General features: G+C 42.9%; 50 protein-coding genes and 1 pseudogene (2 of these 51 cut by a window edge). 28 read left to right on the top strand and 23 right to left on the bottom strand.

The window, feature by feature from the left end; genetic code table 11:
- Both JJQ94_RS01660 and JJQ94_RS01655 read right to left on the bottom strand, forming a co-directional pair.
- Positions 1 to 1,282, bottom strand: partial view of an aminoacyl-histidine dipeptidase gene (locus tag JJQ94_RS01660; RefSeq protein ID WP_099028496.1) — the 5' portion only. Its footprint begins 191 nt before the window's first position; only the first 1,282 of its 1,473 coding nucleotides appear in the window; its start codon is at positions 1,280 to 1,282; the stop codon falls past the left edge of the window.
- A gap of 97 nt (positions 1,283 to 1,379) precedes the next feature.
- Entirely contained in the window at positions 1,380 to 2,450 is a 1,071-nt protein-coding gene (locus JJQ94_RS01655) for a ketoacyl-ACP synthase III (protein WP_099028497.1), read from the bottom strand.
- 237 nt (positions 2,451 to 2,687) lie between these two features.
- On the opposite strand from JJQ94_RS01655, the gene JJQ94_RS01650 reads away from it, so the two are divergent.
- The 6 genes from JJQ94_RS01650 (at position 2,688) to JJQ94_RS01625 (ending at position 7,666) form a co-directional block, all read left to right on the top strand.
- Positions 2,688 to 3,872 carry an ATP-binding protein gene (locus JJQ94_RS01650; RefSeq protein WP_236596470.1) on the top strand — a complete coding sequence of 395 codons (1,185 nt, stop codon included), beginning with the start codon at positions 2,688 to 2,690 and terminating at the stop codon, positions 3,870 to 3,872.
- Positions 3,853 to 4,368 (top strand): response regulator transcription factor, encoded by a 516-nt coding sequence (locus tag JJQ94_RS01645; RefSeq protein WP_099028499.1) that lies wholly within the window; start codon positions 3,853 to 3,855, stop codon positions 4,366 to 4,368. The genes JJQ94_RS01650 and JJQ94_RS01645 overlap by 20 nt, the downstream gene beginning before the upstream one ends.
- Before the next feature lie 51 nt (positions 4,369 to 4,419).
- The gene (locus tag JJQ94_RS01640; protein WP_099028500.1) at positions 4,420 to 4,830 is read left to right on the top strand and encodes a DUF1761 domain-containing protein; all 411 of its coding nucleotides are present in this window, start codon (positions 4,420 to 4,422) and stop codon (positions 4,828 to 4,830) included.
- Between the two features lie 6 nt (positions 4,831 to 4,836).
- Entirely contained in the window at positions 4,837 to 5,088 is a 252-nt protein-coding gene (locus JJQ94_RS01635; protein WP_099028501.1) for a hypothetical protein, read from the top strand.
- Positions 5,089 to 5,259: 171 nt separating this feature from the next.
- On the top strand, positions 5,260 to 5,520 hold the full coding sequence (locus JJQ94_RS01630; RefSeq protein ID WP_010379248.1) for a CBU_0592 family membrane protein: 261 nt from the start codon (positions 5,260 to 5,262) through the stop codon (positions 5,518 to 5,520).
- A 136-nt stretch (positions 5,521 to 5,656) separates the two neighbouring features.
- A complete protein-coding gene (locus JJQ94_RS01625) occupies positions 5,657 to 7,666 on the top strand; it encodes a TonB-dependent receptor plug domain-containing protein (RefSeq protein ID WP_099028502.1) in 2,010 nt (669 codons plus the stop codon).
- A 62-nt stretch (positions 7,667 to 7,728) separates the two neighbouring features.
- Here JJQ94_RS01625 and JJQ94_RS01620 read toward each other — a convergent pair whose 3' ends face one another.
- Positions 7,729 to 10,110 carry a TonB-dependent receptor gene (locus JJQ94_RS01620; protein WP_099028503.1) on the bottom strand — a complete coding sequence of 794 codons (2,382 nt, stop codon included), beginning with the start codon at positions 10,108 to 10,110 and terminating at the stop codon, positions 7,729 to 7,731.
- A 193-nt stretch (positions 10,111 to 10,303) separates the two neighbouring features.
- On the opposite strand from JJQ94_RS01620, the gene JJQ94_RS01615 reads away from it, so the two are divergent.
- Entirely contained in the window at positions 10,304 to 11,110 is an 807-nt protein-coding gene (locus tag JJQ94_RS01615; RefSeq protein ID WP_236596469.1) for a kinase, read from the top strand.
- A 35-nt stretch (positions 11,111 to 11,145) separates the two neighbouring features.
- Here JJQ94_RS01615 and JJQ94_RS01610 read toward each other — a convergent pair whose 3' ends face one another.
- The 10 genes and pseudogenes from JJQ94_RS01610 to JJQ94_RS01570 form a co-directional block, all read right to left on the bottom strand.
- Positions 11,146 to 11,994 (bottom strand): Tim44 domain-containing protein, encoded by an 849-nt coding sequence (locus tag JJQ94_RS01610; RefSeq protein ID WP_099028505.1) that lies wholly within the window; start codon positions 11,992 to 11,994, stop codon positions 11,146 to 11,148.
- 144 nt (positions 11,995 to 12,138) lie between these two features.
- The gene (locus JJQ94_RS01605; protein WP_099028506.1) at positions 12,139 to 12,858 is read right to left on the bottom strand and encodes a DUF3379 family protein; all 720 of its coding nucleotides are present in this window, start codon (positions 12,856 to 12,858) and stop codon (positions 12,139 to 12,141) included.
- Entirely contained in the window at positions 12,858 to 13,373 is a 516-nt protein-coding gene (locus JJQ94_RS01600) for a sigma-70 family RNA polymerase sigma factor (RefSeq protein WP_010605216.1), read from the bottom strand. Before JJQ94_RS01600 ends, JJQ94_RS01605 begins: the two co-directional genes overlap by 1 nt.
- A gap of 156 nt (positions 13,374 to 13,529) precedes the next feature.
- Positions 13,530 to 15,161 (bottom strand): BatD family protein, encoded by a 1,632-nt coding sequence (locus JJQ94_RS01595; protein ID WP_099028507.1) that lies wholly within the window; start codon positions 15,159 to 15,161, stop codon positions 13,530 to 13,532.
- Positions 15,155 to 15,382: a hypothetical protein gene (locus JJQ94_RS24405; RefSeq protein WP_249031261.1), complete on the bottom strand. Its 228-nt coding sequence runs from the start codon at positions 15,380 to 15,382 to the stop codon at positions 15,155 to 15,157. The genes JJQ94_RS01595 and JJQ94_RS24405 overlap by 7 nt, the downstream gene beginning before the upstream one ends.
- Before the next feature lie 423 nt (positions 15,383 to 15,805).
- A pseudogene (locus JJQ94_RS24400) lies at positions 15,806 to 16,963 on the bottom strand (VWA domain-containing protein); the annotation flags it as partial.
- Between the two features lie 142 nt (positions 16,964 to 17,105).
- A complete protein-coding gene (locus JJQ94_RS01585) occupies positions 17,106 to 18,089 on the bottom strand; it encodes a vWA domain-containing protein (RefSeq protein ID WP_099028508.1) in 984 nt (327 codons plus the stop codon).
- A complete protein-coding gene (locus tag JJQ94_RS01580) occupies positions 18,082 to 18,513 on the bottom strand; it encodes a DUF4381 domain-containing protein (protein ID WP_099028509.1) in 432 nt (143 codons plus the stop codon). The genes JJQ94_RS01585 and JJQ94_RS01580 overlap by 8 nt, the downstream gene beginning before the upstream one ends.
- A complete protein-coding gene (locus JJQ94_RS01575; protein ID WP_099028510.1) occupies positions 18,514 to 19,467 on the bottom strand; it encodes a DUF58 domain-containing protein in 954 nt (317 codons plus the stop codon).
- A gap of 4 nt (positions 19,468 to 19,471) precedes the next feature.
- The gene (locus JJQ94_RS01570; RefSeq protein ID WP_099028511.1) at positions 19,472 to 20,428 is read right to left on the bottom strand and encodes an AAA family ATPase; all 957 of its coding nucleotides are present in this window, start codon (positions 20,426 to 20,428) and stop codon (positions 19,472 to 19,474) included.
- A gap of 267 nt (positions 20,429 to 20,695) precedes the next feature.
- Here JJQ94_RS01570 and fadI point away from each other — a divergent pair, with 267 nt between their 5' ends.
- The 6 genes from fadI to JJQ94_RS01540 all read left to right on the top strand — a co-directional run bounded on the left by fadI (position 20,696) and on the right by JJQ94_RS01540 (position 28,161).
- Complete coding sequence (gene fadI / locus JJQ94_RS01565; protein WP_088532421.1) at positions 20,696 to 22,006, top strand: acetyl-CoA C-acyltransferase FadI; 1,311 nt, start codon at positions 20,696 to 20,698, stop codon at positions 22,004 to 22,006.
- Complete coding sequence (gene fadJ, locus JJQ94_RS01560; protein ID WP_099028512.1) at positions 22,006 to 24,108, top strand: fatty acid oxidation complex subunit alpha FadJ; 2,103 nt, start codon at positions 22,006 to 22,008, stop codon at positions 24,106 to 24,108. The genes fadI and fadJ overlap by 1 nt, the downstream gene beginning before the upstream one ends.
- A 477-nt stretch (positions 24,109 to 24,585) precedes the next feature.
- Positions 24,586 to 26,118, top strand: coding sequence for a sensor domain-containing diguanylate cyclase (locus JJQ94_RS01555; RefSeq protein WP_099028514.1), 1,533 nt, complete (start codon positions 24,586 to 24,588; stop codon positions 26,116 to 26,118).
- Between the two features lie 76 nt (positions 26,119 to 26,194).
- Positions 26,195 to 26,761 (top strand): elongation factor P hydroxylase, encoded by a 567-nt coding sequence (locus tag JJQ94_RS01550; RefSeq protein ID WP_045990526.1) that lies wholly within the window; start codon positions 26,195 to 26,197, stop codon positions 26,759 to 26,761.
- Positions 26,751 to 27,872, top strand: coding sequence for an ATP-NAD kinase family protein (locus tag JJQ94_RS01545; RefSeq protein ID WP_099028515.1), 1,122 nt, complete (start codon positions 26,751 to 26,753; stop codon positions 27,870 to 27,872). Before JJQ94_RS01550 ends, JJQ94_RS01545 begins: the two co-directional genes overlap by 11 nt.
- Positions 27,873 to 27,885: 13 nt before the next feature.
- Positions 27,886 to 28,161 (top strand): YfcL family protein, encoded by a 276-nt coding sequence (locus tag JJQ94_RS01540; RefSeq protein ID WP_010377735.1) that lies wholly within the window; start codon positions 27,886 to 27,888, stop codon positions 28,159 to 28,161.
- 69 nt (positions 28,162 to 28,230) lie between these two features.
- On the opposite strand, the gene JJQ94_RS01535 is transcribed toward JJQ94_RS01540, so the two are convergent.
- Together JJQ94_RS01535 and JJQ94_RS01530 are read right to left on the bottom strand one after the other, a co-directional pair.
- Positions 28,231 to 29,463, bottom strand: coding sequence for an NRAMP family divalent metal transporter (locus JJQ94_RS01535; RefSeq protein ID WP_099028516.1), 1,233 nt, complete (start codon positions 29,461 to 29,463; stop codon positions 28,231 to 28,233).
- Between the two features lie 124 nt (positions 29,464 to 29,587).
- Positions 29,588 to 30,442 (bottom strand): HDOD domain-containing protein, encoded by an 855-nt coding sequence (locus JJQ94_RS01530; protein ID WP_099028517.1) that lies wholly within the window; start codon positions 30,440 to 30,442, stop codon positions 29,588 to 29,590.
- 186 nt (positions 30,443 to 30,628) lie between these two features.
- Here JJQ94_RS01530 and JJQ94_RS01525 point away from each other — a divergent pair, with 186 nt between their 5' ends.
- Positions 30,629 to 32,185 carry an AbgT family transporter gene (locus JJQ94_RS01525; RefSeq protein WP_099028518.1) on the top strand — a complete coding sequence of 519 codons (1,557 nt, stop codon included), beginning with the start codon at positions 30,629 to 30,631 and terminating at the stop codon, positions 32,183 to 32,185.
- A 128-nt stretch (positions 32,186 to 32,313) separates the two neighbouring features.
- Here JJQ94_RS01525 and JJQ94_RS01520 read toward each other — a convergent pair whose 3' ends face one another.
- The 4 genes from JJQ94_RS01520 to JJQ94_RS01505 form a co-directional block, all read right to left on the bottom strand.
- Entirely contained in the window at positions 32,314 to 33,024 is a 711-nt protein-coding gene (locus JJQ94_RS01520) for a DUF4336 domain-containing protein (RefSeq protein ID WP_099028519.1), read from the bottom strand.
- Between the two features lie 149 nt (positions 33,025 to 33,173).
- On the bottom strand, positions 33,174 to 33,311 hold the full coding sequence (locus tag JJQ94_RS24060; protein WP_236596468.1) for a LysE family transporter: 138 nt from the start codon (positions 33,309 to 33,311) through the stop codon (positions 33,174 to 33,176).
- Positions 33,312 to 33,594: 283 nt separating this feature from the next.
- Complete coding sequence (locus tag JJQ94_RS01510) at positions 33,595 to 34,203, bottom strand: outer membrane beta-barrel protein (RefSeq protein ID WP_099028520.1); 609 nt, start codon at positions 34,201 to 34,203, stop codon at positions 33,595 to 33,597.
- 225 nt (positions 34,204 to 34,428) lie between these two features.
- The gene (locus JJQ94_RS01505) at positions 34,429 to 34,602 is read right to left on the bottom strand and encodes a hypothetical protein (RefSeq protein WP_172439875.1); all 174 of its coding nucleotides are present in this window, start codon (positions 34,600 to 34,602) and stop codon (positions 34,429 to 34,431) included.
- A gap of 267 nt (positions 34,603 to 34,869) precedes the next feature.
- On the opposite strand from JJQ94_RS01505, the gene JJQ94_RS01500 reads away from it, so the two are divergent.
- The 13 genes from JJQ94_RS01500 (at position 34,870) to JJQ94_RS01440 (ending at position 52,556) form a co-directional block, all read left to right on the top strand.
- Positions 34,870 to 35,343 (top strand): DUF411 domain-containing protein, encoded by a 474-nt coding sequence (locus JJQ94_RS01500; protein WP_099028521.1) that lies wholly within the window; start codon positions 34,870 to 34,872, stop codon positions 35,341 to 35,343.
- Entirely contained in the window at positions 35,343 to 36,665 is a 1,323-nt protein-coding gene (locus JJQ94_RS01495; protein ID WP_099028522.1) for a TolC family protein, read from the top strand. The genes JJQ94_RS01500 and JJQ94_RS01495 overlap by 1 nt, the downstream gene beginning before the upstream one ends.
- Positions 36,658 to 38,385 (top strand): efflux RND transporter periplasmic adaptor subunit, encoded by a 1,728-nt coding sequence (locus JJQ94_RS01490; RefSeq protein WP_099028523.1) that lies wholly within the window; start codon positions 36,658 to 36,660, stop codon positions 38,383 to 38,385. Before JJQ94_RS01495 ends, JJQ94_RS01490 begins: the two co-directional genes overlap by 8 nt.
- 12 nt (positions 38,386 to 38,397) lie before the next feature.
- Positions 38,398 to 41,514: an efflux RND transporter permease subunit gene (locus JJQ94_RS01485; protein ID WP_099028524.1), complete on the top strand. Its 3,117-nt coding sequence runs from the start codon at positions 38,398 to 38,400 to the stop codon at positions 41,512 to 41,514.
- Between the two features lie 533 nt (positions 41,515 to 42,047).
- Positions 42,048 to 43,244, top strand: a complete 1,197-nt coding sequence (locus JJQ94_RS01480) for a DUF1611 domain-containing protein (RefSeq protein WP_236596467.1) — start codon at positions 42,048 to 42,050, stop codon at positions 43,242 to 43,244.
- A complete protein-coding gene (locus JJQ94_RS01475) occupies positions 43,241 to 44,299 on the top strand; it encodes an alanine/ornithine racemase family PLP-dependent enzyme (protein ID WP_099028526.1) in 1,059 nt (352 codons plus the stop codon). Before JJQ94_RS01480 ends, JJQ94_RS01475 begins: the two co-directional genes overlap by 4 nt.
- Positions 44,300 to 44,392: 93 nt before the next feature.
- The gene (gene hflK / locus JJQ94_RS01470; RefSeq protein ID WP_099028527.1) at positions 44,393 to 45,445 is read left to right on the top strand and encodes an FtsH protease activity modulator HflK; all 1,053 of its coding nucleotides are present in this window, start codon (positions 44,393 to 44,395) and stop codon (positions 45,443 to 45,445) included.
- The gene (hflC, locus tag JJQ94_RS01465; RefSeq protein WP_099028528.1) at positions 45,445 to 46,452 is read left to right on the top strand and encodes a protease modulator HflC; all 1,008 of its coding nucleotides are present in this window, start codon (positions 45,445 to 45,447) and stop codon (positions 46,450 to 46,452) included. The genes hflK and hflC overlap by 1 nt, the downstream gene beginning before the upstream one ends.
- Positions 46,442 to 47,833: a Na+/H+ antiporter NhaA gene (nhaA, locus tag JJQ94_RS01460; RefSeq protein ID WP_099028529.1), complete on the top strand. Its 1,392-nt coding sequence runs from the start codon at positions 46,442 to 46,444 to the stop codon at positions 47,831 to 47,833. Before hflC ends, nhaA begins: the two co-directional genes overlap by 11 nt.
- A gap of 206 nt (positions 47,834 to 48,039) precedes the next feature.
- Positions 48,040 to 50,229, top strand: coding sequence for a catalase/peroxidase HPI (gene katG / locus JJQ94_RS01455; protein ID WP_099028530.1), 2,190 nt, complete (start codon positions 48,040 to 48,042; stop codon positions 50,227 to 50,229).
- Positions 50,230 to 50,492: 263 nt separating this feature from the next.
- On the top strand, positions 50,493 to 51,155 hold the full coding sequence (locus JJQ94_RS01450) for a hypothetical protein (protein WP_099028531.1): 663 nt from the start codon (positions 50,493 to 50,495) through the stop codon (positions 51,153 to 51,155).
- Positions 51,156 to 51,225: 70 nt separating this feature from the next.
- On the top strand, positions 51,226 to 51,819 hold the full coding sequence (locus tag JJQ94_RS01445) for a sulfotransferase family 2 domain-containing protein (RefSeq protein WP_099028532.1): 594 nt from the start codon (positions 51,226 to 51,228) through the stop codon (positions 51,817 to 51,819).
- Between the two features lie 128 nt (positions 51,820 to 51,947).
- Positions 51,948 to 52,556, top strand: coding sequence for a GNAT family N-acetyltransferase (locus JJQ94_RS01440; protein WP_099028533.1), 609 nt, complete (start codon positions 51,948 to 51,950; stop codon positions 52,554 to 52,556).
- Between the two features lie 81 nt (positions 52,557 to 52,637).
- Here JJQ94_RS01440 and JJQ94_RS01435 read toward each other — a convergent pair whose 3' ends face one another.
- Positions 52,638 to 53,540 (bottom strand): phytanoyl-CoA dioxygenase family protein, encoded by a 903-nt coding sequence (locus tag JJQ94_RS01435; protein ID WP_099028534.1) that lies wholly within the window; start codon positions 53,538 to 53,540, stop codon positions 52,638 to 52,640.
- Positions 53,541 to 53,806: 266 nt separating this feature from the next.
- Here JJQ94_RS01435 and JJQ94_RS01430 point away from each other — a divergent pair, with 266 nt between their 5' ends.
- Positions 53,807 to 55,984 carry an OsmC domain/YcaO domain-containing protein gene (locus JJQ94_RS01430; protein WP_099028535.1) on the top strand — a complete coding sequence of 726 codons (2,178 nt, stop codon included), beginning with the start codon at positions 53,807 to 53,809 and terminating at the stop codon, positions 55,982 to 55,984.
- Positions 55,985 to 56,140: 156 nt separating this feature from the next.
- Here the strand turns inward: JJQ94_RS01430 and JJQ94_RS01425 are convergent, their stop codons facing one another.
- The 3 genes in view from JJQ94_RS01425 to JJQ94_RS01415 are tightly spaced (at most 20 nt apart) and all read right to left on the bottom strand, a layout consistent with a single transcriptional unit that may run on beyond the window.
- Positions 56,141 to 57,055 carry a hypothetical protein gene (locus tag JJQ94_RS01425; RefSeq protein WP_141557584.1) on the bottom strand — a complete coding sequence of 305 codons (915 nt, stop codon included), beginning with the start codon at positions 57,053 to 57,055 and terminating at the stop codon, positions 56,141 to 56,143.
- Between the two features lie 20 nt (positions 57,056 to 57,075).
- Positions 57,076 to 57,321 (bottom strand): hypothetical protein, encoded by a 246-nt coding sequence (locus JJQ94_RS01420; RefSeq protein WP_099028537.1) that lies wholly within the window; start codon positions 57,319 to 57,321, stop codon positions 57,076 to 57,078.
- Positions 57,314 to 57,671, bottom strand: partial view of a hypothetical protein gene (locus tag JJQ94_RS01415; RefSeq protein WP_099028538.1) — the final stretch only. 1,130 nt of this gene lie beyond the right edge of the window; 358 of the gene's 1,488 nt are visible here — the last part of the coding sequence; the start codon falls outside the window, past its right edge; the stop codon is at positions 57,314 to 57,316. The genes JJQ94_RS01420 and JJQ94_RS01415 overlap by 8 nt, the downstream gene beginning before the upstream one ends.

Here is a 57,671-nt window from a genome sequence, read left to right as displayed (position 1 = left end):
GTGGCTTTTCACCGTAGATTGACTCATACATATCACGGAAAATAGCTAATACTTCTGAGCTTGGATCAGGTTTCCAGCCTGGATAAGCACCACTGAATTCAATGTCAGCTTGTGTCAGCTCAGCCAGTGACCGCAACATACCCTCGACATCACTGCGACCAGAATCAATTAATGAACGGATCAAACATAGGACTTCTAAACTGTTATCTGTAGTAGAAATTACACCCATATTAAGTGAGGTTTCAACAACACCTGGAATATCGTCGCTCATGCGTACAACACCATTAGGGCAAGCATTGAGAAGCGCTAATACTTTGCTTTCAGAAGCTTGGCTCATTGGCAATGTAGTACTTTTTGAAGTGCTGAGCGCAAATGTGATCCCGGTTTCTATGGCACATAACTCTTGCTTAATGATGGTTTCATAAGCTTCAATCAGCGCGTGGAACTCGCTTATTTGTGTTTCATCAAAACTAATGACAGCGTATGCTTCGCGCGGAATTGCATTGCGTAGGGAGCCGCCTCTGATCTCGATAAGTCTTAGATCAAAGTCTGCGATATGGTGCTTTAAGAATCTTGCGAGCAATTTATTGGCGTTGGCACGACCTGTGTGAATGTCGACGCCAGAGTGTCCGCCGCGTAAGCCTTTTAGAGACAGCTCAAAGATTTGATGGTGTTTAGGTAACGCTTCTCGCGCGAGTTGTAGAGTTAAGGATGCATCTACACCACCCGCGCAACCCATGTAGATCTCACCTTCCTGCTCTGAATCGGTGTTAAGTAGGATTTCACCTTCTAACCAGCCAGATTGCAAACCAAACGCGCCGCTCATACCTGCTTCTTCATCAACGGTTAGTAACACCTCAAGTGGACCGTGCTTGATATCGTCAACGTCTAATACGGCTAAACACGAGGCCATGCCGATACCATTGTCTGCACCTAGCGTCGTGCCAGTTGCAGTTACCCAGCCATTATCAACATATGGCTTGATTGGATCGGTAACGAAGTCGTGTGCTGTATCGTCATTCTTTTGTGGCACCATATCAATGTGCGCTTGCAATACAACGGGCTTACGATTTTCCATGCCGCTCGTCGCAGGCTTTTTGATGAATACATTACCAGTTTCATCACGACGTACGTCTAAATTTTTGCTTTTAGCCCAGTCAATAATAAAGCTTGCTAGCGCTTCTTCGTGTTTAGAAGGATGGGGAATGGCACAAATTTGGTCAAAAAACTTCCAAATTGCTTGTGGTTCTAATTGACTGATCTCGGTATGCGCTTTGAGCACAATAGACTCCTTGGATGAGAGATAATAATGTTGCAATATTACCACCCACCCAAGGGCAAGATCGAGCAATTAACCCTAACTCGGGAGAATAGGTTAGTTATTGAGCTTGACTTGCGGCTACTGCAGGTGCAATCAATTCAAGGCCTGTTTTATCGCAATCAGGTAAACGTGCATCCGACACCGCAATTGGGGTCGTTCTTTCTCCCCATTTCACATAGCTGGCAGCCCAAGTTAATCCTGCGCCAAATGCCGCAGACATAATATTAGCGTGTGGTTTAATAAGACCATTTTCGACAGCTTCACACAGTGCAATTGCAATTGTTGCAGCTGAGGTATTACCATATTTGTCGATATTAACCATGACTTTATCATCTGCAATTTCCAAACGATTTTGGATAGCTTGAATGATACGAAGATTAGCTTGATGCGGGATAAGTACATCTATGTCTTCTAGTGATAGCTGTGCTTGGTTGAGTACATCATCACATGCTTCACTCATGCCTTTTACAGCACGCTTAAAGATTTCACGTCCCTCAAAAGAGAGGTCAGAAGGCCCGGTGCCTGCACAGCGGTCCATATCAGTACCATAGTTTGGAATGTGTAATATACTTCTATCTGTGCTATCACATCCAGTTTTGGTGCCTAATAGCCCAGTTGGTTCCTCACTTGCTTCAAGCACGACAGCACCAGCACCGTCGCCAAATAATACTGCGCTGTCACGTCTTGCCCAGTTCACGTACCAAGTCATACGCTCAGCTGCAACAACTACGGCTCTTTTAATCATACCGGCTTGGATCTGTGCAGTAGCATTTTGTAATGCATACAAAAAGCCCGAACAGGCCGCATTGGTATCACATGCTGCAGCACCAACAGCGCCAATATTTTTTTGTACTAAAGAAGCTGTATTTGCCACCATAGTTGACGGTGTACAGGTAGCAAGTAGCACAAGATCGATATCTTTACCTTCAAGTCCTGCACATGCCAAAGCGTGTTGACTGGCCACCGTTGCAAGTTCAGCAGTGCTAACATGGCTAACGCGTCTGGATTTGATACCTGTTCTTGTGCTTATCCATTCATCATTGGTGTCAACGATAGTACTAATTTCATCATTACTGATGCTAGCTGGTGGAATACACTTTCCCCAGCCCGTAATTTTTGCATAAACCATAGTGTCTCTTAATCTAATCCGACCAGTTGGCCAATTTTTTATTTATACCAAATCCTTCACAGTATTGCCATAAAAGCGAAGCAGAGGTTTGTATTAGAGCGATATAACTGACCTCGATCACACCTATTTTTTTTAGATTAGGTATAATTCTTTTATCTTAGCTTAGCTTCTTACATTTTCATGAAAATTGCTTTTTCCCCGAACTCTGCATTGGGCCAACTGTTGCTGTTGCGGTCAGTGGCAATCGTTATCCAAATTGTGATGCTAGCGATAGCGGTTGTCGTTTTTGGTAAACAGTTTGATTTTGTTTCGGTAGTTGCAGTGGTAGCTGCGGAGTCGGTATTTCAGCTACTAAGTATTTACGCCTACCGTAACACAAAAGAAGCAGCGCCCATTGGCATGACAATGCAATTGTTGGCGGATATTTTGTTTCTTACTATTTTGTTGGATCTGACGGGCGGAGCTACCAATGCTTTCGTGTCCTTGTTGGTACTGCCAACGGTTATTGCAGCAGTAACGATTCCAACTATCAATATGTTGATGGTGTCGGCTGGGGCGATTGGCGCTTATCTTTATCTTTATATAAAGATGTCTCATGAACATGTCCACCTTATGGACATGAGCACTCACTTGCTCGGGATGTTAGTTAACTTTACTTTCACTATCATAGTCGTTGTTACCGTGGTGAGCATATTGGTAAAGCAAAATCGAAAAAAAGAGCGGGCTATTGCTTTGTTACGAGAGCAGCAATTACAGCAAGAGCAAATAATCGCATTGGGTAGTGCGGCTGCACAAGCGACCCATCAACTCGCCACGCCAATCGCACATTTGGCGCTATTACACGAAGAGCTGGAGGAGTCGTATCCAAAGGAGGCATGTGTTCAAGAGATGTCAGAACCTCTTGGGAAATGTAAGGAGCAGCTTAATGTCTTTAGAGAATTCACTGAGTATTTAAAGTCAGCGTCTAAACAAATGATAACTGTAGAGCATCTTGCAGAGCAGTTAAAAGAATTAACGAATTTACAATTTCCACAGCAGCATTTTCGATTCGATATTACTAATGTTCAGGGGGCGCTGTGCGATGATCCTATGTTGATGCCTTCGATTTTAAACCTGATTAGCAATGGTGTGCGAGCAAATGAGCAAGCAAAACAGACTGACATCGACGTGATATTTACCTCAGAGTCGACTGAACATGTGATCACCATACTTGATAGAGGTGAGGGAATTGCAGAAGAAAGGCTAGCGCAGTTAGGACACAATGTAGTGAATAGTGAATTAGGGCTTGGTATGGCTGTACTGCTGAGTCATGCGACAATTGAACGGCTTGGTGGACATCTGCTGATTGAAAGCGACCTTACTTATGGCACTAAATGTACAGTTAAACTACCAAGGGTGAGTGATGAAGTTACTGCTTGTTGAAGATGATGTGCCTTATGCGCAGACATTAATAAGGCGCTTGGAAAAACAAGGTCTTAGTGTTGAACATGTTACTTCCATTGAAGATATGCAGGTGGCTTGTAAACAAGAGATTTTCCGATACATATTATTGGATATGAAACTTGGTGAGGCCAACTCAATAAATTTCATAACACAAATCAAGCAGCTCAATGCAAATGCTCGCATTGTATTATTAACGGGTTATGCCAGCATTGCGACTGCAGTTGAGGCGATAAAATTGGGCGCTGACGACTACTTAACTAAACCTGCAAGTACCAGCTTGATAGTACAAACGCTATTGGGAGAGAAAGCTCAAGAAATTGTGGAAGAAGTCATGTCTCCAGAGCGACTAGAATGGGAACACATTCAGCAAGTTCTAAAGGCAAATGAAGGTAATATCTCTGAAACCGCGCGGCAACTTAACATGCACAGAAGAACGTTGCAGAGGAAATTACAAAAGAAACCTGTTTATAAGTAGGTTTTCACTTATACTCATTATTAAATAAAATGAAATATGCTGAGTTAGTCGATGATACTCTCATTTGAAGCATTAAACCTTTGGGCAATTATTCTCGCCGCTTTGTCTTCCTTTATGTTAGGTGGTATTTGGTATTCTCCTATGCTGTTTCAAAAAGCATGGATGGAGGGATGTGGACTGACAGAGCTTGACTTACAAACGAGCGATCCCAAGATGACTTTTGGCGTCGCATTTATGTTGTCTTTGCTATCCGCTGTGTTTATGGCGGTGATGCTTGATCTATCGCTCTCTTTGCTAGCGGCTACCGGAGTTGGACTTGGAGTGGGGATATTTTTCGTCGCCTGTTCATTAGGAATAAGCTATATATTTGAGCAGCGCCCGATGAAACTGTTTTTAGTCAATGGTGGCTATCATGTGTTACAGTTTACGCTCATTGCATTTGTACTCAGGATTATGAGTTAATCCGGTATGGCAAAACCCAATAAAAAAGGCCCAGTTAGAACTGTCGATATTTATTGTGCTGGATGCCGCCAGCAGCTATTTAAGTATCGTAAGGGAGGCAAGGGCAGCCTAGTTAAATGTTTTAAAGAACGGATCACCCAAGACTTTACCACCAACCAAATAAACTGCCCCAAGTGTGAGCAAGAGTTTGCCCGCGACACATTAGTGAGAGGTGCGCCAGCACTGAAAATAATTGGTGGCAAGGTCACCTTTAAGTAGCTATTACTTCAATTCTTATTGCTCACCTTTTGTTGTTATCAGACAAATGTCCTGTCTTGAATTTTCCAATTTGTTACTATCTCGCCGTTTGGCTTTGCTGTTTCAATGAATGAAAATGACCCTTCCCATGGAACTGGGCCAGCCTATTGGGTCTTGCTAAATGGAAAAAACATGATCGATTTAATGTTCGATATCATCGGTATGACAGGCACTTTCTTAGTTGTTGGTGCATTCTTTATGCTACAGCTGGAAAAGGCATCTCCCGATAGTCTAACGTATAACTTAATGAATTTAAGTGGTGCGATCCTACTACTGATTAGCCTTTGTTATAACTTTAACCTTGCAAGCTTTGTGATTGAGCTATTTTGGATCGCAGCCTCTTTAATTGGATTATTTAAATATTTCAAAGCTAGAAAACTGGCATCTGCTTAGAGTCTAAAAGAAAAGGCTAATCAAAAACTTGCGTAGTGGCTAGGAGCAAGTATTATTAAGTTAATCATATGCTGCTACGTAGGTTAGAGTAATCTAACACTACGAGTGAAGTGTGGGAACATAGAGCTCGTATAATATGAAAAACTTAAGCGCTTTAATTAAAGTCACGCCATTATTACTTCCTTTTGCGGTAGTCGCTGAACCAGAAGCTACGGACTCCTACCTTTATCAGCTTTCATTTGAAGAGCTGTTGAATGTAAATGTCTCTATCGCAACCAAAACCGACGAAACGAGAGCATCGGTTCCCTCTAGTATTACTGTTTTTAATTCAGAACAAATAAATAGCCTAGGTGTCGACAGTGTTTATGATTTAATGAACTTTGTACCTGGCTTTCAATCTACACGAGGCGATTGGGTAGGGGCTGTGCCAAAAGAGCATACCCGCGGTGTGTACTTGGATACTGGACATGTGTTAGTGATGATTGACGGCCAAAGGCTGAATGAGTCCTCATTTGGTAAAGCATCAGTCTACACACCCTACATTCCGATTGAGATTATCAATAAAGTTGAATTTATCCGAGGTCCCGGTTCCGCCCTTTATGGAAGTAACGCCTTTCTTGGCGTGATGAATATTATTACCAAAAAACGTAATAACCAGCTTTCTGTTGGTTATGGTGAACATGGCAGTGCGCAAGCAGCAATGAATCTTTCAAGGCAAGTGTCGGATGAAACGCGGCTCTATGCCAATATAGCATTTAATAAACGCTCAGGGGATAGCTATTTTGGAGGCGCTGTAAAAGACCCGTTAGAATCACTTTTTGTTGTATTTGGAGGTAGCCATCAAGCGTTAACATGGCAAGTAAGGTTTAACCGTACTCAACTTAATGAGTTTTTAAATCTTTCCCGTTATTCCCCTGAAAACGAGCATAAAAGTGAGAACTATGCAGCAACATTTGAGTATCTTTGGCAAGCTACTGAGCAACTTGAGTTAACGCATAAGCTAAGCTTTATTGAGCATAATATCGAAAGTGCAGGACTCATCGTTACAGCAGCAGAAATTGGTATCACGCGAGGAGGGGACTTCCTAGTAGGCCCTGCTTGGCAATCCAGAGACTTAACTTATAACCTAGATGGTGGTTATAAACAAAACGACCGTTTACAGTGGAATTTTGGCGTTGAGCTATCAAAGGAAGAACAAAGTAAAGCAGGCGTTAGAACCTCATATTACGATCAAAGTGCCGGTGATATCATCATCTATAACCACACTTATTTAGGTGGTATTCAAACCATATCTGATTACGCCCCTTTTTATCCGCTGCGACAAGATTTTGATTCCTATGCTGGGTACGTTCAAGCAAAGTATCGGTTTAGTGAGCAACTGAGTATGTTCGCGGGTGCACGATATGACGAAGTGAAAGACATAGATGATAAGTTATCGCCTAGGCTCGCATTCGTTTATGGTTACGATGAAGCAAACGCTTTTAAATTGCAATATGGGGAGTCTTTTCGTACCCCTGTTAGCAACGAACTTAACTCAAACGATGATGTTACATCAGGTAATTCGGAGTTAACTTCAGAATATGTAAAAACGACAGAAATTGTTTGGCACTATCAAGATGAGTCTAAACAGTTTGATGTTGTGTTATTTGATAATGAGCTGGAAGACTTCATTAATCTAGTACCAATAGATGATGAACAAGCTGAGTTTACATTTGATAACGTCTTTGAGACGAGCATGCAGGGTATTGAAGTTAATGCTAATTTTAATCTGAGTGGCACAACTTGGATACAAGGTGCATACACCCAGTTATTTGACGAGCCATTAAATGGCAGTTTTAAAAAGTTTGCTGCACTTGCATTTACTCATAAAAGAGAGACGGTAGAAGTAACTTTAAATGCAATTTGGCGAGACACAACATTTATTCCTGCTCCCCCTGAGTCAATTGTCGATGATTTCGAGCAGTCAAGTTACTACCTCATCGGCGGCACCGTTTCTTTTAATTTGGATAATAATACTAAAATTCAACTGAAAGCTGAAAATCTTTTTGATAAAAAATACACCGTATTTGATCCAAGATTGATTGATGGTCATGTGCCACAACAGGGCAGAAATTTAGTGATTCAGTATATTAAGAATTTTAATTAGCTGATGGGGTAGGTGTTTCTAGAATGAATGTGCCACCTATACGGTGGCACATTTTTTATTACTTAAAAGAACGTATAATCAACACGTAGGCTGATTGTGCGGCCATTTAGGTAGTTAATATACTCTTGAGCTGCTGAATTATTGGCGTTTCTAGAGCGAGCACGCATATAGGTAGCAGTTTCTTTATCAAATAGGTTATTAACGAATACACTTAGTTTTAGACTATCACTTAGCTGAATACGTCCTGATAAATTAAAGACACTATATGCTGGTGTTTTGTCTTCATCACGAACATTAAAGTGTGTTTTATATTCATCATAGAAAGAGTATTCGCCTCGGATGTAAGCATCTTTACCGAACAATTGAATATTTTGATCAAGCGCTAGGTATGCATTCCATTCTGGTACCATAGTCATCTTATCACCAGCACTTGCGGAGATAGAATCATTGTCTTCTGTGATCTCTGAGCTTGTATACGACGTGTTGAATGACATCGTTAAGTCGTCAGTTAAACGAGCCGTTGACTCAAACTCAAAACCTTCAGACTTAGCTTCACCGCCGTTAGCTGTATATGAGAAACCACACGTGTCCATGTATACTGAAGTTTTAATATCAGTCCAATCGATGCGATAGATAGCGGCTGAGAAATCAACCTTTCTGTCAAGTACGCTTGCTTTAAAGCCTAACTCGTAGTTTTCGATAGCATCAGACGTGTAACGGTCTTTACGGTTTTTAGCAAGTGGATCGGCCTCACATGAAGCTGCTAATGGACCATTGTTACCACCTGGTCGATATCCTTCTGAATATAAACCATATACAGACATTTCTTCACTTGGACGGTAAGAAACACTGAACTTATAGCGGTTACCTGATTCTTCACCACTTAGATTATCTTCAGAAGTTGCCCAAATACCTTCTTGCGTGTAGTGAGAACCATCTTTAAGTTCAAAGCGGCGTACACCACCATTCACTTCAAGGCTACCGGAATCACCTAAATCAAATTCGTATGCAACATCCGCGAAGAAAGCGAGTTCTTCTGAGTAATCACGAATGTTGGTAAGGTTCCAGTTGTTTTGCGGGTTGCCAAATGTATCTTTACCAATTTGTGTCGCGTCCGCACCCCACCAATTAAGTGCTAACGCAGATACTTTGTCACCTTTTTCATGATATTGGTTTTGGTAGTCTGGATCGTAGCCGTACTCAACTTCGTCATAGTAAGCGCCGATAGTCCAAGATAGAGGCGAGTTTACATCAATATTTTGGAAACGCAGTTGGTGAGTCACGCGCTCATATTTGCGATGGTCAATGATCCAAGTACGGAACATATCTGACGCATCTAAGCGACTCCATGCAGTTTGAATGCTGTCTTCTTCATAAGTACGGTGAGAGCCTGCGTAAGTTAAAGACGCAATATCTAGGATGTTATCATCCTGAATATTTAAAGTGAAAAGGTCATTAGTGGCATCAGACCATGGGTCCATTAAGTCCCACACTTGGTATTTTTGTGGTACGCCCTTGTTAGCGATTGGCGCGTTACCCGCGTTACATTGAGGACGCTCTGCAGTTTCAGGGCAAGAAACTTTAAAGAAGTCGACATCATACCCGTAAGCCGCTTCCTCATTGGCAGTTAAGCTGTAGTCCCAATAATAACCTGGTGTAGAACGGTCACCTGTTGTTGTACCTGTGTCGCTGAATGTCGTATGTGCGTAGCCGAGAGTAACAGAAGTTTCTGGGTCCACTTGCCATAATAGTTGGCTGCGGATAAAGCCTCGATCTGCGTTACCCTGAACACCTGTATTCATGTTTACCATTTGGTAACGTTCATGTTCTGTATTACCACTTACACGTAATGCTAATGTATCATCAACAAGTGGAATGTTAACACCCATTGAAATATTACGATGTAGACCATCTACATCTTTTTCACTTCCAATCTGTGTAGATGCGAAAAATTCAAACTCATCAAGTACAGGTTTTTTAGTGATGATCCTCACCGTACCACCGATAGCATTGGAGCCATAAAGTGTACCTTGTGGTCCTCGTAAAACCTCAACTCGCTCTACGTCATTTAAGTTTTCAAAAGTGAAAGGAACATCATCGACAAAAACACTGGTTGTGTTTGGAAATGCAGTGTTACCTCCACTCAAGCCACGCAAAATAAGTTGACCTCTAGGAGAAGCAGCCCCTGCAAGTGTTCTATAAAAGTCTTCTGCTGATACTAAGTTACGATCAGCGATGTCCATCGCTGAGATAGTAGAAACCTGCATTGGAATTTCTATGATGGTTTCTTCTTTACGACGAGAGGTAACGGTAATTTTTTCAATTTGTTCTTTAGCACCGTCTTCTGGTTGCTCTTCCGCAGTCGCGTAAAAGCTTGCTGATGCAGCCAGCATGCTAAGGCAGAGAGTACTCTTAGCAAATGGTATCTTCCCCAGTGGTTTCATTGTGATTTCCTTTATTGTTTTTGTGTTAAAAATGCAATAGTACCGGTATGGGTACTATTGCTTATGTATCAATGAAGGGTAAAAATAATTTATTAATGTAAATTATTCAAGTTTAATGTAACTTTATTTTTGTTGTGGTGTTTTTGTTTTATTTAAGTCTATACTAATCATAAGGTTACTAGTCTGAAGAATAATGCTTAGAAATATGGAGTTAGCCAAAAGTCTAATAGGGTTTGGAATATTTAATTCTAAAAAAACACTAATTATCGGGGTTTCTGGCGTTCAGGGCTCTGGTAAATCAACGTTAAGCTATTCTCTTTGTAAACAACTTTGGGAAGTTGGCATTACCTGTGAGTGTGTGTCACTTGATGATTTTTATTTAGACCCAGAAGAGCGGGCAGTGCTTGCTTCAAAGTTTCATCCGCTGTTTCAACAAAGAGGCTTGCCTGGTACTCATGATCTGCAACTATTACAAGATGTTATAGACAGATTTAAACGTGGCGAAGCATTAACTTTACCTGTATTTGATAAATCAATTGATAGGAAGTTGCCAAAATCAAAATGGCGAAAAGTTGATGCGGGTTTGCAGGTACTTATTATCGAGGGATGGTGTATGGGAGTGGAGCCGCAGCCTAGCGATGAGTTAGCATCTCCCGTTAATCAATTTGAGCAAGAGTTTGATAAAGACGGTTCGTTTCGCTTACAAGTGAACCACATTTTATGTGAAGAGTATCAAGCTATTTTTTCACAATTAGATAGTCTCATTTATTTAAATGGAATGAGCTTCGACAGAGTATATCAGTGGCGTCTGCAACAAGAGCATATGCTCAAAGCATCGACTGGAAAAGGGATGAGTGATGAGGAAATTAGACAATTTATTCAGCCATTTCAACGCCTTTCGGTGTGGGGAATGCAAAGCTTAGCAAAAGTCGCAGATATTGAAGTGTGTTTGGGTGAGAATAGAGAAGTGCTACAAATAAACACTCAACTTGGTGAATAAACAAGTTGAGTGTAATTTTTACTAAAGTTGATGAATTAGGCCGCTAGCTCTTCAACACCAACGATTAACCAGGGTGCATCCCCCGTCGTTTTACGCTCTAAGTGCCATATTTCGTGGATAGGTTCTTCTTGCATGTCCCCCAGATCACGATATTTACCAGTAAACTTAATGCTAACTTCCCAAACGTCAGGGCGTGTATCTGCACGGACTAACTCAGCGTCAACAAACATTACTTCAGTGTTAACGTCACCTTGTTGCTCTCGTTCACGCTTGAACTCTTCAACCAACTCTGGACTCAAATATTCAGAAACGGTCGAGAAGTCGTTGTTATTCCAAGCGGTTTGAATGGTTTGATAATGCTGTCTTGCGCCTTGTAAAAAGCCATTGATATCAAAATCTCTAGGCAGATTCATAGGCACACTACTTGCGCCAAAACCACCGCCGATTGGTCCTTGGCTTTGAAACTGCTGTGGTGGTGGCGTATTGTTGTAGCTACCCATAGGCGGCGCACCGGCATAACTTGGCTGCTGTTTTTTTGCAAGCATGCCCTTAACCAATTTGAAAATTAAAAAGGCAGCAGCTGCAAGCAAAATCATTTCAAGGAATTGAAATCCTTCAAAATCATCGCCAAGCATCGCGGCAATTAGACCACCAGCTAGTAATCCGCCTAGTACACCGGCCATAATGCCTTTTTTACTCGACTTAGGTGTCGTAGTCGATTTTGTATTTAATGCTTGTGTATCAGTTTGCTGCTTTTGCTGGGTTGTTTGTGTTTGCTGGGTTTTTCCTGAGCTTTTACTACCAAACTTCTTTCTCGCTTCAGCATTAAAACTGGCTGTAAATAAAAAAGAAACAAGGGAAAGTAACACAATGAAATGTTTCATAAAGTTCCTATATACCAAAATAACTGCCGCCATTGTAAAGAACTAACATGGCTATTTAAATAGGTATGTACCTCAATTAAATTTGTATTTTGAGAGGTTTAGTAAGGATATTGAGACACCGCCCCGAAGAGTGGGGCGGTGGCGTTATAACCAGCGTAGTGAGCTTGTCACTTCTGATTGGAAGGTTTCAATCGGCGTACCTCGGTTTGCCACCAGTATAGTGTTGGCTTTACCATCATGAGCAATTAAGCCCTCAAAGCGGCTATCACCAAAACTATCTTTGCCATCAATCGTACTTTGTTGACCTGCTGGCACGACAAAAACCGTGAGTGGACCAAACTCGGATTGCATAACCAAGTGAAGGCTTTTTTGGCCTTTAAAATTACAAAATGTCGCGTAAACCACTTTACCCGGTAAGTTGTCGAACTTACCCCCAAACATCGCGAGCTTCTCGTTCACGGTTTGCAGTGACACTGTTTCTTGCTTCTGTAGCGCATTTTCTTCGTAATACACATGAGCAAGTGCGTGTTCACCGGTATCGACAGGGTGTCCAAAACCACCAAAGTAAAAGACCACGGCGGCAAAAAATACACTGGCGGCAATCGCAAAAGGTGCAGTAGCGCGTCTAAACCAAGACATTTTCACCACTTTTTTCTCTTCCGTTTCAAGCTCCTTTTGCTTTGCGATTATCTTATCAGCCAACCCCTCAGGCACATCAATATCGAGTGATTTTCCCAAGAAATCGTCGAAAGCTTGCATTTCTTCGACCAGTGCTTGCAACTCAGGTTGCTTTTCGGCCTGTTTCTTGACCTCTTCATCATGAGGATCAGCTACGAGGCGGCGTCGAAATTCGAGTTCATCCATCAGTTTGATGCCCCCTTTATTGGTTCATATTCAGTCGTTAAAGCGTCTTTCAGCTGGTTGCGAGCACGGTATAACCTTGTCATCACCGTGTTTTTATTCAGCTCAAGTATATCGGCGATTTCATCCCCAGAACATCCCATCACCACTTGCAGTAGCAGTGGTTCACGATATTCTGGTGCTAAGTTGGCTATTTGTCGTTGCACAACGGTTTGCTCCATTGCATCATCCAAAGCCGAACTGGTATCGTCGACCAGCGTATCTTGTTCAACCTCCGCATAGTCAAATTGCTTGCGCTCAAAACGACGTGCATTCTCTCGTCTTAAAATAGTTAATAACCAAGGCTTTGCCGCATTTTCATCTTGTAATGAATCGAGTGCGCGCCAAGCCCGCAAAAAAGTTTCTTGTACTAAGTCTTCTGCTATTGTCGGATCGCCAGACAACCAATAAGCGAACTTATATAGCTCTTTGTGGTACATCCGAACCAGTGACTCGTAGTGATGTTGTTTACTGGCCATATCTATGAGACCTATCTTTTGGCAGGTTTATTTCAACAAAAACTCATTTTATTTTAGTTGATTTTGGGAGTGTATTTCACACCAAGCATAATTGATCTGTTAATTATTTACTAACAAATCTAGTTCGTCTTGCAATAAAAAAGCGCCCTGAGGCGCTTATTGATATAGATTGCCTAAATTTTGGCTTTTATTTGTGTGAACCGTGCTTTTTACACTGGTTTTAATTTCACCATATAGTTGAGCCAAGTCTATTTTTGCGCTATTGCCTCCATACAGCGAGCTTTGTAGCGTTTGTACTTGTGCTCGCAATGAGCTGGGTTGAAGTGCTAGCCATTGTGTCATGGTGATATTTTGTTGTTTGGTGTAGCGCAGTAGCGCTTGATAAAAGCCCGCTGGGTTATCTTGCTTAACCGCTTCTTCAAACGAAATAAGAGGTGCTGGATTTTCATCAGTGACCGTATTTACTACTGGGTTTGAGGCAGGTTTTGCTCTTAGACGCCATATTAGTAATGTTATTAGCCATAATGCGTATCCGAAAGCGGCGAGTCCCCACATCCACAGCGGGATAATTTGCTCTGTGATCACGTTGGTTTGCGTAGCCGTTGATGGATTTACGCTTGGACTTGAAAGCGGCTGCGGGATTGGAGCGGTCTGTGGTAAGGCTGGCTGATTTGGGTCATGAATCACGCTGACAGACTTACTTGGTAATGTCGCAAACTCTTCACGTTTAGTGATGGTGTTAAACCAAGGTAGTTTTACTTCGGGCAAAGTAAAATCACCGGCAAGTTGCGGTAGGTAAGCAAATGAAATGGTTAACTGAGAGATGACTTTCCCATCTCGGGTAATTTGCTTACGCTCTGATGCGTCTGGATAAATTCTAAACCCATTAACGTCTTCAAGCTGAATGTCAGGAAGCTGCTCTTTAGTAACACCCACTGCAGTGAGTGTTAGCGTTCGCGTGATGGGCGTCCCAACCATAAACTCGGTATCTTTGGGCTGCCATTCTTCAGAAAAATTCAAATATTCACTGGGTAGCCAGTTATCAGCAGCGTTAGCTGGGATAGGGGACACTGAAAAGTCAATGGTATTGCCAACCGCAGAAGTCGCCATTCTACGATAGCCATCTCTGATCTGGCCGTTGAAAATCGGCGGGTCTATGCTGAAGTCACCACTTTTTTGTGGTTGGATCATATATTCGCGAGTGAGTACCATGTAGCGTCGGCCGTCAATAACTTCGTATTCTTCATTGGCTTTGCCCAATTGTGTGAAATTAGCGCCATCTGAGATTGGGGCACTTAGTTGGCCATCTAGTAGTTCTTTTCCTACATAGAGCTTAACGGTATAAAGCGCTGCCTGTTGAACATAGAGATTTTTTGTCTTGAGTTCGGTTTTTACGAATATATCTTCACTTTGCTGCTCATCATCACGAGCGACAACTTTGATTTCGATCGGCTGGGTCGTTTCACCATCTACCTCTAACGCAGGAATGGTGTAAGTACCCGGAGTGCGAGCAACGAGCTGCATTTGCCAGGTAGTGGAGCTTGAAACGCTACCATTAATGATACTGGTTCTTGAACTGGTATTCACCGGGCTGGTGATAAAGTCGTTACTAAGCACCGAAACATCAGGAATGGTGCCTTTGACTTTGCCCTCAGCGATAATCGACAACGTGAAATATTCACCTGCGAGCACTGGGTTTTTGTCTACGCTGGCTGTGAGATTTTCCAATGCCAACGAGGCGTGGCTTAATATCAACAAAGACAGAAAAAATAGAATGCGTTTTACCATGATTTTTCAGCTCCTCTTGGTAGACGTCTTTGTTTGCGTTGTTGTGCTTCTAGTTGCATTTTATTTCTCAATAATATGGCCGGATCATCAGGTACTTTTCTAAGAAGTTGATTAAGCTGTTGCGCTTTCTCAATTTCTTCAGGGGTAAGTGGCCGACTATCTTGCATCATTGCTGCCTGTGCCTTTTCTTCATCCTGCGGTGATTGTTCGGGATCGGGCATGGGTGCGGCTTGCGCTTGCTGTTGTTTTTGCTCTTGAGTTTGTTCGTCAGCTGCTTGCTGGTCTTGGCGGGCAGCATCTAGCTCTGGCTCGTTGTTGTTTTGTTCTGACTCACTTCCTGCTTGTGGATTCTGACCTTGTTGGTCTTGCTGACTTTGTTGGTCCTGCTGACCTTGTTGGTCTTGCTGACTTTGTTGGTCTTGCTGACTTTGTTGGTCTTGCTGACCTTGTTGGTCTTGCTGACCTTGCTGACCTTGTTGGTCTTGCTGACCTTGTTGGTCTTGCTGGTCTTGCTGGTCTTGCTGACCTTGTGGGTCTTGCTGATCTTGTGGGTCTTGCTGATCCTGCTGATTTTGCTGCTCTTGCTGATCCTTTAACGCTTCGACTAACGCTTTATTATCCTTCGCTTGCGTAAACTCAGGATCTAGGGATAAGGCTTTTTCGTAGGCAGTAATCGCGTCGTCTAACTTACCAAGCTGTGCTAGCGCATTGCCTAAATTGTATTGGCCTTCTGCTGAGCTTGTTTGTTCGAGTGTTTTTACCGCTCCTTCGTAATCTCCGGCTTTATAAAGGGCTGCACCTTTTAGTACCGGATTATCGGCAAGGGCTGCTTCATCGAACGCTTCATTTTGGTAGGCCTGCAGTGCGTTTTGGTCGCTATTTTTAAACCACTGTGTCCATTCATTCGCCAGCGCTTTTTGCTGCGGCAACATCGTAAAAACAACCAAAGCACTGAGCATAACTGCGTGATTTCGAACCAATAGCAGTGCGAGTGGAATAAGTACAATCAACAGATATATTCCCGCATCTACTCGCCACTTAGCACTTTCTTGGTCGCGTTTAAGCACCGATGTATTTGCACCCAAATTAGGCTTAAATGTCTCTATGTCGCTACTGTCAGCAGTATAGCTGGCAAATTTTCCACCCTTTACTTTAGCGAGTTTTTCAAGTCGAGTCGGGAATAACTTTGGCACGACTATCTGACCATATTGGTCTTTTAAAAAGCCGCCTTCAGGTAATTTGATTGGTGCGCCTTGCGCCGTACCTAAGGCATAGATACTCAGCTTAAATGGGCTGTCAGAAAGAAGCTTTTGTACATCTTCTGCGTCTTCTTGTTCAAGTCCATCGGTTACCAAAATAATGTCACCATAGGTTGCACTTGCACCTGTTAACAAGCTAACGGCTTCTTCGATGCCTGCATATACGTTAGAGCCTTTTGAGGGCATGATCTCTGGACGAAGGCTCGGGATCAAATTCTCAAGAGTGGTGACGTCCGTTGTAAGTGGTGACACGGTAAAAGCATCGCCTGCATAGGCGACTAAACCCGTTTCGCCTTCTTTAAATTGCTTTAGCATGTCTAAAGTCTTAAATCTCGCTTGGGTTAAGCGGTTTGGCGCGAGATCGGTTGAGTACATAGAATAAGACATATCCAGCACTAACACTCTAGGTGCCTGAGTTTTAAAAACCGGTACTTCTTGTTTTTCGATACTTGGTCCTGCAACCGCAATAATGGCCAACAAAAAAAACACAATACCAAGCCAAGAGTTACTTTGCTTTTGGTGTTTTTGACCATCGGCTCCCATCACCACCTTCATCAAGTGCGGTGCGATAAGTTGCGCTGATTTTTGATTGGACTTTTTAGACCATTGCAATGCACTGTATATCATCCAAGGAATAAGGAGCCAAAGCAGATGTGGGCGAATAAATTCAAATTCCATCATATATTTACCCTCTTAATTTTGTTCTTAATACGAGACTTAGCTGAGCTACAAAAAGCAAGCCGAGTATCGCGAGGAGAGGAATATAAAACAGTGAAACCTTAGGACGGAAAGTCTGTGTTTCATCACTTATCGGCTCTAGCTCATCGAGCATAGCGTAGATTTGTTGTAGGCCTTCCACGTCTTTTGCGCGAAAATATTGCCCACCAGTTTCTTTGGCGATATGTTGCAACGTTTTCTCGTCGATACTACTACCGGCCATAGAATTAAAGCCAAATAAACCAAAACCGCGTCTACCATCAGAGCCAACACCAACAGTATAAATCTTTATGCCTTCTTCTCGGGCTAAGATCAGTGCTTCTTCTGGTTGAAGGTTGCCCGCGGTGTTTTGACCATCGGTCAGCAAAATCAAGATTTTGTTACTTTGTTCACGTTCACCAAAACGCTTTACCGACAAACCAATAGCATCGCCAATCGCTGTGGCGCGTCCAACTAAACCAATTTGTGCCTCACTAAGCATTTGGCTAACCGTCGCTAAATCTCGGGTGAGTGGCGTTTGCAAAAACGCGGTGTCACCAAAAAGAATAAGTCCTAGACGATCTCCTTGGCGCGCTTCGATAAAGTCGCTAACAACGGCTTTGACGACAGACAATCTGTCCACTAAGCGACCTTGGTATTCCATATCTTGCTCTGTCATTGAAGCCGACAAGTCAACGGCAAGCATAATATCGCGTCCCTCGTTTGGCACAACGATTGGGTCGTCAAGCCAAGTCGGGTTTGCCGCTGCGGTTACCAGTAACAGCCAGATGAGAGTTTCCACTAGGCTTACTTTTGCGCGCTTATTGAGTTGATTTGTGCTCGCGAGTTGTAACTTTGCGGCACTTGGCATACGAATATTGATGTTCGTCTGCGCGATACTCGGTTTAAACTTCGCAATTAGCCAAGGCAGAGGTAACAATAAAAAGGCAAGGGGCCAACTAAACTCAAACATCGAGACGCTCCTTCACTTTGAAGGTATTAATCGCACGACATAGTTTATCGCTGAGTGCGGGGTCTTGAGTCGGTGCATATAACGAGTCGAGCTCTTGCTGAGTGAGTTCAACACGTGTGAGTCTTGCTTGCAGCGTTAACCATTCTTGGCCCGATCTACTCGCAGCGGTATCACCGTAATAATGTTTTACTAAACGTTTGAGTATGGTGTGTAGTGCTTGGGCATTATCCTGCGAATGACTCAGTTTTACGGCTTCCTTTTTTGCCTTTAAAAATTGCTGGCGACGATACAATAGCCAACACGTAGCCCCAAATATTGTAAGTAGAACACAAATGGCTCCCCACATTGGATAAGAAAGTGGCCACCAGCTCACGCTTTGAGGGATGACCACATCATTAAGCTGGTCGAGTGGATTGACTTGCATTTAACCCCTCATGATTTGTAATTCGATTGGTAATGACGCGTCGTACTTTTGTAACGACATACCAGAGCGCTTAAGTAGCGCCAATCTTCGATTGAAAAAGTCAGACGCATTTTGCGAGAATTTGTCTCTAAATTGCTTGTCCATCAAGGGCAATGTCCAGTGTTGTTCACCAGCTGAGACCTCAATCGCTTGACTGTATTCAGGAAGGTGATGCTCAAAAGGATCACTCACCATACAACCAATGACTTCGTTATGGCGAGTGGTACGCTCTAGCAATTTAAAGCTTTCATCATTCAATTCCGTAAAGTCCGAAATGAGGTAAATCAGGCTACCGGGCTTGGCCAGATGCACAAGTCGTTTTAAATTCTCATTGAAACGATCCCCCGAGGGGTGAGTCTCTTTTTGAATTAATGCTTGTTCGTGTAGGGCACAAAACTGATGAGCTAGCGCAAGCACTCCACGGTCGCGAGCAATCGGTTTAAGCTCGTGGTGATTGCTGTCATTAAATACCACACCACCAACACGGTCGCCGCGTTGGCATGCAGCCCAAGACACCAAAATGCCTAAGTGCGCCGCAAGCACCGACTTAAGTAAAAGCTTTGAACCGAATAGCATGCTTGAGGAAAAGTCACAAAATACAAAAACGGGGCGCTCTTTCTCTTCTTGAAAGAGCTTCGTGTGTGCTTCACCGGTACGTGCGGTAACTCGCCAGTCAATCGCACGAATATCATCACCATATTGGTATTGTCTGACTTCAGCGAACTCCATACCCCGACCTTTATGCGGTGCAAGGTATTGCCCTGATTGAGCACTTTTCACTTTTCCTCTCGGTTTGAGCGAAAGTAAATGCGCTTTGGACTTATAAAAAAGTAGCTCTTTCAGGCCGAGTTCGACACCATTACTGTGGCTTTCATTAAACCAGCTGGCTGAATTAAACTGCTTGATGTCGTTCATAGTATTATGGAACAGCAACCAATTCTAAAATCCTACTGATCACCTCATCTTTGGTGATCCCATCCGCCTGTGCCTCATAACTCAGCACGATACGGTGGCGTAGCACGTTATGTACCACAGCTTGAATATCTTCAGGTGTGACAAAATCTCTGCCTTGTAGCCAAGCATGAGCACGAGAACATTTATCAAGCGCAATTGTAGCGCGAGGGCTCGCGCCATAATCAATCCAGCTCGCAAGCGTTGCATCAAAGCGTTGTGGTTGTCTGGTCGCAATAATCAGTTGCACAAGATATTGCTCTAGTGGCTCAGCAAGATGCATGCTTAGTACGGTTTTACGGGCCTCAAATAGGGTTGCTTGACTAATAGGCGTGAAGGTTGCTTGATACTCCTCCAACGCCTCGCCACGAGTGAGGCGCAAAATATCGACCTCGGTTTCTGCATCCGGATAATCGATATTCAGATGGAGTAAAAAGCGGTCAAGCTGCGCTTCAGGTAACGGATATGTACCTTCTTGTTCAAGCGGGTTTTGCGTTGCCATTACCATAAATAGCTCAGGTAACGGATACGTTGTCTTACCAACGGTTATTTGGCGCTCGGCCATTGCTTCTAGTAGGGCTGATTGCACTTTGGCTGGCGCTCGGTTGATTTCGTCAGCCAAAATCAAATGATGAAAAAGCGGGCCTCTCTCAAACACAAATTCGTTGGTTTGTTGGCGATAGATATCTGTACCCGTTACATCAGAAGGCAATAAGTCTGGAGTAAATTGGACGCGTTGGAAGCTCCCTTCAATACCTTTAGCTAGCGCATTTACTGCACGGGTCTTAGCCAGACCTGGGGGGCCTTCAACCAATAAATGACCATCTGCTAAAAGCGCGATAAGCAAGGATTCGGTCAGTGCACTTTGTCCTAAAATTTGGGTATCTAAATATTCTTTTAGTTGAGAAAACTCGTTTACTGCCATGAGACTGCCTTTTAAGCCGACAAAATAAAAATAGTTATATGGACGCGGAATGAATAATCAAGTTGATTAGACCCATAATTTTAGAAAAGTTCATAAATTTTAAATAACAATTTCAAATACTTTGAGATTGCTTGAAAAAGCATCTAAAGTTGGTTTTCACGGTTTAAAAAGCAGCCATTTCGTGCTTTGCTATTGGCAACTTCGATTTGGTTGTTTAGAATCGGAGGAAATTAACAGGTCAGACCTGTCAGCGGGAGAGCAAAATTCATGTCTGAACAAAACATACTAAAAACATCAAAAGGCGACCGAATCGCTATCGTGAGCGGCCTGCGTACGCCATTCGCAAAGCAAGCTACCGCTTTTCACCACGTTCCAGCCCTAGATTTAGGTAAAATCGTCGTCAACGAAATGCTTGAGCGTTTGAACTTCGATCGTAAAGAAATCGACCAACTGGTATTCGGCCAAGTTGTACAAATGCCAGAAGCGCCGAACATTGCGCGTGAAATCGTGCTTGGCACTGGCATGCCAGTTTCTGTTGACGCTTACTCTGTATCACGTGCATGCGCAACCAGTTTCCAAGCGATTGCTAACGTTGCAGAGAGTATTATTTCAGGCCAAGTGAGTGTCGGTGTTGCTGGTGGTGCGGATTCTTCATCAGTGTTACCTATTGGCGTGAGCAAAAAGCTTGCAGGTAGCCTTGTTGACTTGAACAAAGCACGTACGCTTAAGCAGCGTTTACAGATTTTCTCAAAGCTAAGACTCAAAGACTTACTGCCAGTGCCACCTGCAGTTGCAGAATATTCAACTGGCTTATCAATGGGGCAAACCGCTGAGCAAATGGCTAAGACTCACGGGATCAGCCGTGCAGATCAAGATGCGATGGCGCACCGCTCACATACCTTAGCTGCAAAAGCGTGGTCGGAAGGCTTATTAAATAATGAAGTGATGGCTGCCCATGTTGAGCCATACAAAAGCTTTATTGATAAAGATAATAACATCCGTGAAAACTCTTCATTGGAAAGCTACGCCAAGTTAAAGCCTGTATTTGACAGACAGCACGGCTCAGTAACTGCAGCAAATGCAACGCCACTGACCGATGGTGCGGCGGCAGTATTAATGATGAGCGAAAGCAAAGCCAAAGCGCTTGGCTACGACATCTTAGGTTATGTGCGTAGTTTCGCCTTCTCTGCAATCGGCGTACACGAAGATATGTTGATGGGTCCTGCACATTCAACGCCTGTAGCACTTGACCGAGCGGGTATTACACTTGCTGATCTTGACCTGATAGAAATGCATGAAGCTTTCGCAGCGCAAGCGCTGGCCAATATGAAAATGTTTGGCTCAGACAAATTCGCGCAAGAAAAACTTGGTCGCAGTAAAGCAATTGGCGAAATCGACATGGATAAGTTTAACGTGCTTGGTGGTTCACTTGCATATGGTCACCCATTCGCAGCAACCGGTGCACGCTTGATCACGCAAAGCTTACATGAGCTTAAACGCCGCGGCGGTGGTCTTGCATTGACAACTGCCTGTGCTGCAGGTGGTCTTGGAGCAGCATTCGTATTGGAGAGCGCATAATGTCAGTATTTTCTTATGAATTAAACGACCATAAAGTCGCCATCGTTACAATCGACGTACCGGGCGAAAAAATGAACACCCTACGTGATACATTTGCTGATGAATTATTAGAGATCATCGCAAAGAGTAAGCAAGACGACGTAACGGGTATGGTTTTTATCAGTGGTAAAGACGATAACTTTATCGCTGGTGCAGACATTAAAATGCTAGACAGCGCTAAAACCCGTGAAGATGCGTTAGCGATTTCGGAAATGTGTCATAAAACCTTCTTTAAAATGGCTGATTTACCATTCCCAACCGTTGCCGCGATCCACGGTGTAGCACTTGGTGGCGGCTTGGAGTTTGCGCTGGCTTGTGATTACCGTGTATGTACTGAAGACAGCAAGACTAAACTGGGTCTTCCAGAAGTACAGCTTGGTCTATTGCCAGGCGGTGGCGGTACACAGCGCCTACCGAAATTAGTTGGTATTCAAAAAGCACTTGAATGGATGCTAACTGGTAAACAAGTTCGACCTAAGCAAGCGAAAAAAGCGGGCCTAGTTGACGATTCCGTACCGCACAGTATTTTACTCGACGTAGCGGTGAAGCTTGCCAGAAAAGGTAAGCCTAAGCCTCGCAAACCGAATTTAGACAAAATTAGCCAATTGCTAGAGTCTAACCCGTTCGGACGCAATATTATTTTCAAAAAAGCACAAGAAAATGTTGAGAAGAAAACGGGTGGTCACTATCCAGCGCCAATCGCTATCATCAAAGCGGTACGTGCATCTGTAGAGCTGGACAAGCTTAAAGGTTATAAAACCGAAGCCGAGGGTTTCGCCGATTTAGTGATGTCTGAAGTTTCACGCTCGCTACGTGGGATTTTCTTTGCAACAACGGAAATGAAAAAGGATTTCCAAGGTGAAGATCTTGCTCCTGTGAAGCGTGTTGCAGTGCTAGGTGGTGGCTTAATGGGCGCAGGTATTACCCATGTTAGTGCGGTTAAAGCTGGCACACCGGTACGCATTAAAGATGTTGCGCATCAGGGCATTAGCAACGCATTAAATTACAGCTATAAGATCCTAACTCAACGTCAAAAGCGTCGTATTATTTCAAAGGCAGAGATGCAGTCAACTTTGAATATGATCACGGGGACAACAGATTACTCTGGTTTTAAACACACAGACATGGTGATTGAAGCCGTATTTGAAGACCTAGACCTTAAACAGTCGATGGTGGCGGATATTGAACGCGAATGTAGTGAGAGTACGATATTTGCAAGTAATACGTCATCATTACCAATCGGCCAAATCGCGGCAAAAGCGACGCGTCCTGAAAACGTAATTGGTTTGCATTATTTCTCGCCAGTAGAAAAAATGCCGCTGGTGGAGATCATTCCGCACGAAACCACCAGTGATGAGGTTATTGCGCGCACTGTGGCTTTTGCTCGCAAGCAGGGGAAAACCCCAATTGTAGTAAAAGACAAAGCTGGTTTTTACGTAAACCGTATTCTGGCACCTTATGTCAACGAAGCGGCAAATCTTTTGCTTGCCGGTGAGCCGATAGAGAAAATCGATCAAGCCTTGGTTGAGTTTGGCTTCCCTGTTGGTCCTCTTGCGCTTCTTGATGAAGTAGGTGTAGACATTGGCTCTAAGATTGCGCCAATTCTAGAAAAAGAATTAGGTGCTCGCTTTAAGGCGCCGGATGCTTTTGCACGTATGATAGATAGCAAACGTCTAGGTCGCAAATCTGGTCGTGGTTTCTATAGCTATGAAGGTAAAAAAGGCAAGCAAGTGGACGAGTCAGTCTATGAGTTACTCGGTGTCACGCCTTCTCCTAAGTTGAATAAACAGGAAATTGCAAACCGCTGCGTTGCGCAGATGCTCAATGAGGCTGCGCGCTGTCTTGACGAAGGTATTATTCGTAATGCGAGAGATGGTGATATCGGCGCTATTTTCGGTATTGGTTTCCCTCCATTCTTGGGCGGTCCATTTAGTTATATGGACAAAAAAGGCGCCAATAAGGTGTGTTCAGAGCTATCAACATATGCAGCTGACAACCCTGTATTTACACCTGCGGAGCCGCTACTCGCAATGGCCGAAGAAGGCAAAGCTTATTACGAGTAACGATACCAATTTATCTAGGGCCTGTTGACCTTCGCTGTTTGATTTTTGTTCTTCTGAGTGTGTTTTGATCGCGACGCTCGACTTGCCGCCTAGTAATCTAGGCAAAAGTTGAGCAACAATGAACAAAGCGCACTCAGGTGAACCCAAAGGGCAGCGCTTGACTGGCATTTCTACTGTGTTATCGCCAGGCTTACATAGAATGACTATGCTACGCAGGCTTTGCCTTGTATAAATACCAGTCAAACTGCTGCAAAAACAAACTTGAAAGATCAACAGGCCCTAATACTCGTTAGTGAAAATATCCTATCTGTAAGCCGCTGTAATGCGGCTTTTTTCGTTCTCTGGTCTAGACTTAATAGCTGTAATGGTATGTAACTTTTGTACCATCGACATGGATTCTACAGCACCTAGACGGCTTCTAATTTCTTCTTTTGCATACTGCGCTCTAGGATTTGCTGAATTTGAACAGCAGAGTATATGAATAAACGTATTTTTTTGCAGATCAGTGGCTTAGTTTTTTTTACTATTTTGGTGAGTGGTGGCCTATTTTATTGGTCTACTTTGTTAAACCACTCAATTTCTTCATTTCATCAGTCATGGCAGTCTGAGACTGAAGTTGCAATTAAACGTGCTGAACTGCTAGCTGAGCTGGAGCGTAGTTTTGGTTACAACGGCTTTATTCATCACTTCAAAAATTATGTACTGCGGCAAGACGAAATTTATTACGAACAGGCTTTAGCTAATGTTGAAGCGACCAAAGCGACAATCCTGAAATTGCAAAGTACGGCGCTAAGCAGCCAAGAGACAAAGGCATTAGCCGCTATTCAACACACCTTTGATGAATATACACAAATGCTTGCGCTTGCTAAGTCAAAATTCACATCGAGAAGGTTGCGCTCTGAGGCTGTGGATCGCTTAGTGAAAGTAGATGACACGGACGCAGAAGCTGCATTTAATTATTTGCGTAAGTCAATTGGAGAGAAATTTGAGCTTGCAAAGCAAAACCAATCGGTAAAGCTTGCTCAAACCCAAGAGTTGAGTAACACCGGTGTATTGTTGCTGCTACCAATAGTCTTGTTGTTTGCTGGCTTAAACATTTTTACGCTTATTTTTGTGATTAAACTTATCAACGAAAAACGAAAGCTATTCAACTCTACTCCTGATGCCATTTTATATTGTGATAAAGACGGTAGACTTACAGAGGTCAATAAGGCCTGCACAGACTTGTTTGGGTATCAGCCTCAAGAGCTATTAGGTATGCAGGTTGAAGATCTCATTCCAGAGCGGTATACCGGTAAACACGTCGTGGACAGAGAGAAGTTCCAAGGCACCTCTACCATGCGCAGAGTGACGCATGATGGCGTAAAAATTGTAGGGCGGCACCGAACAGGCGTGGAGATCCCGGTGGATATCGCGTTATCCACTGTGTCCGTCTCTAAAAATGATGTTTTTATTGCGGTGATCCGAGATTTACGTCAAGAACAAGAATTGAAGAACCGGGCTGAACTGGATTTCTTAACTCAGGTTATGAATCGCAGAAAGATTGAAGCACTGCTAAAAGAAGAAGTGCAGCGGGCTATACGCTATCATCGAGCGCTATCGCTACTGGTAATCGACGTTGATCATTTTAAACAGCTTAATGACACCGCAGGACATCAAGATGGTGATAATGCATTGAAAGAAGTTGGGCAATTTTTAAGAGAGCAAGCACGCCCAAGCGACCATATTGGACGATGGGGCGGTGATGAATTTGTGATTATTTGCCCTGAAACTCGGCCGGATGCCGCGCTTAATTTTGCACAACGACTGGTGCATGAATTTACTCGCTTCACCAGTTTTGGACTGACATTTAGCATTGGCGTCGCGGGATATGAGCTCATTGGAGAAAGCTTTAATCACAAACGATGTTTTGAAGAAGCTGATTTAGCCCTCTATGAGTCGAAAAAGTTAGGTCGAGATCGTGCTTCGCTTTATATCGCGCCACGCAGTTCTCGCGACAAAAAGGCATAGTCTAAAACGAGATCTTTTACTTTAGCCGCTAAAAACCTTACAATTTGCGCCCAGTTTAGACTTGTGGCGGATGTTGATGCATAAAATAGAAGACCTCATTGCTGTTTTTAATGGGTTATTCCTGCACACGCTCAACACGGAGCTGGTAGTGGGCGACGACGAACCTATCTATTTACCTGCAAATGAATCATACCCTCATCATCGCATTATTTTTGCTCATGGCTTTTATGCTAGTGCTTTGCATGAAGTTGCGCACTGGCTTGTTGCGGGTGAAGCGCGTCGGCAACTCGAAGATTATGGCTACTGGTATTGTCCCGATGGACGAGATAAAGCGCAGCAGCTTGAATTTGAAAAAGTTGAAGTGAAACCACAAGCGATTGAGTGGGCGCTAAGTGTCGCAGCTGGTTTTTCATTTAATGTTTCCGTTGATAACCTCAATGGTGAACAAACTTGCCGTTTCAGCTTTCAACAACGGGTACATCAGCAAGTGCTAGCTTTATTAGAAAGCGGATTCAATACCAGAACGACTCAACTACTCAACGCATTAAGCAATTTTTATAATACACCTTGGCCTTTACGCCAGCAGCAATTTAACTGGGATATCCCGACAGAGCTAAGCATGGAGTTTGACGATGCAATTTAAGCTTGGACTTATCATCAACCCTTTAGCTGGGCTTGGTGGGAGCGTTGCACTAAAAGGTAGCGATGGCGCAGAAACAGCCCAACAAGCATTGGCACTAGGTGCAGAGCCTCGTGCTAATCAGCGAGCAAAAACGGCTTTGACGCAACTGCTTCCACATCTAGAGAACATCGAAATATTTACTGTTAACGGTGAGATGGGGGAGCGCACGGCAAAAGAGCTGGGTTTTAACACCCAAGTGATTTACCAAACTCAAAGCACGACAACTCGTCCTGAAGATACCGAGAGCGCAGCGCAAATGATGCAACAGCTCGGTGTTGATTTGATTTTATTTGCAGGTGGCGATGGTACTGCCCGCAACATTTGCCACGCCGTGGGTGATTCATGTCCTGTACTTGGGATCCCTGCTGGGTGCAAAATTCATAGCGGCGTATACGCGATAACGCCAAAAGCAGCAGGTAGAGTCGTTGAGCTTTTGGTTACCGGAGAGCTTGTCTCCATTGGCGAAGCCGATGTGATGGACATTGATGAAGCTGCATTTCGTGAAGGGACAGTGCGCGCTAAGCGATTTGGTGAAATGCAAGTGCCGACCGAGCTGAGATATGTGCAAGCGGTGAAAAACGGTGGCAAAGAGAGCGATGATCTGGTGTTGGCAGATATCGCCGCCTATGTGGTTGCCGAAATGGAAGAAGACGAAACCTATATCATGGGATCTGGTTCTACCGTTGCAGCAGTGATGGAAGAGATGGGACTTGATAATACACTTCTAGGTGTTGATGTAGTAAGGGACCAAGCGCTGATCGCGCAAGATCAAACTGCGCAGCAATTGTTATCGCTTGCTGATGACAAAACAAAGCTACTGATCACATTAATTGGTGGGCAAGGACACATTTTTGGCCGCGGTAATCAGCAGCTAAGCCCTAACCTCATCAAAAAAATCGGCAAAGATAATATTATCCTTATCGCCACAAAATCGAAATTAAAGGCCTTAAATGGTCGTCCTTTAATTGCTGATACCGGTGACGAACAACTTGATGAGTCCTTAGCTGGATTTATTAAAGTGATCACTGGATTCAATGACCATGTAATGTACGCCATAGGCCATCAAGAATAATTTAGGAATAAATATGTCTTTAGTAGAATATGTAGAGAAAGCGCAGCAGTTTTTTGATGAGCTTGTTGATAGAGCGAGTGATGATGAGCTATTTGCTGGCGGCTATTTACGCGGTCACTTTGACTTAGCGGTAGGCTATGCACAAGTAGAGGAAGCAGATCTTTCAATTGATGAGTTAAATGCCAAAGTTGAAAGCAGCTTAGTAAAAGCATACCGAAATGGAGAGCTAAATGACGATGATAAAGCGCACGTGGTCTCTATTTGGGAGCAGGTGCAAAATTTAAAATAACCGCACCTCGCCTGAATGTAGCAGATGCTAGAAGTCTAATTTGCATCTGCTACTCAGCCTCGCTTGGCTTTACATCAAAAATCGCCAATAGATGAACAACAGTGCAAAGCCTACTAAATAAACCAGCCCCAGTCCCGTTAGAACCTTCGTATGAATTGGTTGACGGCGATAGATCTCACCTTTCACTAATCCTAAATTCATCCAAGCAAAGATAGGTGTAGTGACAAACGCTGAGCTCATGGCAAACATTAGCATGCTCTTTAAGTCGGCTTTAAAAAACAGTACTACGGCCATACCAAGCGTTGCTTGTAGCAATAGAATGAGCGTGTAACTCTTTTTCGTTGTATTAGGTCGTAACAGCTGAAGCGATTCACTAAGCACTCGGGAGTAGCCGTCTAACACCGTGATCGTTGTTCCAAACATACACAAAAATGCGACGCCAGCAATTAGCCATCTGGCCCATTCGCCAATCGTATTGGCATACATATCAATGAGCTGCTGTGAGAACGCAACACCTGCGAGTTCCACAGGCTTATCTTGACCGTATTGCATTAGCATACCGAGTAAACAAAAAACGACCGCAAGACCCAGCGTAACAAAATATCCCACCTTGAAATCCAGCAGGATCTGGCTACTTGTTAGCGGTTGTTTCGACATCTTCGTTTTTAGCCAAGAGGAATTAATGGCTGAAATCTCGATTGGTGCGGGCATCCAACCCATCAAGGCAACTAAAAACCCCAGTAGTGCGATGTCGTAGGGGGAAACCGGATCAATGGGGGCTGGATGGGCAGGTCCATTATTAGCCGCAATGGCAAGTGCCATAACCGTGGAAATGGTCAAAATTATCATTACCCATTTGCTCGTTAAATCGAGTATTTTATAGTGCCCAACCAATAAGATTGCCAAGCAGCTAGCCAAAAGTATAAAGCTTAACAATTCAGTATTTATTGGAAATGGCAGCGAGTAGCTCAAGAGACTTGCGGTAAGTAATAGCACACCTGCGGTATTTACAATGGCTGCGAAAATATTGAGTAGCACAAAAACCTTAAATCCGAAGCGGTAATGTGCGTGATAGCCTTCGACGACAGTATGCTTAGAGTGGCTTGTGTACTCGACTGCATATTTAAAAAAGGGATATTTGAGCAAATTAACAGCAACAATTAACCAGATCAATTGACTACCAAATAGTGCCCCTGCCTGAGTTGACGAAACGAGATGTGAACCACCGATAGCAGCGGTTGCCATTAATATTCCAGGCCCAAAGATGGCAAATTTGCCTTTAAGAGATAGCAGCGCTGGCAATGTAAATTCCTTAAGTCTTTGTTATTTTAATTTTGCTGCCAGTCTACGAAGTTTTAAGAATTGCCGCAACACTGTCGTTGAGTCGCATTTCACAGACGGTGTTGAGTGTGAGATAACTAGTCGCTTACTCATCCTGCTCTAAAAAGTATTCATCTAGGTCTTCTTTGATGTCCTGATAATCATCTTCATCTAAATTTAAGACCTTCAATACATCTGCTTTCATTAAGTGCCAATCAGGCGCGGCAACAAAACGTTTATTGATATGTACAAAATTTTCCGCCATTTTTAGAGCGGCGAAAGCTAATTTCTGCTCTTCATCTTTACAGCTTCCCAAAAATTCAGGGTCATGATGACATAAAATCATCTGACAAATACTTTGTGGTAAATTCCAAGAAGCTGCGAGGAAGTAGCCGATAATAGCATGATTGGTCTCGTACTTTTCCTCTTCGTGCTCGACTAACAGCTTGTCGTAATCTTTGTTAGCGGCAATGAGCGTTTCCATATAATCGGGGTAATTTACCGCCATAGCGGCAATCCCTGCGTCGTGAAATAAGCCTAGTAAGTGCAAGTTTTCAACAGGAACACGCGATTTAAGTTTATTACCAATCACCATAATGCTATCTGCGATGTCTGAAGCGTTATCCCAAAACCGCTCCAAACTGATACAACATTTACGTTGGTCAAAGGTTTGTTTAAGCAAAAAGCCAGTCACAAGCTTGCTGATAGAGTCTAGGCCGAGAAAGACGACAGCCTGTTTTACATCAGTTACCGTTCTTGCCAAGCCGTATAGGGGCGAGTTGATGATTTTTAACACCGCAGCTGCGGTGCTGACATCATGTGCGATGATAGAAGCGATGTCGTTCAGATCTGGATCCGGTGCAGCAAGTGCTGCTTGCAACTCGCTTATTAGCGCGGGCTTAGGTGGTAAATTAAAACCATGTTTGACGTCAGCTAGCACTTTGTCGTCTAGATCTATCATCTAAAAATCCTTAATTTCAGACATATAAAAAGCATAGCGTAAATTCTTTATTGAACACTGACTTGAGACAAAAAAATATCAAGTCGACTACTAATTCGGCAAAGTGTCTCGTCAATAGGCACGTTTTCTTGCTTAACATGTAAATATTAAGTTATGGTTAAGCAATTTTTTTCTTAGGGCAATGGTATGCACGAAACACAACAAGCGAACTCGCAAAACTCTGCGATCACCCGTTTTTTAAACGGGATAGAGCGGGTGGGGAATAAACTTCCTGATCCTGCAATCATTTTCTTATCAGCAATGTTGCTGATTTGGCTGCTATCTTGGTTATTTTCAGGCGTAGAATTTAGCGCTATTGATCCAAGAACCAATCAGGCGATTGTCGTTCACAATTTATTAGACCCAAATGCGCTTGCCGGATTTATGGCAACGATGGTAAAAACCTTCACGGGATTTGCGCCATTAGGCGTGGTGCTAGTTGCTATGCTAGGTGTGGGTGTTGCTGAACATTCTGGCTATATTAATACTGGCCTTAAAATCATGCTTAAACGCACGCCTCAGGCACTACTAACTCCTTCTATTATTCTTATCGCAATTGTAAGCCACACGGCGACAGATGCCGGATACGTGTTAGTTATTCCGCTTGCCGGTGTTATCTTCTATGCGATGGGAAGACATCCTCTTGCGGGTATTGCAGCGGCATTTGCTGGAGTAAGCGGTGGATTTAGCGCGAACTTTATTCCTTCTGGTATCGATCCGTTGCTACAAAGCTTTACGCAAAGTGCTGCGCAGATCATCGATCCAGAAATCGCGATTAACCCACTAAACAATTGGTTTTTCACCTCTGCATCGAGCTTATTCATTATTTTATTAGGTTGGTATATCACTGATAAAATCATAGAACCAAGACTAAAAGCGACAGAAATTGACGGCGATACAGAGAGTTTGCCTTCGTTTGATGAGATCACCAGTAAAGAAAAGAAAGGCTTTGTGGTAGCGTCCATGGTGATGTTAGCAGGTATCGCGTTATTGGTTTATGCATCAAGCGGCGAAGACTCCGCGCTACGCAGTCCGTCGGGCGCTTTAACTGATTTTAGCGCGCCGTTAATGCAATCAATTGTGCCACTTATTTTCCTGCTGTTTTGGATCCCAGGTGCGGTATACGGTTTCGTTGTCGGTACGTTTAAAACCTCAAAAGACATGATTGATGCCATGACCAAAGCCATGAATAGCATGTCTTACTATATTGTTATGGCGTTTTTCTGTGCACTTTTCATCAGTGCCTTCAGCCATTCAAATTTGGGTGCATTGCTTGCCATTGAAGGGGCTCAAGTATTAAAAGCATTGGCGCTTCCAAGCTATGTTACTGTGATTGGTATTATCTTCCTAACCGCATTTGTAAACCTATTTGTGGGGTCAAGCTCTGCGAAGTGGGCGTTACTGGGGCCGATTTTTGTTCCAATGTTAATGCAATTGGGTATTTCACCAGATTTAACACAAGCGGCTTATCGTGTTGGTGATTCTGGCTCAAATATAATCACTCCGCTTATGCCTTACTTCCCGCTGGTTGTGGTTTACTGCCAGAAATACGTTAAGTCGACAGGAATAGGTACATTGATAGCGATGATGTTGCCTTACTCGATTGCCTTTTTGATTGGTTGGAGCATCTTCTTATTGATCTACTGGATGCTTGGTATTCCGCTAGGTCTGCAAGCGAGTTATGCATATCCAGCTGGAATGTAATTTGAGGAATGTAACTTCAGGGGATCCTTAAAACAATGAACTCCTGATCCAAACCTTAGATTAAGTAATAAAAAGCGCTGTTCAGTGAAATGACAGCGCTTTTTATATACTGCTATTTGTACTGCGCCTTATGCTGCTTTATTGATACCCAACCAAGAAAATGAGCGATTTAAAAATGCACCAGCACCTGTTTCAATGCATTCACCATGGGCAATAACGATATATTGAGGTTGCCAAGCAGCCATCTTTGAAAAACAGGCTCGGGCTTGCTGCTTCCCAAACACAAACGAAGTTCGCCAGTCTATGGGCGTTTTACCGTTAGGGCTAATAATCCCGGTGATTTTCGCTAATACTTTTTTAAAACCGGAGAAGTGGTTAGGGTGAAAGTTCTCGATAAGATCTGTCAAAATTAATGTACTGCTCTCTTTGTGGAAGAATACGACTTCTTCCATCACCGCGCTGCCTTTAAAAATGAGTTGCTCAATATCTCCTTGCCACTCGGGTTCTGCCATGTCGCCCAGTTGGCGCTGAAAAGTAAGATCAGGCCGTTTCTTGTCGACACCTGGAGAAGCAAACATAATCGCATGTGGGAACTTTTCCTGCCAATCTCCCATAAATAGGTGATGAAGTTTATTTGGAGAAATTAGATAGCTGACTTGCCCAAGTTGAGTTAATTCACTGAGCAGTTCATCCGTTAATTTTCCGGGAGAGTGGACCCATAATGCGCCAGAGGAAAGCTTTACTATGGTGCTTCGGGTAGTGTATGGCATGCCAAAAAATGGTACAGCTGGGCCGTTGTGGATCCAAATGTTTTTACCAATTGCAATTAATTCGCTCATCTAATTTCCTTACTCTTGCTAGCATAGATAACTATATCAGGGAAATTTTTTGTTTGAAATATAGCCTTTAGCAAATTTGCATGAGATTTATTTGAGTATCTATATTGGTCGAATTTGTGCATCAATTTTCAAGCGTTAGTTCATCATTTTTAGTTTCGGTAGCGGCCTGGATCTTCTGCATCTAGTTGAATCGTTCCTGCACTTTTGAGTAGTTGAATGGCGATGTAGATAAGATATGCAGCGCCGATTAATTTAGCTACTTGTAAGATCCAAGGTGAGGCTTGCATCAGTGCGCCGACACCAAACCCAACCCAGTACCAATTCCCAAGGCTGTAATTGCGCCATGTAGTCTGCCGTAATTTAGGCTCTGTCTGACCGTGATAACAAAGTCAGGGCCCGGCAAGATCACTGCAACAAAATGAATGATGGCTAATGATAAAAACTCTGGCCCTATACCCTGCAACTCGCCATATTCCAGCAAAGATGAGTATTTTTGCTGACTTTATTGTACAGCGACTCACAAAGGCTTGCTGATCTTTGCAGTGTTGAGAGCTTAATTAGTTTTAACTTTTAGAGCGAAAAGCGATAACTTAATGTTGCACTCGCTTGATATTGGCTCATTATTTCGTTGTCGAAGTGCCAGCTACAGGTATTTTGGGTTTCTGGATCGACATCGCAAGTGACTTTAGAGTTGTTGTTGAGGATAGTTGCAATCCATCGTGCTTCAGCACCGAGATGAAAACCTGCGCCAAGGTTGTATTCAAAACCCGTGTATAACCCTGATGCAAAGAAAGTGTCAGAGTCGATAAAATTAGGGTCAACAAAGGTCGCACCAATTTGTAAGCCTAGATAAACATCTAAGTTGTCTGTGAGAGGGCGTACCACTGCACTTTGAAATAATAGATATTCCATTTCCACTTTATTTAGCGGATAAGCGGTAAGTTGGGTCTCAGTTTTTCCGTAGTAGAAGCCATAACGGCCTTCAGGTACATATTTATCGATACTTAATCCAAAGTGCGAATCGTCTTCTAATTCATACTTTTGATGGCGAGAAGTTTTGATATCACTGCTGTAAGTTTTGCCACCATATATTGAGACACCAAAGTCTCCATAGTCTGCGGCACTGACGTTGCTCGAAACAACTAACGCCAAAATAGTAGCTACTGAAGCAAATTTCATAACGTTCATATCCTTGAGTCGGAATAATTTTTTAGAATTGGGCTCTAGTATATCAATGATGAAAGAAAATAATAACGAGCTTGGTCTATTTACTTGCATTTCTTTGGTTAGATTTTTATTATTACTTCGCTTAATTGATTTGGAAAAGTACCTTGCAAGTATTCTTACGTTTACTTATCACAATGTTCGTGGTGGCTACACTTAGTGGTCAAAACGCGGCTGCCTCTATGGCAGCATGTGAAATGCATGGTACTGCAAGTCATAAAACATCTCATCAAATGCTTCAAAGTGACGTGCAATCGGCTGATCCTCATCATCATGAAATAGAAATAATGGTTGAGATGGATTGCTGTGACCCTCAGAACACAGCACAATGCAGCGATTGTACTTGCCCCACACATATGTGCTCCACAAACCTTGCAGCGTTTTCGCCAAGGGATTGGATAGCGCCTATTGTACTGAAAAACGACAAATTAAGCTTCACAAGTGGTCAGCTTAGTGACTACCCTCGCTCTCTTTATAAACCCCCAATACTTGCCTAACCTCAGGGCAGATCTGCCTTAATTTCAAAGTTTTGTACGATTAATCGTCTATTTTGGCGTAATTTTCAACGAATTTATTGATACCAGTTGCAGTAATTTAATTGGTATTGCATGCGAGGTTAGCATGAAAAAGCTTTATTTAGTGATGACGCTATGGTTAATGAGCGCCATGGCATACGGTAAATCCAATATAGAATTGGAAGTCTTTAAATCCCCAACCTGCGGCTGTTGTGAGCTATGGTTAAATCATTTAACTGCACAAGGTATCGCGCACAAAGCCACCGATTTAAATTATCTTGGCTCACTTAAGAGTAAGTTTGGTATTAAGCAAAATTATCAATCTTGTCACACAGGGGTTTCTAAAAATGGTTTTATTTTTGAAGGGCATGTTCCTGCCAAGTTTATTAAACAGTTTTTGCAAAACGAAACGTTAACTCAAGATAAGCAAAATATCGGCTTAAGTGCGCCGGCAATGCCACTTGGATCGCCCGGTATGGAAGTTGGTGAGCGTTTTATGCCTTATCAAGTATTGCTACTCAAAAAAGATGGGAGCTATGAGGTTTTTGCTGAAATTGACAGTTATGAGGAGCAATTCTAATGACAATCAAAGTTTCCCTGTTTATCGCAACTCTGATACTGCCACAGATAGCACAGGCCAACATTGCAACGTTAGAGCAAGCAATAGATGCCGCCATCAGCAACGATCCTTGGCTTAAATCTAGCCAATACAAGCGTTCTGCGATGCAGTCGATGAGCCGTGAAGCGCTAAGCTATCCTGATCCTCAGGTGTCCATCGGCATGATGAACCTGCCTGTTGATAGTTGGGAGTTTAACCAAGAAGGGATGACCCAGCTTAAAGTTGGTGTGATGCAGATGTTGCCGCGAGGAGATAGCCTCGAAATTAAGAGCCAGCAATTGGCACTTGACGCGAAAAAGCAACCGATTTTACAAGCGGATAGAAAAGCGCAAGTGCGCCGCGACGTTTCTCAAGTGTGGCTTGATATTGTACAAGCCAAAAAGACGTTAGAACTGATTGAACGCGATAGTGTGCTGTTTGACCAAATGGTAGAAATCGCCAATGCTAGCTACTCCAATGCGCTGGGTGCAACACGCCAGCAAGATGTGATCCGTGCTCAGCTTGAGGTGATGCAATTAGACGACAAGCGTTCCGCGGCTTATCAGCAGCTTAACACCGCTAAGGCAAAGCTTTCGCAGTGGCTATTAAATGATGCATTCACTAATTCAAATGCGCTGAGTGTCCTTGATCAAAACGAAGTGACACTGCCGTTGATCCGCTCAATTGCACCAAAGTTAATGCAGCAACGCCCAGTTGATAGCCAAGCTGTAGTACAACATTTGACTCATCACCCGTTGGTTGTTGCAGCCGACGTTGATACATACCGCGCCAATCAAGGGGTAAAGTTAGCTGAGCAGGCGTATAAACCACAGTTTTCCGTCAATGCGAGTTATGCGTATCGGGATGATGCACCGGATCAGATGTCTCGCACTGACTTTTTTAGCGTTGGTGTGTCATTCGACGTTCCGTTATTTACAGATGGAAAACAAGACCAGCAAAAAGCGGCAGCGACTGCACAAGTTGAGGCGAGTAAAACGGAGCGGTTGCTGGTGCTAAAGCAGCTGTTTTCAAACTTAAATGGAGAAATTCAAACTATCCAAAGATTACAAGAGAGGCAATCGCTATATGCAAAATCAATTGTGGCACAAAGCGCTGAACAGGCCGAAGCTGCATTGACCGCTTATACCAATGATGACGGCGACTTTTCCGAGGTAGTGAGGGCGCGCATTGCGAAACTGAATGCCCAGTTATCAGCGCTTTCCATTGATATTGCATTGTTAAAAGCGGTGGTACGCAGTAACTACTATTTGGCTCAAATTGAAGAGGGTGCAAGCCATGAATAACAACTTAAAAATGACGCTTGTTGCCGTCACTACATTAACGGTCGGCGTGCTAGTTGGGATGGATCTCTCTTCAAGTAACGAGTCTGCCGTAACGCAAAACGCTGAGAAAGCGCCGCTTTATTGGGTTGCGCCTATGGATCCGAACTATCGTCGTGATAAGCCCGGTAAGTCTCCGATGGGAATGGATCTCGTGCCTGTGTACGAAGAAGAGTCCGCGAATGCAAAATTTGGTGAGGGGGTTGTGGAGATAGCTCCTCACGTTGAAAACAACTTGGGCGTTCGTACCGCGGTGGTCATGCGTCAAGCGATGTCTCATCAAATCCGTACTGTTGGGTATGTTCAATACAACGAAGATAGCTTAGTTCACATTCACCCCCGAGTTGAGGGCTGGGTTGAAACGCTCTACGTGAAAGCAGCAGGAGATCCAGTGAAGCAAGGCGAGCCATTGTATACCTTATACTCGCCGCAACTGGTCAATGCGCAAGAAGAATACCTTATTGCTAGAAAGCGTAATAATCAGGCGCTGATAAACGCAGCACACAAAAGGCTCAAGGCATTGCACCTGAGTGATGACTTTATCAATACGCTTAAAAAAACGGGTGAAGTGCATCAAAGCATTACCTTTTATGCGCGTCAATCTGGGGTGTTGGATGGACTCCAGATCCGAGAAGGGTTTTACGTAAAGCCAGGCACAACGCTTATGAGTATCGCCAAACTTGACGAAATTTGGGTCGAAGCTGACGTATTTGAACGTGATGCTATGTTGGTCGCTCAGGGACAAGCTGTTTCCATGAGGTTAGACTTTTTACCCGGCAGAACGTGGCGAGGGCAAGTCGATTATGTCTACCCCTCACTCAATGAAAAAACACGGACACTTAGAGTAAGGCTTAGATTTGACAACAGTGATGCGCTGTTAAAGCCGAATATGTTTGCACAAGTAAACATTCATGCCGATTCTCGTGACAATGTATTGCAAGTGCCGAGTGAATCTGTGATCCGTACCGCCAAACAAAACCGTGTTGTCGTTGAAGTTGCACCCGGTAGCTTTAAATCGGTTGCCGTTGAACTGGGTCAAATTGGTGATGAAAACATTGAAATCCTCAATGGTCTTAACGAAGGAGACAAGATAGTTACGTCAGCCCATTTCCTGATTGATTCTCAATCGAGCATTACTTCTGACTTTATGCGTATGGCGCCAGTTGCTGAGGCTAAGTCAGTTTGGATTGAAGGAGAAATTCAAAGCGTGAACTACCAAAGCCGAGTGGTGAATATCGATCATCAACCCGTACCTGAGTGGGAATGGCCTGAAATGGTGATGGACTTTACAGTGGCTGAAAGTGTCGATGTTGGAGAATTAAACGCTGGACAGACTTTGCATTTTGAAGCCACGAAACAGGATGACGGTAGCGTATTACTGACTGGCATTCACATTATGTCCGAAGGAAGTACGACCGAAAATACCTTACCAACAGCAACAGTGGGTGGCGTGATAAACGCTATCACCCCTGACACCCGAGTGCTTAATATTTCTCGCGACGCCATTGAAAAATGGGACCGTCCCGCAACAACGATGGACTTTGTTGCAGCAGAGCACATTGATTTAAGCCAGCTTATGACGGGAATGAAGGTGACTTTCACCTTTGAAGTGGGTGACGAATTTGTGGTGACTGATATCAAACCTGCAGGTGAGATGTCGATGAATATGCACTCAGGCCACTAAGGAGCGTTTACAATGATCCAAGCAATAATTCGCTGGTCAGTATACAACCGTTTTTTTGTGGTACTGCTGACACTTATGCTGGTGGGGGCTGGGCTATTTACCCTTAAAAACACACCTGTCGACGCCATTCCGGACTTGTCTGATGTACAAGTAATTGTCAAAACACCTTATCCAGGACAGGCACCACAAGTGGTCCAAGATCAGGTGACATTTCCGCTGACCACGGCAATGCTCTCCGTGCCGGGCGCAAAAACCGTACGTGGTTATTCCTTCTTTGGGGATTCCTATGTTTACGTTATTTTTGACGATAAAACGGATCTTTACTGGGCGCGTAGCCGTGTGCTCGAATATCTAAGTCAAGTCGCACCTCAATTACCTGATGCAGCAAAGCCGCAATTGGGCCCTGATGCCACTGGGGTGGGTTGGGTGTATCTTTATGCGCTCGTTGATAAAACCGGTAAACACGATATTAGCCAACTACGCAGCTTACAAGATTGGTTCTTAAAGTTTGAGCTGCAATCGGTTGCTGGCGTGTCAGAAGTGGCGCCGATTGGCGGTATGGTGAAACAGTATCAAGTACAGGTTGATCCCAATAAACTGCGCGCATACGGCATTCCGCTTACGCATGTACAGCAGGCGTTGCAACGTGGCAACCAAGAATCGGGTGCTTCCGTGATTGAGATGGCCGAAGCTGAATATATGGTGACAAGTACTGGATATATTCAAAACGTTAAAGACATTGAGGCCATACCTCTTGGGCAAGCAGTAAAGGGTACACCATTAACGATAGCAGACGTTGCATCTGTCAATATCGGACCGCAAATGCGTCGTGGCATTGCCGAGCTTAACGGCGAGGGAGAAGTTGTGGGCGGTGTTGTGGTTATGCGCTTTGGAGAAAACGCGCAAAAAACCATAGATGGGGTGAAGCAAAAGCTCGCCGAGCTACAACAAGGCTTGCCTGAAGGGGTGGAAGTGGTAACGGTTTATGATCGCTCCGAACTTATCACCAATGCTATTGATAATCTTTGGTCTAAGCTGCTCGAAGAGCTGGTGGTGGTGGCACTAGTGTGTGTGGTGTTCTTATTTCATATTCGCTCTTCGGTGGTTGCGGTGATCACTTTGCCACTTGGCATTTTGGTTGCTTTTATCGTGATGTACTTTCAAGGTGTGAACGCAAATATCATGTCTCTTGGTGGGATTGCCATAGCTATCGGGGCGATGACCGACGGTGCAATCGTGATGATTGAAAACATGCACAAACACATGGAAAAAACGCCACTCAACGATGAAAACCGCTGGGAAATCGTCGCAAAGTCGGCTTCCGAAGTCGGTCCTGCGCTTTTCTTTAGTTTGTTGATTATCACCGTGAGCTTCTTACCTGTGTTTATTCTTGAGGCGCAAGAAGGGCGTATGTTTGCACCATTGGCATATACTAAAACGTATGCGATGGCCGCATCGGCGGGGCTAGCCATCACACTTATTCCTGTGCTGATGGGGTACTTTATTCGCGGTAAAGTTGTGCCTGAGCATAAAAACCCAATCAATCGAATGTTGGTTGGCGCGTATACGCCGCTATTAAAGCAAGTATTACGCTTTCCCAAGCTGACGTTGCTGGTCGCTGCAGCTATTACAGTCGTTGGATTTTATCCAATGGATAAAATCGGCAGCGAGTTTATCCCACCTTTGGATGAAGGGGATTTAATGTATATGCCGACCACATATCCAAGTATCTCGATTGGTAAAGCAAGAGAAATCTTACAGCAAACCGACAAGTTGATAGCGACGGTACCTGAGGTAAAAAATGTCTTTGGTAAAATCGGTCGTGCTGAAACCGCAACCGATCCAGCCCCGTTGACGATGATTGAGACCTTTATTCAATTAAAACCTAAAGATCAGTGGCGAGAGGGGATGACGACTGAAAAGCTCAAAGCAGAACTCGATAAGCTGGTGCAGTTTCCGGGCTTAACTAATGCTTGGGTGATGCCTATTAAAACGCGTATTGATATGCTCGCAACGGGGATTAAAACGCCTGTCGGGATTAAAGTCGCAGGTCCAGATTTAGATACTATCCAAAAGATTGGTCAAGATCTTGAACGTATTCTGAGTAAGGTAGAGGGCACCGCTTCGGTCTATTCAGAGCGGGTAGCTGGGGGGCGCTATATTAAGGTCGATATTCAACGTGATAAAGCCGCGCGATTTGGGCTAAATATTGCCGATGTCCAGCAAGTGGTCGCAACTGCAATTGGTGGAATGGATGTCACGCAGACCATTGAAGGACAAGAGCGCTATCCGGTTAGTTTGCGCTACCCGCAAGACTTAAGAGATTCTCCAGAAGCGCTGCGAAAGCTCCCGATTGTTACCGCTGAGGGGTTAAATATTGCCCTAGGTGATGTTGCAACTATCTATATTGAAAATGGGCCGCCAGGTATTAAAAGCGAGAACGCTCGCATTAATGGTTGGACGTTTATTGATTTAGACGGTGTCGATGTTGGTAGCTATGTGGCAGCCGCCAAACAAGTGCTGAGCGAGCAGCTGGAATTACCAGCAGGTTATTCCATCAGCTGGGCTGGTCAATACGAGTATATGGAGCGCGCGAAAGCTAAATTGACTTATGTGGTACCGCTCACGCTTGGGATCATTATCGTTTTGCTCTATTTGAACTTTAGAAGTTTTAGCGAAGTGGCGATCATCATGGCAACGCTACCCATGGCGATGATTGGTGGGTTATGGTTACTATACCTAGAGGGTTTTAACTTTTCGGTCGCAGTTGGCGTTGGCTTTATTGCACTGGCAGGTGTTGCTGTTGAAATCGGGGTGATCATGCTCGTGTATCTCAACCAAGCCATAAGCGAGCTTAAGGAGAAACAACCGATCATAACCCTTGAGGCTATTAATAACGCTATTTTAGAAGGCGCGGGTAAACGTATTCGTCCAGTCATGATGACGGTGGCAACGATTATCATTGGGCTATTGCCAATCCTTTACGGCTCAGGCACTGGCTCTGAGGTAATGAGCCGCATTGCCGCGCCTATGGTGGGCGGTATGGCAAGCGCGCTATTGCTCACCTTAGTCGTGCTACCTGTAGTTTATATGTTGATGATCCGTTGGCGTCTAAGAGTGACAAGTTAGCTTATAAAGTGCTCAATAAAAACTTTGCCTATCCTATTTGGCTAGGCAAAGTCGGTGAGTTTTGTACAAAAAAGAGATTTAGTAAAGTTGTTTTCTCCTATGTTAAATAGGTTACTGCCCATATTACGCAACCGACCCTACTCTAATAAAATCAATGTAATACCTCGTCAATTAATCTTTTAATTCGGCCGATAGATAATCTTTATTTTAATGTGATTTATGCCAATTTCATTAATTGAATTAGCTGTTTTTAAACATGAAAATAGCTTTAGTAGTTATCAAAAAATGCTGCTAATAATGACATAAAAAATTCATAAATTAGTTGAGCTTCTAAGTTGCTGAAAAAGGTATATTTTTAAAGGGAAATAAAAGTAAATTGAAAATAATTCATTATAAAGCTGTTTGTTGGTTGATAAAAGGACTACACTAGTGTTCCCCAGCATATTTAGTGGGAATTGCTTGTACCTCTTCCGAAGTAACACCTCGGCATGCACATCCATCCCACTAAGTATTATTCTTTTCGAGGTGTTATTGTGTCTGTTAATACATTGTACTCAGATCCCTATTTTTCTGTATTCCCCAATGAGCGTATACATCCAAATACGCAAAGAGGTTTGCTAAACGCTTACCACTGTTGTGGTTCAGAAACCACGCCAAGCGCTGTTATTTTTTGTGAAGCCAACTTTACAAAAACAGATGGTAAAACTGCAAATGGACTTATTCGTTATTCTCCGAAGTTTCGAATATTATCTGTTATAGACAGTGAGAAGGCGGGACTAGATTCTGGCTATGCCTTAGACGGTGAGTATAATGGGATCCCTATTTATGCAACTTTGACTGAATCTATAGAGATGGCTAGAGAAATTCCAGAATATTTTATATTTGGAATAGCGCCATCAAGTGGTGTTTTATCCACTCTTGATAGGCAAGTTATTTTAGAAGCAATAGACCTAGGAATGAATATTGTCAATGGATTACATGAATATCTAAATGATGATCCTGAATTTATTGCTGCTAGCCGTAAAGCTGGAGTTGTGATTTTGGATATACGCAAGCCTAGAGCGAAGAGGAACTTGCAAATTTTTAGTGGTATTGTAAATCACGTAGATTGTCCAAAAGTGGTCATTATGGGGACTGATTGCGCGATAGGGAAGCGCACGACGGCAACAAAGCTCGTTAGTGCGCTGAGACAATATGGACTCAACGTTGTATTAGTTGCGACAGGACAAACAGGTGTTATTCAAGGCGCGCCTTACAGTTTGGTAATGGACTCTATACCTGCACAGTTTTGTCCAGGAGAACTTGAAGCCGTTATTTACCGTGCGTATGAAGTTGAAAAGCCAGACATTATTATTATTGAAGGCCAAGGCGCTTTGAGTCACCCTGCATTTTCAACTAGTTCAATGATTATTAGAGGGTCTGCACCAAATGCTGTTATTTTACAGCATGCGCCTTGTCGTAAATACCGAGTTGATTTTGACGAGATGGCTATGCCCTCAGTAGCAAGTGAGATCGAATTGATAGAGCTATTCGCTCATGCAAAGGTTATCGGTATTAGTATAAATCACGAGGGAATGGAGGAAAAAGAAATTGATGAGTGTATTTACCACTACTCTAAAGAGTTTGCTATACCAGTCACTGATGCACTAAAGCGTTCAAGTAAATTTTTAGTTCATATGGTGCTCAGGGCATTTCCAAAGCTCGCAAAGCAAATACCAATTTTGCAATGATCAATCCCAGACTGGAAATCGACTGTGCCAAGATTGCGGTGAACGCAAGCCTCCTTATTGACAAGCTAAAACGCCATGGCATAGATGTTGTACCAGTGACTAAAGTGTTTATGGGACATCCTAAGATTGCAGCTACGCTAATTGAGTCTGGAGCCACTATGTTGGCTGATTCCCGAATAGAAAACATTGAAAGAATGAGGCGGGCGGGGATCACAATACCCATGATGTTGATCCGCTCTCCAATGTTGAGCCAAGTGAATAGAGTTGTGTTGAATTGTGAAATCAGCCTGAATACAGAGTTGTTTACAATTAGCGCGCTATCAAAGGCAGCAAAAAAGGCGGGCTATTGTCATGGAGTGATCGTCATGGTCGAGCTTGGTGATTTGAGGGAAGGTGTTATGCCTGACCTGCTTTCGAATACAATAAGACAAACACTAGCATTGTCAAATATTGATTTAAAAGGAATTGGAGCAAACTTAGCGTGTCGTTACGGAATTGCACCAGAACAAGAAAATATGGCCTTTTTAGCCAAATTGGTAATTGAGGTTGAAAACCAATTTGGTATTAGACTACAGGTGATATCTGGCGGTAATTCAGCAAACCTATTATGGGCATTTAATTTAGACCAACGTAGCTGTGTTACTCAACTTAGGTTGGGAGAGTCTATTTTCTTTGGCGTCGAAGCGCTGAATAAGCGTCCCATTGCGGGAGCAAACACTGATGCAATCTCATTAGTTGCTGAAGTGATTGAGTCTAGTAACAAGCCATCTAAGCCTTGGGGACGACGTTATCAAAATGCCTTTGGTGAAACACCTGAAGCTGTAGATAGGGGGCAAGTTGATCAAGCGTTATTAGCGCTTGGACGCCAAGATGTTAATCCATCAGGTGTCATTCCACCGAAAGGGATCACTATTTTAGCAAGTAGTAGTGATCATATGGTAGTCGAGAGTGCAGAAGCTCCTTTAAAGATTGGTCAAGAGATCAGATTTAAACTTGACTATGTTGGGTTGCTATCCGCGATGACCTCTCCCTATGTAAGAAAGTACTTTTATTAACAAATCTGTAGGATTTTTAGTCGCGATAAGTAAAAACGAAAGCTTAATTTAAGCTTATGTATTATGTATCACATTAAATAGAGAGTCTTCGAAATGAGCCCGAATAATCAAACTGGACACCCGTGGGGTGGAGGAAATAAGTCACCGCCAGACTTAGATGATATTGTCGATAAACTTTCTCATTACAAAAATATGCTGCCTGGCGGTAGTCCTTCAAACTTCTTTATCATTCTCATTGTTAGCAGCTTAGCAATAACCATATGGAGCTCGATATATACGGTTCCTAGTGATTCAGTCGCTGTAGTACAGAGATTTGGTAAGTTCTTATCTCTTGAGCATCCCGGGCTGCATTTTAAATTGCCCCTCAGAATAGACAACACGACTATCGTGCCGGTTAAACGACAACTTAAGCAGGAGTTTGGATTTTCAACACTCGGTGCTAGTGATCCTCATCAAATGCCGCGCTTATCTCAAAGGTTAAAAGAAAGCCAAATGGTTACAGGAGATTTGAATGCGGCATTAGTGGAATGGGTAGTGCAGTACCGTATTGATGATCCAAAAAAATTTCTTTTCGAAGTCAGAGAGCCTGCAGAAACACTGCGATATGTTTCCGAGTCGGTAATGCGAGAGGTCGTAGGTGATAGAACTGTCGATGAAGTTATTACAATTGGACGACAAGAGATTGAATCCGAAGCACTGATAAAAATGCAAGCTTTATCAAGCAAATATGCAATGGGTGTACGAATTGACCAAGTACAGTTAAAAAATATTAATCCACCCGAGCCAGTACAAGCGTCTTTTAACGAAGTCAATCAGGCGCAACAAGAAAAAGAAAAGTTAATTAATGAAGCACGAAGAGACTATAACAAAGTGATCCCACTTGCGTTGGGTGAAAAAGACCAACGGATCCGTGAAGCCGACGGTTATCGATTAAAACGTATTAATGAGGCGCGAGGAGATGCGGATAGGTTTAATGCACTATATCTAGAATATGTAAAGGCTCCGGAGGTCACTACACGACGAATATATATCGAAACAATGCAGCAAGTGCTCCCGACAATTCGCTCGAAAATTATTATTGATGATAACGCTCCTCATATTTTGCCATTACTGCATTTAGGCGATATTGAAACGGGAGAGAAATAATGAAACACCGGAAAAAGATCTTAGTGATTGGGGTCACAGCTGTTGCTGCAGTGCTATTAAATAACGCTTTATATAGCGTAAGCGAAGTGCAACAAGTGATTATTACTCAATTTGGCAAACCTGTCGGAACACCGATAACGCACGCTGGATTGAAAGCTAAACTTCCTTTTATTCAACAAGTTAACATCATAGATAAGCGGGTTTTAGAGTGGGATGGTAGGCCTTCTGATATGCCTACTAAGGATAAGCTTTACATCTCAGTCGATCTTTTTGCTAGATGGCGCATTACCGAACCACTGCAATACTTTCTTCGCTTGAAAGATGAACGAAGCGCGCAATCAAGATTGGATGATATTCTTGGAAGTGAGACAAGAAATGCAGTGGCAAAGCATGAGCTCATAGAAATTATTCGAACGGATAAAAACCGAAGTCCGTTAAGAGAAGGGGTATTAAGCACTTTTGAAGAAGACTTGAAGATAGGTACCTTAGTGCCTATACAAAAAGGTCGAAAATTAGTTGAGCAAGAGATTTTTTCTGCTGCCGCTGAGAAAGTGCGTGTTTTCGGTATAGAGCTATTAGATATACGCTTTAAACGTATCAACTACAATGCCAGTGTGCGACCAAAAATTTATGAAAGAATGGTCAGTGAGAGGCGGCAAATTGCTGAACGTTTTTTATCTGAGGGAAATGGTGAAGCTGCGAGAATAAGAGGGGATAGGGTTAGGGAGTTAAACAAAATCCAGTCCGAAGCCTATCAGCGAGTTGAGCAGATACGAGGTGAGGCCGACGCAACCGCTGCACAAATATATGCGCAAGTTTATGGTCAAAGCGCACAATCTAAAGCTTTGTACGAATTCACACGCACAATGGCTTCATACCCGATGGTTATTTCTGCCGATACAACCTTGATACTCTCAACCAAGAGTGAACTACTGCAATTTCTAAATAAGACCGGTGTAAATGAAGCGCTGTTAACGCCGCGTAAAGTGATAAAAAATGAGAGATAAATATCAAATCAATCCTTCACAATTGGCTCAGCTACCAAAAGAGCATATAGATTGGTTTATTCGGCCTATTACTCGGTTTATAAAAGTTGAAACTGCAGCAGGTGCGATTCTTCTGCTCGCTACCATTATTGCTCTGCTATTTGCAAACTCAGAATTGAGTGCGTCATATTCCCAATTTTGGGATGCTCCAGTTGGTATTAGTTTTAAAGATATGGAGCTTAAACGGTCATTGCACGGATGGATAAACGATGGTGCTATGACCGTATTTTTCTTCTTAGTTTCGTTGGAACTGAAACGCGAGTTAGTGCTAGGTGAACTACGCAGCCCTAAATTAGCTATGTTTTCTATTTCAGCTGCAATTGGTGGCATGTTAATCCCCGCACTTATCTACGTGTTACTACAGTATGGAGGATCAGAGCTCCACGGATGGGGGACGGTTATGTCCACCGATACTGCTTTTGTTATTGGTTGTTTGGCTTTACTTGGTGGCAGTATTCCAAAAGCGTTAAGAGTTTTTATGCTGTCACTCGCTGTCGTTGACGACATAGGCGCCATTTTAGTGGTCGCAATTGGTTATGGTGAGAGTATTGATTGGCTTGCTATAGGGATCGCTTTGGTTGGCCTCATCGTTGTGAAAATTATGTCTTTTATCGGTGTTCGCAGCTTTCCCCTATTCTTTATCGCTGGTGGATTAATTTGGTTAGCAGTGGATATGTCTGGTATTCACCCAACAATTACTGGTGTTGCATTGGGTCTTATGACCCCAACGACGAAATGGGTAGATGATGAGCGGTTGCATCGTATTATGCAGTGCGTATTGAATTTTCCTTTAGAGGAACGTAAAAGTGGTGATACACCAGATAGGAGAGCACTAAAAACGGCAGAAGCCGCAGCTAGAGAAGCACTCTCACCAGTCGAGCGGTTAGAAATTTTACTTCACCCTTGGGTTGGATTTGTCGTTATGCCTCTGTTTGCACTAGCGAATGCGGGCATTGTACTGAAAAGTGCAAATTTCATGTCGTCACTTACTTTAACGGTATTGCTCAGCTTCTTGATCGGTAAACCCTTAGGGATCACGCTTTTCAGCTGGGTTGCAGTTAAAACACGACTGGCAAAATTACCCGAAGGCTTAGCATGGAATATGGTGTGTGGTGGCAGTATGTTAGCAGGGATTGGTTTCACCATGGCTTTGTTTATTGCCGATTTAGCTTATAGTGCAGCGCAAGTAAACTCGGCAAAGCTGGGAATCTTATTTGCATCCGTTATTTCGGCATTATTGGGATGTATTGTCTTAAAATATATATCAATGATGAACGCAAAAAAAGTTTCACCTGTTGGGCATCACACCAGTTCAACACTCGTCAACGATAATAAGTCTTAATCTAAGTAAAACAAACGTTTGGCTTGCTTGTTAAAAAGCCTAACTGAACTATGGGTCATAATGAGTAAACTAAAGTTAACAAAATTGCAATTAATGGGCTGTAAACAAGTATTTAAATAGTCCTTTATTCTGTTTTTTTGTAAATTTTTATCTATTCTTATTTTCTTAAGTAGTTCTATTCTCAACAAGCAACCAAGGAGCATCTCATGCAAAGTAGTGAAGGTACATCCTCATGCCCATTTGCGCATGGCGCAAATACTTCAGCAGTGCGGAGTGAACATCAATGGTTTCCACATAGCCTGAACCTTGACATTTTGCACCAGCACGATAGTAAAACAAACCCTATGGATCCCGACTTTAATTACGCAGATGCATTTAGAAGTCTGAACTATCATGCATTAAAACAAGATCTTCATGCACTAATGGTAGACTCACAACCATGGTGGCCAGCGGACTGGGGACATTATGGTGGTTTAATGATCCGAATGGCATGGCACTCAGCGGGTAGCTATCGTGTAGCTGATGGTCGTGGTGGTGCAAATACTGGCAATCAGCGTTTTGCGCCGCTAAATAGCTGGCCAGATAATGGAAATCTAGATAAAGCACGTCGTTTACTATGGCCGCTTAAGAAAAAGTATGGCAACAAGATCTCTTGGGCAGATTTAATCATTTTAGCGGGTAATGTTGCCTACGAGTCTATGGGCTTTAAAACTTTCGGGTTTGCTGGTGGTCGTGAAGATATTTGGCATCCAGAAAAAGATACTTATTGGGGCAGTGAAAGAGAGTGGTTAGCACCATCTAACAGCCCTGATAGCCGTTACAGTGGCGATCGTGAACTTGAAAACCCGCTTGCGGCTGTCATGATGGGACTAATTTATGTTAATCCAGAAGGTGTTGATGGTAATCCTGAGCCACTCAAAACAGCCGCTGATATGCGAGTTACTTTCGCTCGAATGGCAATGAATGATGAGGAGACTGTTGCGCTTACCGCGGGTGGTCATACTGTTGGTAAGGCACATGGTAATGGTAACGTTGAAGAGCTTAGCCCTGAGCCTGAAAATGCAGATCTACATGAGCAAGGACTTGGCTGGATAAACCATACCTCAAGAGGCATCGGCAATGATACGGTTACCAGCGGAATTGAAGGTGCGTGGACAACCAACCCAACTAAGTGGGACAATGGCTATTTTTATTTGCTTCTCACGTATGACTGGGAAAAAACCAAGAGTCCAGCAGGTGCTTGGCAATGGCAGCCTATAGGTATTAAAGAAGAAGATATGCCGGTAGATTCTGAGGATCCAAGCAAGCGATGCATGCCTATGATGACAGATGCAGATATGGCACTAAAAGAGGATCCTGCGTATCGTAAAATTTCAGAAAAGTTCTACGCTTCACCTACTTATTTCGAGGATGTATTTGCTCGAGCTTGGTTTAAATTAACACACAGAGACTTAGGACCTAGAAGCCGCTATTTAGGCCCTGAAGTGCCCAAAGAAGATTTCTTATGGCAAGACCCTGTACCAAGTGTTGACTATATTCTTTCTGAAAATGAAATATCCACACTTAAACAACAGATATTAGCCTCTAACTTAACAATGTCTGAACTCATTACAACGGCTTGGGATAGTGCTCGAACCTTTAGAAAGTCTGATTTTAGAGGAGGTGCAAATGGTGCTAGGATCCGGCTTGCACCCCAAAACAGCTGGTTGGGGAATGAGCCTGAGCGATTAAGTAAGGTTTTAACTACACTTGAGTCAATTCGACAAAACTGTAACAAACCTATTAGTATGGCTGATTTAATTATACTCGGCGGAAGTGCAGCGATTGAGCACGCAGCTAAAGCTGCTGGAGTATCTGTTTCTGTACCCTTCTCCTCAGGACGGGGAGATGCGACTGAGGAACAAACCGATACTGAGTCTTTTAACGTTCTAGAACCAGTTCATGACGGCTTCAGAAACTGGTTAAAGAAAGACTACGCGGTAAAAGCTGAAGAAATGCTATTAGACCGTGCGCAATTGATGGGGCTCTCGGCTAAAGAGATGACGGTACTTATTGGTGGTATGCGTGTATTGGGTACCAACCATAGTAACACGATGCATGGTGTATTTACTGACCGAGTAGGCCAATTAACTAACGACTTTTTTGTCAATCTAACGGATATGAACTATCGTTGGGAGCCTGCTGGTGAAAATCTATATCATATAATAGAGCGTGACTCAAAAGAGGTAAAATGGACAGCGACTAGGGTTGACTTAGTATTTGGCTCAAACTCTGTGCTAAGAGCCTATGCAGAGGTTTATGCTCAAGATGATAACAAAGAAAAGTTTGTCAGAGACTTTGTGAATGCTTGGGTTAAAGTCATGAATTCAGATCGCTTTGATTTAAGTGACCTATGAAAAAGTGCTCCGATATTGTGTATCAAAGGCTTACAATTATTCACTTAAATCTGGAAGTATAAACTTAGACCACGAACTTTTAGGTGACTATAAAGAAGTAACGATATATGTCAACTGAAGCTCTGTGGTCTCCTCCAGTATGGATAGGTTAGTTCATATACCTCCCAGAGCCAGTTGAACTTTTTTGTTGAATTTTTGCTTCTTCATAGTATTTTGGCGCACTTGTTGCTTTATCAGAACAGGTAATGCAACAAGGAGCGAGTATGTACATTCAAAATTCACCCTATTCTCAAATGTATGGTTCGAACGATCTTTATAGTCGAAAGAACAATAATGTTGTGAGTGATCAAGACATTTCTAATTCGGCGGCAAAAAACTCGGGAACATCTTCGTTTATGGAAGCCGCAAAGGCTGTACAAGAAAAAGCGCCGAACAACACCCAATCGACTTACCTTACAAAGCATTTTGAGCAAGCTGAAAAGCTAGCCCATGAATCTTTGGTGAGTTCAAGTCACAAAATAGGCAGCCGTGAATACAACATCGAGATGTATCGTGAAATGATGACGAACATTGTAGAGATGCCAATTGAAGTAGAAATTGCACCAGAAGAGATGAACCAAGCGCTGTTATTTAATCATCTGGGATTAGATTTTAAAGAGTATAAAACCGTTTCAGTGCGTTCAGAGTTGTTAACTATGCTTGAGCAAAAAGTTGAGCAGGACAGTACACTAATCAGATCAGATAAAGCAAAATTAACCGCAATTATTACTGATACGCAAGATAGACTAGAAGCCGCGCAAGCCGCGTTACTTGAAGGTGAAGATATTACCCAGCGACTGCAAGACAGTAAAAAGGCTATCTATCATTCTTACGAGCAGCTTAAGCTTGGTAAGGTAAGTCAGCGAGACCTGATTTCGACTTTGTAGTTATTCTTGACCAAGGAGGCTTTAACAAAGTGAAGAAAATGCATATTGTAGTCTGAAATGATTGAGGCTTATGTTCTATTCTAAAAAGTTCAATTTTTTGTTCTGTCACATTAGCCGCACTGGCGGTACGTCATTATGTAGTGTTCTCAGGCAAACGGCGCCAGATCTAAAGATGATAGGCAGCCAGCATGCATCTCTTCTAGAGGCTAGAATGGCGTTGCCGGAAGTGTTTGAGAGTACTTTTAAATTTGCTTTTGTACGTAACCCATGGGAAAGGCTTGTTTCTTGGTATTCACTATTAGAGAAAGGTAAAAGTCTAAACTCAGAAGCGGTATCTGAGAAACATCATTATGATGAGAAAAGGAAGTTTGAGCTATTTGTACAAGAAATGGTTACAGAGCAGCACAGCGCAAGGTCGTGGAGTCAATGGTCTCAGTTATCTGACCATTGGGGAAATTCACTCGTTAATGAAATTTGCCGCTTTGAAAACTATCAAAAAGACAGTGAGCGAATTTTAAGGAAGTTGGGGAGCAAAGATTATTATTTGCCTTATTATAATCAAGCTTCAAGTAGGCACTACCGTCATTACTACTCAGATTTAGCGTTAAAATTGGCTGAGGAGCTTTTCCTAGATGATATTTATCAATTTGGGTATAAATTTTGATAGTAGTCAGCCTTGTGAGAAACGTTAAACATCAAAGCAAGAAGAAAGTTGGAATAAATATTTGTATAAATCATGGTTTGTAATAATAATGTGTTAATTGTTACGAAAAAGAGCTTTTGAGTGTTTATATGGATATCACTGAGTTAGATGAAAAGGCATTTGTTGACGTATTTAACCTGCCAGAAAAAATCACCATAAAGACTGCCAGTACCGCAGATATAGAGGAAATGGCGTTTGTGACCAAAGTGAGTTGGCAAGCGGCCTTTAGCGGGTTTTTACCAGAGCACGTGCTAGCAGGGGGAAACGTCGAATTTTTTGCAACTATTTGGTCTGAGATTATCAAAAACTCGACAACCCAAACTGCATTGCTTGTGACTGATGGCAGGAAAATATTAGGCTGCGGCGCTGCTGGGATTTATCGCCGGATGTATAATCCGGTTAGCCACAAAGTATCGAGAGCGAATGCTGGCGAGCTTTATCGTGGTTACGTTTTACCAAGTCACCAAAACCGCGGGCTCGGTAAGGCGCTGTTGAAAGCACGCTTGTTAAAGCTTTACGAGCTGGGTTGTCAAAGTGCTTATACCTGGATCTATGAGCAGAACAAACAAGCGAGACGTTTTTACGAAAAACATGGGGCTGTTAACCTCGACCAAGCCCAAGGGATAACAATGAAACGATTTAGGTTTGAAGAAGTGTGCTATGGCATTGAAGTAAATCGTGTCTTTGATTTTAGCTAAGGTGGAGTGAGAGAATATTTCAAATACGGCATGGTCAGAGGTAATTGTCATCGATAAGCGGTGACAATTACTTCATGTAGACTAGCGTAGGTCGGCGGGTATAGGGTAGTCCGGGTGATCAACAATTCTGGGTGCCCAAACAGCTGGAATTACGGCCTCTCGTTTCTGTTTGATACGCTCTACTAGCGTATTTAAATCATAATTGGGTTCACCATAAACGGCTAGCCAATTCTCAGGTACGTCTTCTGGGTCTGCAGCCTGAATAATGTGTGCCATCCACTGCTTTCTAAGCTCAGCCCATTCACTACTTTGATTCTCATTGACACCTGCAAGCGGTCGAAGCTCGACATATATTGTCCTTCTCGGACCTTCACTGCGTTTGGGCTCAGAGCCATGTAAAACCATCATGTCTTGAACTAAAATATCTCCGGCTTTAGCTGGTTGCTGTACAACCCCAGGAATGTTCCAGCCATATTCGCTCGAGAGAGAATAAATATCCAAAAGTTGGTGTTGGGAATCTGGCAAATAGCGTAAGCACCCGTCATCTATATTCGCATCATCAAGATAGATACCGACATTTAAATATGCAAAATTACGAGAATGAGGAGCATCTTGATGCCAGGCTATGTGAGGGTGGGGATGTGGATATTTGCAGACTAAGTCACATTGCAATGGAACACAGCCTGCACCACAAAGGTGTTCACTGATCGCTAACATTGCTGGTGTTGCGAGTAGTTCGATAATTAACTCGGGCGCTTCAAAAAGCAAATCATTATAACGAAAGAGTTTCGGCTCACCTGATTCATTTGATAAATGGTATTGAGTCGCGACTTTTCCGTCTTGCTGTGCTTGTTTTGCTTTACTCTCAAGCGCATTAGATAGTCGTTTCAGTTTTTCCAGCAGCGTGTCGGGTAAAGTTTGTTCAAATAAAACAAAGCCGTTGTTTTTGTAAAAATCGAGTTTGCTTTTGCTCACAATCGTCATGCGTGTACTTCCTAGTTATTTTGTTGCTTGTCAGACTTAAGTATTGTTGTTTGTCGAGTATATTCACTCGCCTGCCAAATAGAATCTGTCTCAGCTACAGCACTGACCATAGTGTCGTAAAATGCCACTTAGAGCAATTACGGTGGGTTACATTGTGGATTTTGTTTATATTAACTCAACCCGAATAAACAGAAACTTCCATTGGCACCGCTCTGCATCCTCAAGTACAATTAGCGTTTTCGATTGCAACACACCGGAACCTTCCAATGGAAATCAAAGTAAATTACCTCGACAATCTCAGAATTGATGCCAAATTTGACGACTTTTCTGTCATTGCAGATCAGCCAATTCGCTATAAAGGCGATGGCTCAGCACCAAGTCCATTTGACTACTTTTTAGCTTCTTCAGCGCTTTGTGCTGCTTACTTTGTGAAGGTGTATTGTAATGCGCGTGACATTCCAACGGATGGAATTCGTGTGGCGCAAAACAACATCGTTGATCCTGAAAATCGTTATAACCAAATTTTTAAAATTCAGGTGGAGCTTCCGGAAAGTATTTCTGAAAAAGACCGCCAAGGTATCCTGCGCTCAATTGACCGCTGTACCGTTAAAAAGGTGATCCAAACAGGACCTGAATTCCAAGTGGAAGCGGTTGAAAGCCTTGAAGATGATTCTCAGGCGATGCTGATGGTTGATACCAGCGAAAGCGACAGCACTTTTATCTTAGGTAAAGATCTTCCGCTTGAACAGACTATTGCAAATATGACCAAGATCCTGTCGGATTTAGGCATGAAGATTGAGGTTGCATCATGGCGTAATATCGTGCCACACGTCTGGTCTTTGCATATTCGTGATGCTGCTTCACCAATGTGTTTCACGAATGGTAAAGGGGCAACCAAAGAAAGCGCGCTTTGCTCGGCACTTGGTGAGTTTATTGAGCGTTTAAATTGCAACTTCTTCTATAATGATCAGTTTTTTGGTGAAGAAATCGCAAATGCTGAATTTGTTCACTACCCGAACGAAAAGTGGTTTAAACCCGAAGCTGATGATGCGCTTCCTACTGAAATTTTAGACGACTACACTCGTGAAATTTACGACCCAGAAGGTGAACTACGCGGTTCACATCTAATCGACACAAATTCAGGTAATGTAGCGCGCGGTATTTGTTCTATTCCGTACACTCGCCATTCAGATGGTGAAACCGTGTATTTTCCGTCAAATCTAATAGAAAACTTATTCCTAAGTAATGGTATGAGTGCCGGTAATAACCTGTTTGAAGCGAAAGTGCAGTGTTTATCTGAAATCTTTGAACGCGCGGTGAAAAAGCAAATCATCGAACAGGAAATTGTGTTGCCTGACGTGCCAGAGTCTGTACTTGCTAAATATCCAGGTATTGTTGAAGGGATAAAAGGGCTTGAAGAGCAGGGTTTCCCTGTTGTAGTGAAAGATGCGTCTCTGGGCGGTCAATTTCCTGTGATGTGTGTGACCCTGATGAACCCTAAAACAGGCGGCGTATTTGCCTCTTTTGGTGCGCATCCAAGCTTTGAAGTTGCACTTGAGCGCAGTTTAACTGAGTTGTTACAAGGCCGTAGTTTTGAAGGCTTAAACGATGTACCAAAACCTACGTTCAACAGCATGGCGGTATCTGAGCCAGAGAATTTTGTTGAACACTTTATCGATTCAACGGGTGTGATCTCATGGCGTTTCTTTAGTGCAAAGCACAACTACGACTTTGTTGAGTGGGATTTCACAGGCACGAATGAAGAAGAGTGCGATAAGTTATTTGGCATTCTTGAGGCGTTAGGTAAAGAAGCCTATATTGCTGAATTTACAGACTTAGGGATCGCGTGTCGTATTTTGGTTCCGGGCTTTTCTGAAGTCTATCCAGCTGAAGATCTCATCTGGGATAACACCAATAAAGCACTGCAATATCGCGAAGATATCCTCAACATCCATTCATTAGATGATGAAGCATTAGCAAACTTAGTTGAGCGTTTAGAAGACAGCCAGCTTGATAACTATATCGATATCATCACTCTAATTGGCGTTGAGTTTGACGAAAATACAGTGTGGGGTCAGCTTACAATTCTGGAGCTTAAGATTTTAATCTATCTAGCGCTTGGCGATATCGAAGCGGCCATTGAACTAGTTGAAACCTTTTTGCAGTTTAACGACAACACCGTTGAGCGTGGCTTATTCTACCAAGCAATGCATGCCACACTTGAAGTCGCGTTGGATGAAGAGCTAGAAATGGAAGATTACATTCACAACTTTACCCGCATGTTCTCTAAAGACGTGATGGATGCGGTTATTGGTTCAATTAATGGCGATGTGAAATTCTATGGCTTAACGCCAACTAACATGAAGTTAGAAGGTCTAGACAAGCACCTGCGTCTTATTGATAGTTATAAGAAGTTACATGCGGCAAGAGGAAAGTTTGCCTAAAATAACCTTAAAGGTGCTGAGATTTCAGTACCTTTATCACCATTTTCCTATCGAGTTAACATGGATGTTTTCTAATGTTAGCGTTATTCACTAATGAGCTTCACAAATACGAAAGTGGCGCTTTAAAACTCGTATACGCCGACATTGGTTTTTACATTAACTAAAAACCAATTTCAGTTTTTTTGCCATTTCTTCCACATCTACTGCTCGGCTATTTATGACACCGGTGTAAAGCTTAGTGTAAATAGTTTCTGCTGTGATGACGATTTTTATGTCTAGACAGATATCTTCTTCATTATTAATGAACGAAGATATTGCTTCCACAGCTGAAATTTCCAGCTCTAAGGAGGCTAATATCTGCTTAAAGTCACTTAAATAATTTTTACTTTTTTTATTCTTATTAGAAAGATATATCCCAATTATGGGAAGAGGGGCGTTGTTATAAAAGCTTAAGTCTAGAAATATATAGTCAAAATAACTTTCATCTAGTTGGCAAACACTTTCAACCATTTCCATACAAGAGTTGTCAGTGATAAATGTAGAAAACTCCTCTATGAGCTTGATACTGCTCAAATTATTGGGTTTGAGGTGTAGTTTTAGCGTTTCACCATGGTCTCTGTGAAGATTAGAAATATGCTGTATTTCAGCTAATTGTAATAACCTCTGCAAATGCTCATTGTTGATAGGTGTGCCACTATTAAATAGGATATCGCATAGTTTAGATATATTGACCATTGTTTGCTGGTTTACACTAAGATGCAAGCCTGGTGAAGTCTCACTTTCAGCGATATTATCGTATTCCAACCAAACTGTCTTTGGTCGATATTTGAAATCCAGTTTCTTTATCAGGTCAAATTTTAAGTTGTCTAAACCTGCGTACTCCCAATCTCTTGTAAAGTGGTGGCAGGTTGTTATATCCAGCTTACTTTGATCTGAAGGTCTTGTTTCGATAAATATGCTAGAAGTAGAAGCTTCAATAAGGTTGACTTTACCTAGTACCTTACTTATCGCACTGTTATCTACTCGCAGAGCGATAAGACTTTTTTCGACTAGTTTGATAAAGTTTGACATAACAACCTGCATAACCATTGCTACCAGCGCATTGCTGCGAATAATTCAGGGCCTATGAATTGCTCTGCGAATTCTGCCCAGCCTTTTTCTACGTCTGCGGTTTGTCCATTACTCCAAGCCTTACCTATTTCTCTTAGCTTTTCTTTGGCGCTTTCTTCTAGCTCAAACTTTGCCATCAGGATCTCTGGTTTTGCTTTGAAATCTTCCGTTGCATTATCGATATCATGGATCACTGCATATGCAAAATCGATGTTGTTATTACTCATTTGTATTTTCCTTTTGTATATTTAATGGAGAGATAAAAGTAAAATCTGCGGTTTCAGACTTACCATTTTTCGTTTTATATTCTGCGTACTTATGGCACCCCATACAGCCAGTTTTGAATGTATGTGTAGGTACGATGTATTTTTCTTTATTTGAGCAATTTGTTATTTCTGGCAATACAAATGGCTCTAAAACAGCATTTCTTGCATCACTCGGTGTTCGCTCAATAAAAAATTGTTTCAAATTAGGGGTGACAAGACTCGTATATTGAGTTCTTACTAGCTTATAGTGCTGAAAAACGGAGTTATTACTTTTCAATAATGAGCGCATTTTACTATTTAGCAAAATTGTA

Origin of the sequence: Pseudoalteromonas sp. GCY (assembly GCF_016695175.1) — a bacterium.
Lineage (GTDB): Bacteria > Pseudomonadota > Gammaproteobacteria > Enterobacterales > Alteromonadaceae > Pseudoalteromonas.
This window is presented reverse-complemented; position numbering and strand designations above follow the sequence as displayed.

Coding starts and splice junctions, on each gene's coding strand:
- JJQ94_RS01655 (WP_099028497.1), bottom strand. CDS start 2,450: ATGGTTTATGCAAAAATTACGGGCTGGGGAAAGTGTATTCCACCAGCT.
- JJQ94_RS01645 (WP_099028499.1), top strand. CDS start 3,853: ATGAAGTTACTGCTTGTTGAAGATGATGTGCCTTATGCGCAGACATTA.
- JJQ94_RS01640 (WP_099028500.1), top strand. CDS start 4,420: ATGATACTCTCATTTGAAGCATTAAACCTTTGGGCAATTATTCTCGCC.
- JJQ94_RS01635 (WP_099028501.1), top strand. CDS start 4,837: ATGGCAAAACCCAATAAAAAAGGCCCAGTTAGAACTGTCGATATTTAT.
- JJQ94_RS01630 (WP_010379248.1), top strand. CDS start 5,260: ATGATCGATTTAATGTTCGATATCATCGGTATGACAGGCACTTTCTTA.
- JJQ94_RS01625 (WP_099028502.1), top strand. CDS start 5,657: ATGAAAAACTTAAGCGCTTTAATTAAAGTCACGCCATTATTACTTCCT.
- JJQ94_RS01620 (WP_099028503.1), bottom strand. CDS start 10,110: ATGAAACCACTGGGGAAGATACCATTTGCTAAGAGTACTCTCTGCCTT.
- JJQ94_RS01615 (WP_236596469.1), top strand. CDS start 10,304: ATGCTTAGAAATATGGAGTTAGCCAAAAGTCTAATAGGGTTTGGAATA.
- JJQ94_RS01610 (WP_099028505.1), bottom strand. CDS start 11,994: ATGAAACATTTCATTGTGTTACTTTCCCTTGTTTCTTTTTTATTTACA.
- JJQ94_RS01605 (WP_099028506.1), bottom strand. CDS start 12,858: ATGGATGAACTCGAATTTCGACGCCGCCTCGTAGCTGATCCTCATGAT.
- JJQ94_RS01600 (WP_010605216.1), bottom strand. CDS start 13,373: ATGGCCAGTAAACAACATCACTACGAGTCACTGGTTCGGATGTACCAC.
- JJQ94_RS01595 (WP_099028507.1), bottom strand. CDS start 15,161: ATGGTAAAACGCATTCTATTTTTTCTGTCTTTGTTGATATTAAGCCAC.
- JJQ94_RS24405 (WP_249031261.1), bottom strand. CDS start 15,382: ATGCCCGATCCCGAACAATCACCGCAGGATGAAGAAAAGGCACAGGCA.
- JJQ94_RS01585 (WP_099028508.1), bottom strand. CDS start 18,089: ATGTTTGAGTTTAGTTGGCCCCTTGCCTTTTTATTGTTACCTCTGCCT.
- JJQ94_RS01580 (WP_099028509.1), bottom strand. CDS start 18,513: ATGCAAGTCAATCCACTCGACCAGCTTAATGATGTGGTCATCCCTCAA.
- JJQ94_RS01575 (WP_099028510.1), bottom strand. CDS start 19,467: ATGAACGACATCAAGCAGTTTAATTCAGCCAGCTGGTTTAATGAAAGC.
- JJQ94_RS01570 (WP_099028511.1), bottom strand. CDS start 20,428: ATGGCAGTAAACGAGTTTTCTCAACTAAAAGAATATTTAGATACCCAA.
- fadI (WP_088532421.1), top strand. CDS start 20,696: ATGTCTGAACAAAACATACTAAAAACATCAAAAGGCGACCGAATCGCT.
- fadJ (WP_099028512.1), top strand. CDS start 22,006: ATGTCAGTATTTTCTTATGAATTAAACGACCATAAAGTCGCCATCGTT.
- JJQ94_RS01555 (WP_099028514.1), top strand. CDS start 24,586: ATGAATAAACGTATTTTTTTGCAGATCAGTGGCTTAGTTTTTTTTACT.
- JJQ94_RS01550 (WP_045990526.1), top strand. CDS start 26,195: ATGCATAAAATAGAAGACCTCATTGCTGTTTTTAATGGGTTATTCCTG.
- JJQ94_RS01545 (WP_099028515.1), top strand. CDS start 26,751: ATGCAATTTAAGCTTGGACTTATCATCAACCCTTTAGCTGGGCTTGGT.
- JJQ94_RS01540 (WP_010377735.1), top strand. CDS start 27,886: ATGTCTTTAGTAGAATATGTAGAGAAAGCGCAGCAGTTTTTTGATGAG.
- JJQ94_RS01530 (WP_099028517.1), bottom strand. CDS start 30,442: ATGATAGATCTAGACGACAAAGTGCTAGCTGACGTCAAACATGGTTTT.
- JJQ94_RS01525 (WP_099028518.1), top strand. CDS start 30,629: ATGCACGAAACACAACAAGCGAACTCGCAAAACTCTGCGATCACCCGT.
- JJQ94_RS01520 (WP_099028519.1), bottom strand. CDS start 33,024: ATGAGCGAATTAATTGCAATTGGTAAAAACATTTGGATCCACAACGGC.
- JJQ94_RS24060 (WP_236596468.1), bottom strand. CDS start 33,311: ATGCAAGCCTCACCTTGGATCTTACAAGTAGCTAAATTAATCGGCGCT.
- JJQ94_RS01510 (WP_099028520.1), bottom strand. CDS start 34,203: ATGAAATTTGCTTCAGTAGCTACTATTTTGGCGTTAGTTGTTTCGAGC.
- JJQ94_RS01500 (WP_099028521.1), top strand. CDS start 34,870: ATGAAAAAGCTTTATTTAGTGATGACGCTATGGTTAATGAGCGCCATG.
- JJQ94_RS01495 (WP_099028522.1), top strand. CDS start 35,343: ATGACAATCAAAGTTTCCCTGTTTATCGCAACTCTGATACTGCCACAG.
- JJQ94_RS01490 (WP_099028523.1), top strand. CDS start 36,658: ATGAATAACAACTTAAAAATGACGCTTGTTGCCGTCACTACATTAACG.
- JJQ94_RS01485 (WP_099028524.1), top strand. CDS start 38,398: ATGATCCAAGCAATAATTCGCTGGTCAGTATACAACCGTTTTTTTGTG.
- JJQ94_RS01475 (WP_099028526.1), top strand. CDS start 43,241: ATGATCAATCCCAGACTGGAAATCGACTGTGCCAAGATTGCGGTGAAC.
- hflK (WP_099028527.1), top strand. CDS start 44,393: ATGAGCCCGAATAATCAAACTGGACACCCGTGGGGTGGAGGAAATAAG.
- hflC (WP_099028528.1), top strand. CDS start 45,445: ATGAAACACCGGAAAAAGATCTTAGTGATTGGGGTCACAGCTGTTGCT.
- nhaA (WP_099028529.1), top strand. CDS start 46,442: ATGAGAGATAAATATCAAATCAATCCTTCACAATTGGCTCAGCTACCA.
- katG (WP_099028530.1), top strand. CDS start 48,040: ATGCAAAGTAGTGAAGGTACATCCTCATGCCCATTTGCGCATGGCGCA.
- JJQ94_RS01450 (WP_099028531.1), top strand. CDS start 50,493: ATGTACATTCAAAATTCACCCTATTCTCAAATGTATGGTTCGAACGAT.
- JJQ94_RS01445 (WP_099028532.1), top strand. CDS start 51,226: ATGTTCTATTCTAAAAAGTTCAATTTTTTGTTCTGTCACATTAGCCGC.
- JJQ94_RS01440 (WP_099028533.1), top strand. CDS start 51,948: ATGGATATCACTGAGTTAGATGAAAAGGCATTTGTTGACGTATTTAAC.
- JJQ94_RS01435 (WP_099028534.1), bottom strand. CDS start 53,540: ATGACGATTGTGAGCAAAAGCAAACTCGATTTTTACAAAAACAACGGC.
- JJQ94_RS01430 (WP_099028535.1), top strand. CDS start 53,807: ATGGAAATCAAAGTAAATTACCTCGACAATCTCAGAATTGATGCCAAA.
- JJQ94_RS01425 (WP_141557584.1), bottom strand. CDS start 57,055: ATGTCAAACTTTATCAAACTAGTCGAAAAAAGTCTTATCGCTCTGCGA.
- JJQ94_RS01420 (WP_099028537.1), bottom strand. CDS start 57,321: ATGAGTAATAACAACATCGATTTTGCATATGCAGTGATCCATGATATC.